This is a genomic window from Nitrosospira briensis, from assembly GCF_900115125.1.
Classification (GTDB): domain Bacteria; phylum Pseudomonadota; class Gammaproteobacteria; order Burkholderiales; family Nitrosomonadaceae; genus Nitrosospira; species Nitrosospira briensis_A.
Map to the genome: position 1 here is coordinate 1 of NZ_FOVJ01000005.1, position 57432 is coordinate 57432.

The 57432-nt window shown below is 53.6% G+C and carries 55 protein-coding genes, 1 tRNA gene and 1 pseudogene (1 of these 57 only partly in view); 32 read left to right on the forward strand and 25 right to left on the reverse strand.

The genetic code is table 11. From position 1 onward, the window contains the following. Nucleotides 1-320: 320 nt before the first annotated feature. The 5 genes from BMZ14_RS10475 to BMZ14_RS10495 form a co-directional block, all read right to left on the reverse strand. Complete coding sequence (locus BMZ14_RS10475) at nt 321-1811, reverse strand: M48 family metalloprotease (protein WP_256208567.1); 1491 nt, start codon at nt 1809-1811, stop codon at nt 321-323. A 113-nt stretch (nt 1812-1924) separates the two neighbouring features. Further along, on the reverse strand, nt 1925-2149 hold the full coding sequence (gene rpmE / locus BMZ14_RS10480; RefSeq protein WP_074797328.1) for a 50S ribosomal protein L31: 225 nt from the start codon (nt 2147-2149) through the stop codon (nt 1925-1927). 121 nt (nt 2150-2270) lie between these two features. Beyond that, entirely contained in the window at nt 2271-3530 is a 1260-nt protein-coding gene (gene rho, locus BMZ14_RS10485; protein ID WP_074797329.1) for a transcription termination factor Rho, read from the reverse strand. A gap of 155 nt (nt 3531-3685) precedes the next feature. Further along, complete coding sequence (gene trxA, locus BMZ14_RS10490) at nt 3686-4012, reverse strand: thioredoxin TrxA (protein ID WP_074797331.1); 327 nt, start codon at nt 4010-4012, stop codon at nt 3686-3688. A 299-nt stretch (nt 4013-4311) separates the two neighbouring features. Further along, nucleotides 4312-6009: a glutamine--tRNA ligase/YqeY domain fusion protein gene (locus tag BMZ14_RS10495; RefSeq protein WP_083396757.1), complete on the reverse strand. Its 1698-nt coding sequence runs from the start codon at nt 6007-6009 to the stop codon at nt 4312-4314. Nucleotides 6010-6166: 157 nt separating this feature from the next. On the opposite strand from BMZ14_RS10495, the gene BMZ14_RS10500 reads away from it, so the two are divergent. The 4 genes and pseudogenes from BMZ14_RS10500 to hemB all read left to right on the forward strand — a co-directional run bounded on the left by BMZ14_RS10500 (nt 6167) and on the right by hemB (nt 9986). Further along, nucleotides 6167-7207 carry a biotin--[acetyl-CoA-carboxylase] ligase gene (locus BMZ14_RS10500; protein ID WP_256208568.1) on the forward strand — a complete coding sequence of 347 codons (1041 nt, stop codon included), beginning with the start codon at nt 6167-6169 and terminating at the stop codon, nt 7205-7207. Further along, nucleotides 7208-7957 (forward strand): type III pantothenate kinase, encoded by a 750-nt coding sequence (locus BMZ14_RS10505; protein ID WP_074797334.1) that lies wholly within the window; start codon nt 7208-7210, stop codon nt 7955-7957. A 69-nt stretch (nt 7958-8026) separates the two neighbouring features. Continuing rightward, a pseudogene (yihA, locus tag BMZ14_RS10510) lies at nt 8027-8611 on the forward strand (ribosome biogenesis GTP-binding protein YihA/YsxC); the annotation flags it as partial. A gap of 367 nt (nt 8612-8978) precedes the next feature. Beyond that, complete coding sequence (hemB, locus tag BMZ14_RS10515; protein WP_074797336.1) at nt 8979-9986, forward strand: porphobilinogen synthase; 1008 nt, start codon at nt 8979-8981, stop codon at nt 9984-9986. 37 nt (nt 9987-10023) lie between these two features. On the opposite strand, the gene BMZ14_RS10520 is transcribed toward hemB, so the two are convergent. From BMZ14_RS10520 to cysK, 7 genes are all read right to left on the reverse strand, one after another. Continuing rightward, on the reverse strand, nt 10024-12354 hold the full coding sequence (locus tag BMZ14_RS10520; RefSeq protein ID WP_074797338.1) for a penicillin-binding protein 1A: 2331 nt from the start codon (nt 12352-12354) through the stop codon (nt 10024-10026). A gap of 159 nt (nt 12355-12513) precedes the next feature. Continuing rightward, nucleotides 12514-12903 carry a SirB2 family protein gene (locus BMZ14_RS10525; RefSeq protein ID WP_074797339.1) on the reverse strand — a complete coding sequence of 130 codons (390 nt, stop codon included), beginning with the start codon at nt 12901-12903 and terminating at the stop codon, nt 12514-12516. Between the two features lie 2 nt (nt 12904-12905). After that, entirely contained in the window at nt 12906-13388 is a 483-nt protein-coding gene (locus tag BMZ14_RS10530) for a hypothetical protein (protein ID WP_074797340.1), read from the reverse strand. 234 nt (nt 13389-13622) lie between these two features. Beyond that, complete coding sequence (locus BMZ14_RS10535) at nt 13623-15038, reverse strand: dihydrolipoyl dehydrogenase (protein WP_074797342.1); 1416 nt, start codon at nt 15036-15038, stop codon at nt 13623-13625. 152 nt (nt 15039-15190) lie between these two features. Beyond that, complete coding sequence (locus tag BMZ14_RS10540; protein ID WP_083396759.1) at nt 15191-16078, reverse strand: tetratricopeptide repeat protein; 888 nt, start codon at nt 16076-16078, stop codon at nt 15191-15193. Nucleotides 16079-16347: 269 nt separating this feature from the next. Beyond that, nucleotides 16348-17265 carry a serine O-acetyltransferase EpsC gene (epsC, locus tag BMZ14_RS10545; RefSeq protein ID WP_074797583.1) on the reverse strand — a complete coding sequence of 306 codons (918 nt, stop codon included), beginning with the start codon at nt 17263-17265 and terminating at the stop codon, nt 16348-16350. Between the two features lie 28 nt (nt 17266-17293). Continuing rightward, nucleotides 17294-18271 carry a cysteine synthase A gene (gene cysK / locus BMZ14_RS10550; protein ID WP_074797346.1) on the reverse strand — a complete coding sequence of 326 codons (978 nt, stop codon included), beginning with the start codon at nt 18269-18271 and terminating at the stop codon, nt 17294-17296. 302 nt (nt 18272-18573) lie between these two features. Between cysK and aroA the strand changes: the two genes are divergently transcribed. From aroA to pyrF, 6 genes are all read left to right on the forward strand, one after another. Beyond that, nucleotides 18574-19887, forward strand: a complete 1314-nt coding sequence (gene aroA, locus BMZ14_RS10555) for a 3-phosphoshikimate 1-carboxyvinyltransferase (protein WP_074797585.1) — start codon at nt 18574-18576, stop codon at nt 19885-19887. Between the two features lie 45 nt (nt 19888-19932). After that, nucleotides 19933-20616 carry a (d)CMP kinase gene (cmk, locus tag BMZ14_RS10560; RefSeq protein ID WP_074797348.1) on the forward strand — a complete coding sequence of 228 codons (684 nt, stop codon included), beginning with the start codon at nt 19933-19935 and terminating at the stop codon, nt 20614-20616. 195 nt (nt 20617-20811) lie between these two features. Continuing rightward, entirely contained in the window at nt 20812-22527 is a 1716-nt protein-coding gene (gene rpsA / locus BMZ14_RS10565; RefSeq protein WP_074797349.1) for a 30S ribosomal protein S1, read from the forward strand. 10 nt (nt 22528-22537) lie between these two features. After that, nucleotides 22538-22822, forward strand: coding sequence for an integration host factor subunit beta (locus tag BMZ14_RS10570; protein ID WP_074797351.1), 285 nt, complete (start codon nt 22538-22540; stop codon nt 22820-22822). Nucleotides 22823-22983: 161 nt separating this feature from the next. Beyond that, a complete protein-coding gene (locus tag BMZ14_RS10575; protein WP_074797587.1) occupies nt 22984-23241 on the forward strand; it encodes a LapA family protein in 258 nt (85 codons plus the stop codon). Between the two features lie 52 nt (nt 23242-23293). Next, nucleotides 23294-23998, forward strand: coding sequence for an orotidine-5'-phosphate decarboxylase (gene pyrF, locus BMZ14_RS10580; RefSeq protein ID WP_074797353.1), 705 nt, complete (start codon nt 23294-23296; stop codon nt 23996-23998). A gap of 79 nt (nt 23999-24077) precedes the next feature. Here pyrF and BMZ14_RS14840 read toward each other — a convergent pair whose 3' ends face one another. After that, nucleotides 24078-24350: a hypothetical protein gene (locus BMZ14_RS14840; protein WP_218145018.1), complete on the reverse strand. Its 273-nt coding sequence runs from the start codon at nt 24348-24350 to the stop codon at nt 24078-24080. Between the two features lie 133 nt (nt 24351-24483). After that, entirely contained in the window at nt 24484-25428 is a 945-nt protein-coding gene (locus BMZ14_RS10585) for a PEP-CTERM sorting domain-containing protein (RefSeq protein ID WP_143071964.1), read from the reverse strand. A 610-nt stretch (nt 25429-26038) separates the two neighbouring features. Between BMZ14_RS10585 and BMZ14_RS10590 the strand changes: the two genes are divergently transcribed. After that, nucleotides 26039-26674, forward strand: coding sequence for a CBS domain-containing protein (locus BMZ14_RS10590; protein WP_256208569.1), 636 nt, complete (start codon nt 26039-26041; stop codon nt 26672-26674). A 165-nt stretch (nt 26675-26839) separates the two neighbouring features. On the opposite strand, the gene BMZ14_RS10600 is transcribed toward BMZ14_RS10590, so the two are convergent. Beyond that, nucleotides 26840-27238 carry a dihydroneopterin aldolase gene (locus BMZ14_RS10600; RefSeq protein WP_074797591.1) on the reverse strand — a complete coding sequence of 133 codons (399 nt, stop codon included), beginning with the start codon at nt 27236-27238 and terminating at the stop codon, nt 26840-26842. A 105-nt stretch (nt 27239-27343) separates the two neighbouring features. Here BMZ14_RS10600 and plsY point away from each other — a divergent pair, with 105 nt between their 5' ends. Beyond that, a complete protein-coding gene (gene plsY / locus BMZ14_RS10605) occupies nt 27344-27952 on the forward strand; it encodes a glycerol-3-phosphate 1-O-acyltransferase PlsY (RefSeq protein ID WP_074797358.1) in 609 nt (202 codons plus the stop codon). Here plsY and tsaD read toward each other — a convergent pair. Then, entirely contained in the window at nt 27947-28993 is a 1047-nt protein-coding gene (tsaD, locus tag BMZ14_RS10610; RefSeq protein ID WP_074797360.1) for a tRNA (adenosine(37)-N6)-threonylcarbamoyltransferase complex transferase subunit TsaD, read from the reverse strand. The genes plsY and tsaD overlap by 6 nt on opposite strands. Nucleotides 28994-29166: 173 nt before the next feature. On the opposite strand from tsaD, the gene rpsU reads away from it, so the two are divergent. From rpsU to BMZ14_RS10640, 6 genes are all read left to right on the forward strand, one after another. Further along, nucleotides 29167-29379 carry a 30S ribosomal protein S21 gene (gene rpsU, locus BMZ14_RS10615; RefSeq protein WP_004179462.1) on the forward strand — a complete coding sequence of 71 codons (213 nt, stop codon included), beginning with the start codon at nt 29167-29169 and terminating at the stop codon, nt 29377-29379. A gap of 62 nt (nt 29380-29441) precedes the next feature. After that, on the forward strand, nt 29442-29888 hold the full coding sequence (locus tag BMZ14_RS10620) for a GatB/YqeY domain-containing protein (RefSeq protein ID WP_074797593.1): 447 nt from the start codon (nt 29442-29444) through the stop codon (nt 29886-29888). 159 nt (nt 29889-30047) lie between these two features. Next, nucleotides 30048-31841, forward strand: a complete 1794-nt coding sequence (gene dnaG, locus BMZ14_RS10625) for a DNA primase (protein WP_074797362.1) — start codon at nt 30048-30050, stop codon at nt 31839-31841. Between the two features lie 211 nt (nt 31842-32052). Continuing rightward, complete coding sequence (rpoD, locus tag BMZ14_RS10630) at nt 32053-34164, forward strand: RNA polymerase sigma factor RpoD (protein WP_256208570.1); 2112 nt, start codon at nt 32053-32055, stop codon at nt 34162-34164. 39 nt (nt 34165-34203) lie between these two features. Further along, nucleotides 34204-34280, forward strand: a tRNA-Ile gene (locus BMZ14_RS10635). Between the two features lie 124 nt (nt 34281-34404). Beyond that, nucleotides 34405-35421, forward strand: a complete 1017-nt coding sequence (locus BMZ14_RS10640) for a formylglycine-generating enzyme family protein (RefSeq protein ID WP_083396761.1) — start codon at nt 34405-34407, stop codon at nt 35419-35421. Between the two features lie 348 nt (nt 35422-35769). On the opposite strand, the gene nirK is transcribed toward BMZ14_RS10640, so the two are convergent. Continuing rightward, on the reverse strand, nt 35770-37158 hold the full coding sequence (gene nirK / locus BMZ14_RS10645) for a copper-containing nitrite reductase (RefSeq protein WP_218145019.1): 1389 nt from the start codon (nt 37156-37158) through the stop codon (nt 35770-35772). Nucleotides 37159-37313: 155 nt separating this feature from the next. On the opposite strand from nirK, the gene BMZ14_RS10650 reads away from it, so the two are divergent. From BMZ14_RS10650 to BMZ14_RS10705, 12 genes are all read left to right on the forward strand, one after another. Further along, entirely contained in the window at nt 37314-38045 is a 732-nt protein-coding gene (locus BMZ14_RS10650) for a PP2C family protein-serine/threonine phosphatase (RefSeq protein ID WP_074797366.1), read from the forward strand. A 267-nt stretch (nt 38046-38312) separates the two neighbouring features. Continuing rightward, a complete protein-coding gene (gene sucC / locus BMZ14_RS10655; RefSeq protein ID WP_074797368.1) occupies nt 38313-39503 on the forward strand; it encodes an ADP-forming succinate--CoA ligase subunit beta in 1191 nt (396 codons plus the stop codon). Between the two features lies 1 nt (nt 39504). Further along, nucleotides 39505-40380 (forward strand): succinate--CoA ligase subunit alpha, encoded by an 876-nt coding sequence (gene sucD, locus BMZ14_RS10660; RefSeq protein WP_074797370.1) that lies wholly within the window; start codon nt 39505-39507, stop codon nt 40378-40380. A 55-nt stretch (nt 40381-40435) separates the two neighbouring features. Further along, on the forward strand, nt 40436-41347 hold the full coding sequence (locus tag BMZ14_RS10665) for a CobD/CbiB family protein (RefSeq protein WP_074797372.1): 912 nt from the start codon (nt 40436-40438) through the stop codon (nt 41345-41347). An 88-nt stretch (nt 41348-41435) separates the two neighbouring features. After that, the gene (locus tag BMZ14_RS10670) at nt 41436-42959 is read left to right on the forward strand and encodes a helicase HerA-like C-terminal domain-containing protein (protein WP_074797374.1); all 1524 of its coding nucleotides are present in this window, start codon (nt 41436-41438) and stop codon (nt 42957-42959) included. Nucleotides 42960-43103: 144 nt separating this feature from the next. Further along, nucleotides 43104-43385 carry a hypothetical protein gene (locus BMZ14_RS10675; protein WP_074797376.1) on the forward strand — a complete coding sequence of 94 codons (282 nt, stop codon included), beginning with the start codon at nt 43104-43106 and terminating at the stop codon, nt 43383-43385. 91 nt (nt 43386-43476) lie between these two features. Beyond that, nucleotides 43477-44616 (forward strand): D-alanyl-D-alanine carboxypeptidase family protein, encoded by a 1140-nt coding sequence (locus BMZ14_RS10680; protein WP_074797598.1) that lies wholly within the window; start codon nt 43477-43479, stop codon nt 44614-44616. A 45-nt stretch (nt 44617-44661) separates the two neighbouring features. After that, entirely contained in the window at nt 44662-45537 is an 876-nt protein-coding gene (locus BMZ14_RS10685; RefSeq protein WP_074797378.1) for a D-amino acid aminotransferase, read from the forward strand. Further along, nucleotides 45534-45854, forward strand: a complete 321-nt coding sequence (locus BMZ14_RS10690; protein WP_074797380.1) for a YbeD family protein — start codon at nt 45534-45536, stop codon at nt 45852-45854. Before BMZ14_RS10685 ends, BMZ14_RS10690 begins: the two co-directional genes overlap by 4 nt. A 38-nt stretch (nt 45855-45892) precedes the next feature. Continuing rightward, on the forward strand, nt 45893-46558 hold the full coding sequence (gene lipB / locus BMZ14_RS10695) for a lipoyl(octanoyl) transferase LipB (RefSeq protein WP_074797382.1): 666 nt from the start codon (nt 45893-45895) through the stop codon (nt 46556-46558). Between the two features lie 19 nt (nt 46559-46577). Beyond that, nucleotides 46578-47522 (forward strand): lipoyl synthase, encoded by a 945-nt coding sequence (gene lipA / locus BMZ14_RS10700; protein WP_074797385.1) that lies wholly within the window; start codon nt 46578-46580, stop codon nt 47520-47522. A gap of 75 nt (nt 47523-47597) precedes the next feature. Continuing rightward, nucleotides 47598-48287, forward strand: a complete 690-nt coding sequence (locus BMZ14_RS10705; RefSeq protein WP_074797387.1) for a DUF4197 domain-containing protein — start codon at nt 47598-47600, stop codon at nt 48285-48287. A 223-nt stretch (nt 48288-48510) separates the two neighbouring features. Here the strand turns inward: BMZ14_RS10705 and BMZ14_RS10710 are convergent, their stop codons facing one another. The 6 genes from BMZ14_RS10710 to BMZ14_RS14845 form a co-directional block, all read right to left on the reverse strand. Continuing rightward, on the reverse strand, nt 48511-49551 hold the full coding sequence (locus tag BMZ14_RS10710) for a DUF6607 family protein (protein ID WP_143071965.1): 1041 nt from the start codon (nt 49549-49551) through the stop codon (nt 48511-48513). A gap of 127 nt (nt 49552-49678) precedes the next feature. Then, on the reverse strand, nt 49679-50317 hold the full coding sequence (locus tag BMZ14_RS10715; protein ID WP_074797392.1) for an ABC-type transport auxiliary lipoprotein family protein: 639 nt from the start codon (nt 50315-50317) through the stop codon (nt 49679-49681). Further along, nucleotides 50314-51225, reverse strand: a complete 912-nt coding sequence (locus BMZ14_RS10720) for an MlaD family protein (protein ID WP_074797394.1) — start codon at nt 51223-51225, stop codon at nt 50314-50316. Before BMZ14_RS10720 ends, BMZ14_RS10715 begins: the two co-directional genes overlap by 4 nt. A gap of 12 nt (nt 51226-51237) precedes the next feature. Next, on the reverse strand, nt 51238-52014 hold the full coding sequence (locus tag BMZ14_RS10725) for an ABC transporter ATP-binding protein (protein ID WP_074797396.1): 777 nt from the start codon (nt 52012-52014) through the stop codon (nt 51238-51240). 11 nt (nt 52015-52025) lie between these two features. Then, nucleotides 52026-53162 (reverse strand): MlaE family ABC transporter permease, encoded by a 1137-nt coding sequence (locus BMZ14_RS10730; protein ID WP_074797397.1) that lies wholly within the window; start codon nt 53160-53162, stop codon nt 52026-52028. A 363-nt stretch (nt 53163-53525) separates the two neighbouring features. Beyond that, nucleotides 53526-53891 carry a hypothetical protein gene (locus tag BMZ14_RS14845; RefSeq protein WP_143071966.1) on the reverse strand — a complete coding sequence of 122 codons (366 nt, stop codon included), beginning with the start codon at nt 53889-53891 and terminating at the stop codon, nt 53526-53528. A 420-nt stretch (nt 53892-54311) separates the two neighbouring features. Here BMZ14_RS14845 and BMZ14_RS10740 point away from each other — a divergent pair, with 420 nt between their 5' ends. Then, a complete protein-coding gene (locus BMZ14_RS10740) occupies nt 54312-55418 on the forward strand; it encodes a glycosyltransferase family 4 protein (RefSeq protein ID WP_074797401.1) in 1107 nt (368 codons plus the stop codon). Beyond that, nucleotides 55402-56607: a glycosyltransferase family 4 protein gene (locus tag BMZ14_RS10745; RefSeq protein WP_256208571.1), complete on the forward strand. Its 1206-nt coding sequence runs from the start codon at nt 55402-55404 to the stop codon at nt 56605-56607. The genes BMZ14_RS10740 and BMZ14_RS10745 overlap by 17 nt, the downstream gene beginning before the upstream one ends. A gap of 16 nt (nt 56608-56623) precedes the next feature. Here BMZ14_RS10745 and BMZ14_RS10750 read toward each other — a convergent pair whose 3' ends face one another. Together BMZ14_RS10750 and rimO are read right to left on the reverse strand one after the other, a co-directional pair. After that, nucleotides 56624-57097, reverse strand: coding sequence for a hypothetical protein (locus tag BMZ14_RS10750; protein ID WP_074797403.1), 474 nt, complete (start codon nt 57095-57097; stop codon nt 56624-56626). Nucleotides 57098-57222: 125 nt separating this feature from the next. Then, nucleotides 57223-57432 carry the 3' end of a 30S ribosomal protein S12 methylthiotransferase RimO gene (gene rimO, locus BMZ14_RS10755; protein WP_074797405.1) on the reverse strand. Its footprint extends 1134 nt past the window's final position, so the window shows 210 of its 1344 coding nt (coding positions 1135-1344); its start codon lies beyond the right edge, outside the window; its stop codon occupies nt 57223-57225.

Sequence of the window (57432 nt, forward strand, 5' to 3'; positions counted from 1 at the left end):
GGCGGCAGTACTATAATGAGACGCGTCCCGACTCTGCATTGCAGTGGGCAACTCCCGCTGAATTCGCCCGCCAGGCAAGGGAAAATGCCTTGTCCGGCAGGCAAAAAGAGCCGGGATTTTCTACTTTAGACCGTTGCTGATTTTGGGGGCGGGTCATGGCCATCTGAATACTACTACTGCACGCAGCTAAAAATGGGGAGAATACCGTAGTACTTCCAAGAAGCCGATCATCTGACTGCTTCGTTAATCTTGCTTAGCTTCCTGAATGCCCTGAATGGAATTGCTTTAGAAAGTTCGAGGGGTGTAAGTTTGAACCGGTCTCACTTGACAATTTTTATTTTCTGACCTGCAACTGGTTCCCCTTCCGGATACTGCCCGTTGAGCAAGCGCAAGTAATTTTCCGCGTTACTGCCCAAGGGAGAGTTCGTTGCGAGCCCGGCGTAGCTCAAGCCGTTCGTTGCGGTAATGGTCCTGATCTCAAGTCCCTTGATGGATTCTTTCTCCGCGTTGGAAAGCGCGCGAAAGCTTTCAATCGTACCGGAGATTGCCGCCTGGTTGCGTCCAAACGCGGCGGGGGAATCGCCTCGCCCTGCCAGGAGGTATGCATTGTTGTCATGGTAGATCACGCTCGCCTTGAACGGTTTTCCGTCCGATGTAGTAGAGCTCACGACGGCCAGGGCTAAGCCATTGCTGGTCATCGATAACACTGGAATAGAGGATTCAAGACGAAGGCGTTCGCGGGCGAGATCGGCAGGGGAACCGCGGGGATTTCCGAAACGACTCAGCACCATCAATGCGTCGCCGCCGGGGCTGATTGCCACGACTTCATCGGGTTTGTTTCGTATGCGCCAGTCGGGCGGAAACGATAGGATGAAGCCCATCTCCTTGTGCTGAAACGTGTTGCCTCGTATAACTCCATGGTTGACGGCATCACCGAACGCCATGCCTTCTGTTTGACGCAAAAATTCGGCGCGCCGATCATCCGCCGCACTCGGCTGGGAATATTGCTCCGCTTCGCCGACCACTTCCTGCAAGCGCGTGTCGTTGTCGGGATGAGTGGCAAAAAGACCATGATAACGGCGTGGCTCGCGCCCTTCCTGCGTGGCGACCTCGATATCGAACAATTCCTGGTTTTTGAGCACCCCGATAACTTTGATCATTGCCTGAGGATCATAGCCGCTTCGCGCCAGGTACTCCGCCCCAAGACGATCCGCTTCCAGTTCATGACTGCGGCCATAGCCAGAAACCAGCGCGCTTCCCGTAATCCCGAGAAGGCTCTGAACGCCCTGCGCCAGCTGTCCGCCCAGTTGCGGCATGAATATGGCCGCCGCCAGCCCGCCGATAGCGGCAGCCACATTGGCGGCAGTGGCGGCGCTATATTGCCGTACGCTGTGACGTGCCGTGACGTGGCCTATTTCGTGCGCCAGCACCGCGGCAAGCTCGGCCTCGGAATTAAGATAGGCAAGAATGCCGCGTGTTATGTAAATATAACCACCAGGCAGGGCAAAAGCATTTACCTGAGGACTGTCGACGACGGTGAAATGATAATCCAGCTGTGGACGATGGCTTTTTTTTGCGAGTTTTTGTCCAATCTCGCTGACATAGGCTTGCAAGGCCGGCAAGTCATCGTAAACATCATACGCCTTGCCGATTTCGACAGCCGCTTGCTGCCCCTTGCGCATTTCGTCTGCCTCGGACATGAGGGTGAAGTTCTGCTTGCCCGTAACAGGATTTACAGCACACCCGGTAAACAGAAACAGGCAGCCGAGCGAAATGGCGAGTTTAAGAGCCAAAGTTGATACCATTCTCATTAAAGTATTTTAACTGCGGAAATAAAAAAAGCAGACGGAAATAAAAAAGGGTAGCCGGAAGCTACCCTTTTTTATACCGCCTGCTATCTTTGACAGAAGCATTGAACCGGTTTTTAAGCCGCCGGTTGCTTCTCTGCCTTTTTACCGTATTTCTGGCGGAACTTCTCAACCCGCCCGGCAGTATCGACGATCTTTTGCTTGCCCGTATAGAAGGGATGACAGACCGAGCATACTTCGATATGCAAGGGCTTGCCCATGGTGGAACGGGTCTGGAACGTATTGCCGCAACTGCAGCTTACGGTGATTTCCTGATAATTGGGGTGAATTTCTGGTTTCATGGGATTATCCTTGAGCTGTTACTCGCGGTGCGCTGGACCGGGAAGGCGCACATTATCCTCTAGTCTGGAAGGGGATGCAACAGCGCATTCGATGAGAGGATTGCCGTATCTCTGACTTAAACTACACCCGTCGCATCGAATCGAAGAAATCCGCGTTGTTCTTCGTTGCCTTGATCTTGTCGAGCAGGAATTCCATTGCTTCCATGTCGTCCATCGGATAGAGCAACTTGCGCAGCACCCAGATTTTCTGCAGGACGTCCGGTTTGATGAGCAGTTCTTCCTTGCGGGTGCCGGAACGATTGACGTTGATCGCAGGATAGATACGCTTCTCCGCCATGCGCCGGTCGAGATGGATTTCCATATTGCCGGTACCCTTGAATTCCTCATAGATCACATCATCCATGCGTGAACCGGTATCGACCAGGGCGGTGGCGATAATGGTAAGCGATCCGCCTTCTTCAATGTTTCGCGCCGCGCCGAAAAATCGCTTGGGGCGCTGCAACGCGTTGGCATCAACCCCGCCGGTCAGCACCTTGCCGGAGGCAGGAACTACCGTATTGTATGCGCGTGCGAGACGTGTAATCGAATCCAGCAGTATCACGACATCCTTTTTGTGCTCTACGAGCCGCTTCGCCTTCTCAATTACCATATCGGCTACTTGCACATGGCGGACCGCGGGCTCGTCAAAAGTGGAGGAGACCACTTCTCCTCTGACCGAGCGGATCATCTCGGTGACTTCTTCAGGCCGCTCGTCGATGAGCAATACCATCAGGATAACATCGGGATGGTTGGCTGCGATGGCATGGGCAATATGTTGAAGCATCACCGTTTTGCCGGATTTGGGGCTGGCCACCAGCAAACCCCGCTGCCCCTTGCCAATAGGGGCAATGAGGTCAATGATGCGACTGGTAACGTTTTCTTCGGCTTTGATGTCGCGTTCAAGCAACAATCTTTCGGTGGGGAACAGCGGGGTAAGGTTTTCGAACAGTATTTTATGCTTGGACTGCTCCGGCGGTTCACTGTTGACCTTATCGACCTTGACCAGTGCGAAATACCGTTCGCCGTCTTTTGGGGTGCGAATTTCACCTTCGATCGAATCGCCGGTATGCAGGTTGAAACGCCTTATCTGACTGGGAGAGACATAAATGTCATCAGGACCCGCCAGATAGGAAGTGTCCGGAGAACGCAGAAAGCCGAAACCATCCTGCAAAACCTCCAGCGTGCCTTCACCAAAAATACTCTCGCCTTTGCGGGCCTGGTTTTTCAATAGCGCGAAAATCAAATCCTGTTTTCGCAGGCGGTTGGCGCCGTCAATTTCATTGGCGATAGCCATCTCTACCAGTTCAGTAACATGGAAGTTTTTGAGGTCGGATAAGTGCATTGAGTGGAACTCGTGGGTGAGGAACAGGGGCGTAAAGCGTCAGAAAACGTTGGGAAAAACTGATGGGGCCGAACGAGAATTAAGCGGTGAATCTAATTGGACCGGAATCTAATCGGAGCGCTTGGGGGAGGCGATTATTTATCAGATTAGCGGTTTTAGATATGGCTGTCAATAAAAGCGGTGAGTTGGGATTTTGACAGGGCGCCAACCTTGGTTGCCTCAATATTACCATTCTTGAACAGCATGAGCGTGGGGATACCGCGAATACCATACTTCGGCGGGGTAGCCTGGTTTTCGTCAATATTAAGTTTGGCTATTTTCAGACGATCTCCATATTCTTTAGCTACTTCGTCCAGAATGGGAGCAATCATCTTGCATGGCCCGCACCACTCCGCCCAGTAATCAACCAGCACAGGCACGGTTGATTGCAAAACTTCGGCTTCGAATGTCCCATCGGAAACATAATGGATATGCTGACTCATGAGTTCTCGTTCCAGTTGAATAAAATTCGGCTAGCGACTGCGGCAGGCGAAGATACATTTTGCGAAGTGCCGGAAGTCTGGGACAGTCAGGATTACGCAAAAATGTCAGAAATTATTACCTTTTGCTGCTTGTATTTTTGCTACTGAATATTTACTCGGTATGCTAGCGAAAAAATGCGTGAAAGGGAAGTAATTTTAACAGAAAATGGCTCACATTGATTTTGTATGCTGCGGAAAAAGAAGATTAAGCGGGCTCGGCAGCCCAATTAATGGGGTTTGCACTCTCCAGATCAAAAAGATCAGGCAGTTTTCCCCCATGAATCCCGTAGTGTTACGGCACGGTTGAATACGGGCTTTCCAGTTTTTGTATCGTGACGGTCCGCGATGAAGTAACCGTGACGTTCGAATTGGAAGCGGTCTTCCGGTTGAGCCTGATTGAGTGCTGATTCCACGTAAGCAGAAATGAATTTCTTTGAATGTGGATTTAGAAACGTTTTGTAGTCTTGTCCTCCCGCGTCAGGATGGGCATGAGCGAACAGGCGGTCATACAGCCGTACTTCAGCCTTTTGCGCATGGCTTGCCGAAAGCCAGTGAATGTTACCCTTGATTTTGCGCTTGTCCGCTCCTGCTGTGCCACTTTTGCTTTCAGGGTCATAAGTGCAGTGAATTTCCACGACTTCTCCACTTGCGTCTTTCACGACATCCACGCACCTGACGATGTACGCGTAACGCAGGCGCACCTCCGCGCCGGGCGAGAGACGGAAATAGCCCTTGGAGGGAATTTCCATGAAATCGCTGCGCTCGATATAGATCGTTTTCGACAGGGGCACGGCGCGGCTTCCCCACTCTGGTTTTTGCGGATGGTTAGGAGCCAGGCAGTCTTCCTCGCGATCTTCCGGATAATTGTCGATAATAACCTTCAATGGCTCCAGGACGACTACGCGGCGGTGGGCGCGCTCGTTCAGGTCTTCGCGAAGGCAATCTTCTAGCACGCTCATGTCTATCCATGAGTCAGCTTTGCTGATACCGATGCGCTCGGCGAAAAGTCGGATGGATTCGGCGGTATAGCCTCGGCGCCGCACTCCTGCAAGGGTATTCATGCGGGGATCGTCCCAGCCGTCGACTAAACCGCTCTCGACCAACTCATTCAGCTTGCGCTTGCTCATGACGGTATAGGTCAGGTTCAGCCGCGCAAACTCGATCTGCTGGGGGTGGCACGGAACGATCTCCGCCAGCTGATTCAGTGTCCAGTCATAGAGCGGACGGTGGTCTTCGAATTCCAGCGTGCAAAGAGAGTGAGTAATTTTTTCCAGCGCGTCGGAGATGCAATGCGTGTAATCGTACATAGGGTAAATGCACCATTTATCGCCCGTGCGATGATGATGTGCATGACGAATACGGTATATCACAGGATCGCGCAGATTGATGTTGGGAGAAGTCATATCGATTTTGGCGCGCAGAACATGCGTGCCGTCGGCAAATTCTCCCGATTTCATACGGCGGAAGAGGTCAAGGTTTTCTGCAACGGCGCGTTCGCGGTAGGGGCTGTTTTCGCCAGCTTCGGTTAGTGTGCCGCGCAGCGCACGGATTTCCTCCGCGGTGAGGCTGTCTACGTAGGCCTTGCCCTGCCCGATGAGGTATTCTGCAAACTCGTACAGTTTGTCGAAATAGTCGGAAGCATAATGCAGGTGTTTGCCCCAATCAAAACCAAGCCATCTGACTGCATCAAGTATTGAGTCGACATACTCCTGCTCTTCTTTTTCAGGATTAGTGTCGTCGAAGCGCAGATGGCATATGCCGTTATAATCGCGGGCAAGGCCGAAATTGAGGCATATGCTTTTTGCGTGACCGATGTGCAGATAGCCGTTCGGTTCAGGTGGGAAGCGGGTTTCCACGCGGCCATTCCACTTACCGGATCGATTATCTTCTTCGATAATGTTGCGGATGAAGTTTGAAGCGGGCGGAATGCCGGAACCAGTTGCGTGACTATCTTTCAAGTGAGCCTCTCGAAGTGGTATTCCCCGTGCCGGGAGAATTTTTTAACAAGCCGGAATGCCGCACGATGCCATGCTGGCCGGCTCCGCATGCTTGGACGGTTATTATAAGGGAATAGAACGCGATCCAAATCCTATAAGTGGGCCTCGAACGCAATAAATGAATCGCTCTGCAGCGCAGGCGAAATGTATTTGCACTACACTGATCATCATGAAGGCTCTTGCTTTTTCTATTCTTCGGCTGTTGAGTGCCAACGAATTTCTTTCGGGCGCAACCATTGCCAGGGCCCTTGGGGTTTCGCGCGCCAGCGTGTCCACCGCTCTTCGTGACTTGGATCAGGTTGGTCTGACCGTGCACAAGGTTCATGGGCGCGGCTATCGCCTGCTCGAACCTGTGCAATGGCTGGAACGGGATTTGATCCTGAAGCATATGGGCGCCGACGCCAAAAATTTTAACCTCGAAGTCCTGGATACGATCGATTCAACGAATAGCTTCCTGATGAAAGAAGCTGTAAACGAGGTGCATTCGGCCGGCACGGGCATTCGCGCAGTGGCGGTGGAACTGCAAACCGGCGGACGAGGGCGGCGCGGCCGGCAATGGCATTCGGGTCTTGGTGATAGTCTTGCCTTCTCTCTGCTATGGCGGTTCCAGCAGAGTGCGGGTTTCCTCTCGGGCCTGAGCCTGGCGGCCGGGGTAGCGATCATTCGTGCGCTTGAATCGGCCGGGATTGAAGGCGCAGTCCTTAAATGGCCAAACGACGTGATGTTCAACTTCTGCAAACTGGCAGGAATACTGATCGAGTTGCATGGAGACATGCTGGGCCCAACGGTTGCGGTGGTTGGTGTCGGCATGAATCTGAAGTTGTCCCCTAGCATACAGGGGCGCATAGACCAGGGAGCGACGGATGTGTTTTCCATTATCGGGAAGATGCCGGACCGCAATAAATTGCTGGCGGAACTATTGATTAATCTTGCATCGGCGTTAAAGGAATTTGAGCAGAAAGGCTTTGCGCCCTTCAAGGGCGAATGGTCGGATCATCATGTTTGTGCAAGCAAAGCTGTCACGCTTCGGTTGCCGGACGGCTCAGGCCGACAAGGAACGGTAGCAGGTGTGGGGGATGACGGATCGTTGCTGTTACGAACGTCGACGGGGGTGCGGAGCTATAGCGGTGGCGAGATAACATTATGCAGGATGACGTGAATGAAGCCGCTGCTGCTTGCGGTTGACTCCGGCAATACCCGCATCAAGTGGGGGTTGCATGATGGGCACGGCTGGCTGAAACAAGGAGCGGTGGCCCAGGGAAAAAAGGAGTTGCTGGAGCAGGAATGGAAAAGCTTGCGGGAACCTTCGCGTATAGTGATATCCAACGTCGGTGGTGTGGAGGCCAAGGCCGCTCTGTCCGAGGTGATTTCGCGGTGGGAAGCCGAGCCGCACTGGATTACTGCTGTTGATTACCAGCGCGGCGTGCGCAATTACTATACCTATCCGGCACAGCTTGGAAGCGACCGCTGGGCAGCGCTGGTTGCAGCATGGGAGTTGGAAGGGCAGGGCTGTCTTGTAGTGGATGCCGGGACCGCCATGACAGTCGACGCTCTTTCTGATACCGGGGAATTTCTGGGTGGAATTATTACCCCAGGCATTGATCTGATGCAGAAGATCCCGTTAGGGAATATCACCTCGTTGAAACCCGAGGATGGGAAATATTGCGATTATCCAGACAACACCGCTGACGCCCTGTACAGCGGAGCAATACATGCAATGGCCGGCGCTGTCGAGCGCATGGCGGTATTGCTTGCAGGCACTCTGGGCCACGTTCCTGAATGTATTCTGAGCGGGGGCGCGGCGCAGCAGTTGCAACCCCGGCTTACGGTAAATACCAAAGTGGTGGATAATCTGGTATTGCAAGGTCTGGTAGTTATTGCCCGGGAGAGTTCCCAAGCGCCGTTGTAGGCCGTTCTTTTTACGATATAGCGGTAGAATTTATTTTTTGCTTTTGCGTCTTCGGGACCGGATTGGAATATGTCTGTTTTTCAGCACGCAACGTTTTATACCACTGTTAACGAGTTGCACTGCCTGCCGCCGCCCCAGGGAGTGGAAATAGCTTTTGCCGGGCGGTCCAATGCAGGCAAATCCAGCGCCATTAATTCGCTGGCCAATCGCGGACGCCTTGCTTTTGTCAGCAAAACGCCGGGACGTACTCAGCATCTGAATTTTTTTCAACTGGGCCATAACCGTTTTCTGGTGGATCTTCCGGGTTACGGCTACGCGAAGGTGCCGTTTGGAGTCCGTCAGCATTGGGAACACCTGCTTAGCACCTATCTCGAGACGCGGGAATCACTCTATGGCATGGTGCTTATCATGGATGTGCGCCACCCCTTGACTCCGCTCGACCGGCAGATGCTCGCCTGGTTCGCCTCAACAGGAAAACCGGTTCATGTACTGCTGACCAAATCGGATAAGCTTGCCAGGCAGCAGGCGGAGAAAATTCGCAAAGACGTGCTGGCTTTTCTACGTGAAACTTATCCGCAATGCAGCGTACAATTATTTTCCAGTTTAACGAAGGAAGGGGTCGAGGAAGCTACTGCCATGCTTGGCAAATGGCTGGGGAGAGAGACGGATCTGGTTCAGGAATCAAATGCAGCTCCCGAAGAAAATGACCGGGTGAGAAGAAAGAACCCCCGGTTAAAGGGGAATAAAACCGGGGGTAAAGCTACCTTAATGGGAATTAAGGTACCCGCTCAGGGAGGAAAAGCGGGAGACAACAAAGACAACAAAGACAACAACAACGAACATAAAAAACCCCCGGTTAAAGGGGAATAAAACCGGGGGCAAACTACCTTAATAGGGATTAAGGTACCCGCTCAGGGAGGAAAAGCGGGAGACTAATAAAGCGACGTCTGCAAGTAAGATATAAAATTCGGGAACAAGTTCCCGAATTTTAATTTTTATTGAATTTTTTTTTAGGTCGATTATGTCCGTTTTAAGCCAGTTTCCGCAGAACAGGATGAGACGTATGCGTCGTGAAGGATTTTCCCGTCGCCTGATGCGGGAGAACCACCTGCGTTCTGACGACCTGATCTATCCGGTATTTGTGCTCGATGGAGTGAAACGGGAGGAGGCCGTGCCGTCCATGCCGGGTGTCCTGCGGCAAAGTCTAGACGTGCTGATGCATCAGGCCGAAAAATGTCTGCAATTCGGAATTCCGGCTCTCGCTATCTTTCCGGTTATCGACTCCGGCCTGAAAAATCTTACTGCTTCTGAAGCGCTTAACCCTGCCGGACTCGTGCCACGCGTGGTAAGCGAATTGAAGAAACGGTTTCCCGAGCTTGGCGTCATCACCGACATCGCCCTTGACCCCTACACGAGTCACGGGCAGGATGGATTGGTCGATGACGACGGTTATGTGTTGAACGATGAAACGGTGACGGTATTGGCGCAACAGGCGGCGGTTCATGCCGGGGCCGGAGCTGACGTGGTTGCGCCATCGGATATGATGGATGGACGCATAGCAGCGATCCGGGCCGCGCTCGAGGATCAGAAGCATATCCATACCCGAATTCTTGCTTACTCGGCGAAATATGCATCCAGTTTTTACGGCCCTTTTCGCGATGCGGTGGGTTCCGCCGCCAACCTTGGCGTTGGAAACAAGTATACGTATCAGATGGACCCCGCTAATTCAGACGAGGCGCTGCGGGAAGTAGGGCTGGATTTGGAAGAAGGCGCGGATATGGTAATGATAAAGCCGGGTTTGCCTTATCTCGATATCGTGCGGCGAGTAAAGGACCAGTTCGGCGCGCCCACTTTTGTGTACCAGGTAAGCGGCGAATATGCCATGCTCAAGGCCGCGGCGCAAAATGGCTGGCTTGATGAAAAGGCCTGTGTCCTTGAGTCATTGCTTGCCTTCAAGCGAGCAGGGGCGGACGGCATTCTGACCTATTACGCACTGGCCGTAGCCGAGTGGCTAAAACAGGAAAACTAGGAAGGCAGGAGCAAGATTTTTTGATGCTCCTCGGCTATTACTGTCCGAATAGCTCTTTTATAATGTCTATCATCGGTTCTGCAGGGGCTGCTACATTAACCTCTGCTTCGGGCGGCAGCTGCTCCTCCAGAAAGTATTCGGTTATTGAACCGTTCGGTTCCCTCAGACCTGTTTCAGGATTGATTTTGGCTGTCGTGATGCCCGCTGGGGGAGTGTAAACCGCCACCGGCACGCCTTTCAACGCCTTGCCCATGTAGCTCATCCACATCGGCAATGCAGCATGGCCGCCGGTTTCGTTATTTCCCAGAGATTTCGGATTGTCAAAGCCAATCCAGGCGACTGCGACCAGATCAGCCTGATAGCCGCAAAACCAGGCGTCGACATAATTGCTTGTCGTGCCGGTTTTCCCTGCCAGATCGGTACGGCCCAACTGCTTCGCCCTGGTTGCAGTTCCCCGCTGTATCACATCCTGCATCATGCTGGTCATGAGGAAGGCATTGCGCGGGTCGATGATCTGCTTGGCATTCTCGCCCGCGACAGCGGGTTTCGACTGTTCCAGTATGTTCCCCCTCCCATCCTCTATCCGTTGAATGAAGTAGGGCGATACACGAAACCCTCCGTTGGCGAACGCCGCATAGCCCACCGCCATTTGTATCGGTGTCACCGAGCCGGCGCCAAGGGCCATTGGCAGGTAGGCGGGGTGCTGCTTTGGATCGAAACCGAAGCGGGCGACATAGTCCTGGGCGTATTGAACATCAATGGCCTGAAGAATGCGGATTGATACAAGATTCTTGGATTTGGCAAGCGCCTGTCGCATGCGTACTGGCCCCTCATAGCTTCCCTCGAAATTTCGCGGGTCCCACTGATCACCTCCTGTTTCCTCCGCGGTAAAGGAAAGAGGCGCGTCGTTGATGACGGTCGCTGGCGTAAACCCCTTTTCCAGGGAGGCGGAATAAATGAACGGTTTGAAGCTAGAGCCCGGCTGCCGCCATGCCTGCGTGACGTGATTGAACTGGCTGCGGTTGAAGTCGAATCCCCCCACCATGGCGCGAATTTCCCCATCTTTCGGGTTGATCGCGATTAGCGAGGCCTCGACCTGAGGCAGTTGCACAATTTGCCAGGCGCCTTTTTCGCTCTTCCTGATGCGGATCAACGAGCCGGGACGAATCATCTGCTTGTCGGCGCTCGCTTTACCGCTGAGAAATTTTTGGGCAAATTTGAGGCCATCGCCGCTGATTTCAATGATTTCACCGCCCTTGCGATACGCTTTGACCAGCTTCGGGTCGGCGGAAAGCGCGACTGCGGCAAGGATGTCGTCGCTGTCAAACACCTCCTGTAGGGCATCGTCCAGTATCTCTTCCCGCTCCTGGCTATTGGCTGGCAAAGCCAAGAAGGCTTCAGGGCCGCGATAGCCGTGGCGCCTGTCATAATCCATCACGCCGTGCCGCACCGCTTTATAGGCCGCATCCTGATCGAGCCGGCGCACGGTCGTATAGACTTTGAACCCTTTCGAATAAGTGTCTTCTTGATGACGTTCGTATACGGCCTGGCGTGCCATTTCTGCTACATAATCGGCGCGCATCGCGAATTCCTGTGATTCGCGCTTGACGTGCAATGGCAGTTTTTCCGCTTCCTTGAATTCGCCGTTGGAAATATAACCCAGGTCGTGCATGCGCCGAAGCACGTAAAGCTGGCGGGCCTTGGCGCGCTTGGGATTGACTACGGGGTTGAAGCGTGAGGGCGCTTTCGGAAGACCCGCAAGCATCGCCGCTTCGGCAAGATTCAGATCCTGCAGGGGTTTGCCGAAATAAACCCGTGAGGCGGCGGCAAAGCCATAAGCGCGCTGCCCTAGATAAATCTGGTTGAAATAGAGTTCGAGAATTTCATCCTTGCTCAAGCTATGTTCAATCTTGAATGCGAGCAAGGCTTCGCTGAATTTCCGGGTCAACGTCTTTTCCTTGGTCAGGAAGAAATTCCGCGCGACCTGCATCGTAATGGTGCTTGCGCCCTGGCGTACGCCGCCGGAAGTAAAATTGGAATATGCGGCGCGTAATACGCCCAGGTAGTCCACTCCTCCATGCTGGTAGAACCGGTCATCCTCCGCGGCGACAATGGCTTGCTTGAGGCGTTGCGGGGCCGTACTTATTTTGACCACGCTTCGTCGCTCTTCACCAAACTCGCCGATCAGGATGCCTTCGGCGCTGTAGACCCGTAGAGGAATCTTCGGGCGATAGTCGGTCAACGCTTCCAGCGAGGGCAGCGTGGGAATGGTTACCAGCGCCGCAAAACCGACCAGCAGGACCCCAATAAGGCTCAATGCAAAAAAAGCGGCGAGCGGGTAAACCCACCAACGCCAATGCGCTAGCATGTGTACTGAATTTCGAAAAGGTGAGCCAAAATGAGCATATGCAATTATAAAGGGAATATTGAATTAAAACGCCACGCGACGGAATATGATGCAGGAAGGTCACAGCACATTGTTGACGTATCTTTTCAGGTGTATGAGGCCGGAAAAGTCGTCTGTTTATTAAGCTGCAAGAAAAAACACGGCCGGGTTTTTAGTCACGGCGACCAGTACGATATAAAGAAAAACAAGCTGAGCCGCAATCCATGCGGAAATTCTTCCCTTGCGTGTTTTCCCGAATTTCAACGCCGTCATGCCGAGGCCGATATAAAACAGCAAGCCTATGACTTTGGCGCTGAGCCATGAATCATGTACCGGATCCTGCTGAATCCTTATAGCCAGCGCAATTGCGCTTACCAGCAGTATCGTGTCCACCACATGCGGCGTAATTTTTACCCAGCGCTGCTGCAATGCGGCAGAGTCTTGCATCTTCCACATGCTGCGCAGGGAAAACAACAGGTAGCTGATGACCACGCTGGTGACATGAATCATTTTTAATGCCGCATAGCTCATGCTTATTCTCCCTGCAATATCCAGCCGTGACTGCCAGCTACGGCCCCGGCAATGGTGATAAGGCTCAAGCTCAGAAGAACCCAGTGCATGCGGTGCGCTACGGCAAAAGCCTTCTCATGGTCTCGCTGAATGTTTTTTGCGGCCCGTTTACGCAGCACCAGGGGTTCCACCACGAACAGCATCAAGGTAAAGATCAGCCACACGAAGACCATGGCATGCATCCACCAGAAGCGCAGTTCGGTAAAGCGGCTCCATGCGTTGAGGATATGCACCATATAGAATCCGCTCAAGCCGACAATAAGCGTGGTGAAGCGCGCCTGGGGAGCGAAGCGGCTTTCGATACGGCCAAAAAACTCCGTTCGCTCGGCCGCCGACTTCAATTGCGCCATGGCTGGAAACAGCACAATGGTGACCATCGCGACCCCACCGATCCATAAAACGATGCCCAACACATGAAGCACTCTGGCAAATGCGAATTCGTCCATAAGAATAGTTTTCCCCTCGGTACCCTTGTTCGAAGCTGTTACGTAACGAATTCTGACGCAATACACTGGAACCCGCATTGTCGGTCATCATCGCCGTATCCTTCAAGGGGCAATGTCCTGTTCAGACGGACTGGGCAATTGGTGTGAACTCCAAATACCTGTGTTTGAGTTTTGGCAGGCCGATCAAGGAAATGTTCCTCCGATCTCGCAGTGCAAGACCGGATTCCATCAATGTTAATCCAGAGCCTCGGCATCGAACGCTTCACAGCCGGCCAGATCCGATTCGCCGCAGCTCGGAAGTTGTTTTGAAAGACCGCGCAAAGCTGTCCGCAAGCCTTCTTCCAAAACGGGATGGTAAAACGGCATGCGCAACATTTCATGCACGGTGAGTGAGCGCCCGATGGCCAATGCCAGCAAATGCGCCATATGCTCCGCCGCGGGCACGCACATCTCGGCGCCGAGCAGCCGGCCGGTTTCGGGTTGGGCGTAGAGCCGCAGGACGCCCTTGTTGCGCTGACCGGCCATGGCACGGCCCTGGTGTTTGAACTGCATTTCTCCCATCAGCGTTTTATTGACATCCAGCGAACTGGGGCGGCTCCCTACCGCTGCAATACCGGGATCGGAAAATACTATCGAGAGCGGGGTACGGCGCGTGAAGCGAACCGGCGCGGCGCGGGTAGCATTGATTCCCGCAATATGTCCTTCATCCGCAGCCTCATGCAATAGTGGCTTGTGCTCATTGATGTCTCCGGCCATGAAGACGGGTATATCCGCTATTTGCATGGTATGACGATCGACTGGCGGCAGGCCCTGCGCGTTCAGTTCGACACCTAGCGTTTCGAGTCCGAGGTTGTCGATATTGGGGCGGCGGCCGAGGCTGACGAGCACACTGTCAACCACGGTTTCGTTAACCCTGGTGCGAACCCGCATACGGCCATCAGCAGTGTCCAGATCGGCCTTTTCGCCCAGAAACAAGGGGAATTCATGTTTTAAAAGATCTGTCGCGACGGCATTCACGCGTATATCACGCAGGCCTGCAATGGTTGGCTGTTCGCCGAACGCCACCATATCCACTCCAAGCCTGGACAGCGCCTGGGCCATCTCTACCCCTATCGGCCCCAGGCCTATCACCGCCATGCGGGAAGGCAGGGTTTCCTGTTCAAATAATGTATCCGTCGTGAGTACCCGCTTGCCGAAAGCGCGCCAGGGCGCTGGCACGACAGGGCTTGACCCAGTGGCGATGATGATGTGGCGCGCCCGGAGTTCGTGCCCGTTTACTTCCACCCTTCCTACCCCAAGCAGACGAGCCCTGCCCGAAATTGCGCGTTGGCCCAGCGCTTCAGTGGTCTTTAATGTGCTTGCAACGAACTTGTCCCGCAGTCTGCGCACACGCTGCAGTGCAGCGGCAACATCGAGCGTGAGAGAACCCGCGCCCCGGATACCGAATTCCTCGAAGGTGCCGCGATGATGAAAGGCGTTTGCCGCCTCAATCAGGGTCTTGGAAGGCATGCAGCCCACTCGGGCGCATACCGTCCCCCATGGCCCATCATTGATCAGTATAAAATTTTGCGTACGCTTCGTTACTTCCCTCAACGCAGCCAGGCCCGCGGTTCCGGCTCCGACAATAACGACATCGAATGTTTCATTCATGCAATTTCTCCGGTGAAGTACTCGTTGAATGCCTGTGTGCAGGTTAGTGGACGTGTAGATAAGCTGCAGACAGCCCTGGAACCTGGACTGATAAAACGCGACGAGAATTTGCTCCTGATCGCGATCCGCCACTCGCCGGCGGAAGCTATCGTCTATCGCGGGGGTAAGGCTGCGGCGTACGATGCCGCATCGTGTGTCGGTGCAGCCGATGCATCCGGCTGGGAGCCATCGGAGTGGTTATTCCTGGCTTTGGGCTCGGGCCGCGCGGCGAGCCACTCACGGGCGATCTTTTGCCCTTGTGAGAGCTGTTTGCTGCTGAGGGTGCGCATGACATCGTCCCGGGCCGTCACCGCCTGCTGGATGCCGGCGGCCGCTGCGAGATTCAGCCACACATAACTCTGCACCTGATCCGCAGCAAGGCCATATCCCGTTCGGTAAATGAGCCCGAGCTCATACTGCGCAAGTCCGTAGCCCTGTTCCGCCGCCAATTTAAGCCATTTTGCAGCCTCGGCGAAATCCTGAAGCGCACCATTTCCTGTCAGATACAGAAGACCGAGCTTGTACTGTGCGTCGCTATTTCCGTTTTCCGCGCTCTCTTGATACAACCGCACCGCAAAGTGATGATCGTCCTTCGCACTTTGGGTTAACTGACCTTGTGACTTCGTACCGGGGGCCGACTTTATCCCAGCAGAAGGTTTGACGCTGGCTATCGCCGTATCCGCGTATCCTCCCTGACTTTGCGTGGAGGTGCCGGCGCCGGCAACGGCCGATTTTTCCGGTTCGATACTTGATGCTGGCGCGACATATTGATCAGCCATGTTCTGTTCTATGACCAGCCAGACCATTACGACAAATAGCACGGTAAGAGTCAGGGCTCCGCCCAACGCAAGGTAGGCGTTCGGATTCTGTACCCAGAAGCGTTCTTTACAGTCACGGCAACGGATTGGCCGGAGGAACAGCATGGAGATGGTTCGCTCGCCCGGACGCACACGAGAACCGTGCGTTCTTTCACTCCCGCACTTGATGCATTTCGCGTACATAATGTCAGAATATTGTTGCTGTTTCGCTTGAAGCGTCGAGTCTTTCTATATTTGCCGCACAGTCTAAGTATTGCCTGTCGGAGCGTCAACCCAGGTCAACGCGCCAGGTGAATCGAATGTTAACGGTCGAGGCCGACGGAATGCCTTTATCCGTGGCAGCCCTCGCGGCAGCGGCAACGCCTAGGCCACTGGCCCGGTGAGTCCCGGGCTTGGCCGTTCCGGACACATCCGGGGCCGCATCTAATACCTGAATCGTGATGGGTTTCGAGCTAGATTCCGGCGCCACCGTCAAATACTTCATTGCGTATCTGGGCTTGAGAGATAACGCTGCCAGGAGCAACGCTTCGCGTGAGCCAGACGTTGCCACCGATGGTCGAGCCGCGGCCGATAATAATGCGTCCAAGGATGGTGGCGCCGGCGTAAATGACAACATCATCCTCGACAATGGGATGGCGTATATTGCCTTTTACCAACGAGCCATGCTCATCCATCGGAAAACGCTTGGCACCAAGGGTCACGGCCTGATACAGCCGTACATGCTGGCCTATGATAGCGGTTTCGCCTATGACTACGCCAGTGCCGTGGTCTATAAAAAAGCTGCCGCCGATCTTTGCACCCGGATGGATCTCGATACCCGTGGCGGAATGGGCAATTTCGGAAATCATGCGCGCAATCAACGGGGCGCCCAGACAGTGCAGTTCATGCGCGAGCCGATAATGGGTAATGGCGGTGATGCCGGGATAACAGACCAGTACTTCGTCGATGCTTCGGGCTGCCGGATCTCCCTCGTAAGCGGCCTGAATGTCGCTTTCCAGCAAAATTCGTATGTGTGGCAGCCGTTTTGCAAATGCCTGGGTAATAGCGGTTGCCTGTTCCCGATCCGCGTTGCCCGGTGCGTCCACACCCGATGTAAAACGCAGTTCGCGGCGTACTTGCACCAATAGTTCGCGAAGCGTCACATCCAGCGTATGCCCGACATAATAATCGACACTCTCGCTGGTGAGCTCCGGTAAACCCAGACGGTTCGGGAACAAAACAGCGCTCAATCCATCGGCGATAGTGACCAATACCTTACGCGACGGGAGCTTGGGCGGTCTATCGCGCCTCTGCCGGTTTTCCAGCGATTTCACGCGCAAGGCCCGCAACTCCGCAACAACTGCATCGATTTCCTGAACTGTTCTTTTCAATGACGGACGCCCCACGGTTTTAATTCTGTCATCGTACCAGTTCCTGAGTATCGAACACATCCTCGAAGAGGATGGAATTGAGGTAACGTTCTCCCGAATCCGGCAGAATGACAACAATCGTTTTGCCGGCATTTTCCGGACGTTTGGCGTAGCGTACTGCCACCGCGACAGCGGCTCCACATGAAACTCCAGAGATAATGCCTTCTTCGCGCGCGAGGCGGCGCGCGCAGCGCAGGGCCTCTTCATTGCTCACCTGCTCGATGTCGTCCACCAGAGACAGGTCCAGATTTTCCGGAACGAAACCCGCCCCGATTCCAGGTATCTTGTGCGGTCCGGGTTTCAGCGACTGGCCCGCCCGCTGTTGGGTAAGCACAGGACTGGCGGAGGGTTCGACAGCAACTGACACGATCGCTTTTCCCATCGTCGTTTTAATATATCGCGAAACGCCGGTTATGGTACCCCCTGTCCCGACGCCAGAAACAAAAATATCAATAGCGCCATCAGTATCGTCCCAGATTTCCGGGCCAGTGGTTCGCTCATGAACGGCCGGGTTGGCAGGATTGGAAAATTGCTGAAGGAGGATATACCGGCCAGGATCGGACGCGGCTATTTCCTCGGCTTTCGCTACCGCACCTTTCATCCCGCGCGCACCTTCCGTCAGGGCCAGTTTTGCGCCAAAGGCAGCAAGCAATTTACGCCGCTCCATTCCCATGGTGTCCGGCATGGTCAAGGTCAGCGGTATGCCCCGGGCGGCGGCCATGGACGCCAGAGCAATACCTGTATTGCCACTGGTCGGCTCAACCAGTTCTTTTCCGGCCTGGAGCAATCCGCGCGATTCTGCGTCTTCGATCATTGCGGCGCTAATGCGGCATTTTACAGAATACGCCGGGTTGCGGCCCTCTATCTTCGCCAGCACACTTGCAGGCGCGCCATCGGTGACGCGGTTGAGCCGGACCAGGGGGGTACGCCCGATAGACTGGGAATTATCGTTGAACCAATGCTGCATTTTCTGTTTCCCTCGGTATGGATTATCGGCGCAACGGGTCTGCGGGTATGAGAAGTATACGGAATCAAAGCGGAAATCCCTTGCCCGCGGAAAAGGGAAAACCAGGGAAACCTTTCAGACTGGATTATAATAGCGAGCGTTATCGGTGTATCACAGGAACAATAATTAAGTAGGGCGTCATTCCCGGCGAAAGAAGGGGATTCGATTTGCCAAAGTCCACGAGTCTCGGAGCCAAGGGCATCAGAGGTCTGGAGCCTCAAGGGGAATAGTATTTATCCATGAAGATTTCCGCAAGGCGCGACTTGAAGTTTATTGATCTTCCGGCAATCAGGGTGGCAACGGGCGCGGTCCGTTTGCCGGGGTCGAAAAGTATCTCCAATCGCATTTTGCTGCTTGCGGCGCTGGCCGATGGCCCGACCGAAATATGCGATTTGCTTGCTTCCGACGACACGGAACGAATGCTGGATGCGCTTGAGACTCTGGGTGTCCCAATTGTTCAAGTCAGCAAGGATCACTATCGTGTGCAGGGCGTTGGCGGCCAGTCACCTCTGAGTTTCCCGGTTGGCGAAGCGAATCTGTTTCTGGGCAATGCCGGCACCGTATTTCGTCCGCTAACTGCCGTGCTGGCGCTGGTCCAGGGGCATTACCGCTTGTCCGGCGTTCCGCGTATGCACGAACGTCCCATTGCTGACCTTGTGGATGCACTGCGGCAACTAGGTGCGGATATAACTTATCTCGGCAAGGAGGGGTTTCCCCCGCTTCAGATCAAACCCGCCCCCATCCGTGCAAAAGAGATAACGGTCAAAGGCGACGTGTCCAGCCAATTCCTGACCAGCTTGCTGATGGTACTGCCCTTGTTTCCGCCGGCTGCTGCCGAAGCGATGGCAATAACGGTGACGGGCGAGCTGATTTCGCGGCCCTATATCGAACTGACCCTTGCGTTGATGGCGCGTTTCGGCGTGCAGGTGGAGCGTGAGGAGTGGCGCCGGTTCCGCCTTCGGGCTGACCAGTGCTATCGGAGCCCCGGCAAGGTATTTGTCGAGGGTGACGCGTCCTCCGCTTCCTATTTCCTGGCTGCCGGTGCTATCGGTACTGGTCCGGTACGAGTGGAAGGCATAGGCCGCAACAGCCTTCAGGGAGATATCCGTTTTGCCGAAGCGCTGAAAGAAATGGGCGCGCATATCAGGTCGGGCGATAACTGGATGGAGGCGAGCGCGCCCGAGTCCGGCATTCTTCGTGCAATTAATCTCGACTGCAACCATATCCCGGATGCCGCCATGACGCTCGCAGTAGCGGCGTTATTTGCCGATGGCGCCACTACCCTCAGGAATATTGCAAGCTGGCGGGTGAAGGAAACGGACCGTCTGGCGGCAATGGCGAATGAGTTGCGCAAATTCGGCGCCGCGGTGGAGGAGGGCGCCGATTTCCTGCGTATCACCCCCCCAGCTGGGGGCCTTGCTGCAAACGCGGTGATTGATACATATGACGATCACCGGATGGCGATGTGTTTCTCGCTCGCGTCGTTCGGTGCGCCCGTGCGCATCAATGAGCCGGACTGTGTCACGAAGACTTTTCCTGATTATTTTGAAAAATTTTCGACACTAGTCCGTACCTGACCCCGCGTAATCTCCAGGGTGAAATTTATAATAAGGTGATTTTTTATGAATGGCAATTACATTCCGGTCATTGCGATTGATGGCCCTTCTGCTTCCGGCAAGGGTACGGTCGCCCAACGGGTGGCGGCCAAGCTTGGCTTCCACTATCTTGACAGTGGCGCGCTGTATCGACTGGTGGCGCTGGTGGCAATGCGCTCGGGAGGCGACCTTGGTGGCGACGAAAAAAGGCTGAGCGAGGTCGCTAGAGAGCTCGATGTCGTCTTTAAAGGAACCGAAATCCGGTTGGGGAATGAAGATGTCGCCGATGCCATTCGCTCGGAAGCCTGCGGCAATGCGGCCTCGAAAATAGCGGCTTATCCGGCGGTCAGAGCAGCGCTACTGGCCCGGCAGCGCGCGTTTCGCCAGCTTCCCGGCCTGGTGACGGACGGCAGGGACATGGGATCAGTGGTTTTTCCCGAAGCCGCCCTCAAAATATTTCTTACCGCGACTGCTGAAGCGCGGGCTGAGCGGCGTTATAAGCAGTTGATGGCAAAAGGGATAGATGCTAATATTGCCACCCTTTTGCAGGATATCCAGGAGCGAGACGCGCGTGACAGTAATCGCAGCGTGGCGCCTTTGCAATTGGGGGCAGATACGAATTTACTGGATACGACCTCGCTTAACATTGCACAAGCGGTGGATAGCGTACTGCAGCAGTATGCTGAAACTCGCGCAAAAGCGCGCGCCTGAATTCAGCTTCTTCCGAATGTAATACATAAGTTGAAATATACTTGTTTCGCGCATTAACGCAGCATACGCATTCCCGCCTCCGTCCTCTTTCCAAGTGTCTGTGGAAGGAAGGCGGTATATCAGGGCGGTTTACCATTAACCCTTAACCCCGTCGGGATTTGTTTCGATGGGACCTCAAACCAGGTGTTTTTTACAATGAATATCGCTTCCCCCGCTATAGATACTTCCGAAAGTTTTGCGGCGCTATTTGAAGAAAGTCTTTCCCGTCAGGAAATGCGTGTTGGTGAAGTCATCACCGCGCAGGTGGTTCGCGTTGATTACAACATCGTCGTTGTAAACGCCGGGCTCAAATCGGAGAGCTTCATCCCTGTTGAAGAATTCAAGAATGACAAAGGCGAAATTGAAGTCAAGCCCGGCGATTTCGTCAGCGTTGCCATAGAAGCGCTTGAAGATGGCTACGGCGAGACCCGCTTGTCACGCGATAAAGCCAAGCGCCTTACGGCCTGGCATGATCTGGAAGCTGCGATGGAAAGCGGCGCCATCGTATCCGGTATCGTAAGCGGCAAGGTGAAAGGCGGCCTCACAGCCATGATTAACGGCATTCGTGCCTTCCTGCCTGGTTCTCTGGTGGATATCCGCCCGGTCAAGGACACCACTCCGTATGAAAACAAGGAGATGGAATTCAAGGTCATCAAACTCGACCGCAAGCGCAACAACGTGGTTGTGTCCCGCCGGGCAGTTCTGGAAGAAAGTCAGGGGGCAGATCGCCAGACTTTGCTTGCAAATCTGACAGAAGGCGCCGTGGTAAAGGGTATTGTCAAGAACATCACTGATTACGGCGCGTTCGTGGACTTGGGCGGCATAGATGGCTTGTTGCATATCACCGATCTGGCATGGCGGCGAGTGAAACATCCTTCTGAGGTCATCAGCGTTGGTGACGAAGTTACGGCTAAAGTCCTCAAGTTCGACCAGGAGAAGAATCGCGTATCGCTCGGCATGAAGCAATTGAGCGAAGACCCGTGGGTGGGGCTCTCCCGGCGTTATCCCCCACATACCCGTCTATTCGGCAAAGTCAGCAATCTGACCGATTACGGCGCGTTTGTAGAGATCGAACAGGGCATTGAAGGTCTCGTCCATGTCTCTGAAATGGATTGGACCAACAAGAACGTGTATCCCTCCAAGGTCGTGCAGCTGGGCGACGAGGTGGAAGTGATGATTCTGGAAATCGATGAAGAGCGGCGGCGTATCTCCCTCGGCATGAAGCAATGCAAGGTCAATCCGTGGGAAGACTTTGCGATGAATCATCAAAAGGGCGACAAGGTACGCGGACAAATCAAATCCATCACCGACTTCGGCGTTTTCATCGGCCTGCAGGGCGGCATAGACGGTCTGGTGCATCTGTCAGATCTTTCCTGGAATCAACCGGGAGAAGAAGCGGTACGTAATTACAAGAAAGGCGACGAGGTTGAGGCGGTTGTGCTGTCCATTGATGTCGAGCGAGAGCGAATTTCACTGGGTATCAAGCAGTTGGAAGGTGATCCGTTCAACAGCTTTGTCTCGGTAAACGACAAGAACAGCATCGTCAAAGGCACGGTCAAGTCGATAGACGCCAAGGGTGCAGTAATCGCACTGGAGAATGATGTGGAAGGTTATCTGCGTGCATCCGAAGTCTCACGCGACCGGGTTGAGGACATTCGCTCCCACTTGAAGGAAGGTGATACGGTTGAGGCGATGATCATTAACGTTGATCGCAAGAACCGGAGCATTAACCTTTCCATCAAGGCCAAGGATATGGCTGAGGAATCCAGCGCCATTCAAAAGGTTGCAGTCGATAGTTCTGCCAGTGCGGGAACCACCAGTCTGGGAGCGCTGCTCAAAGCCAAGATGGATGTCAAGAATACTGAACAATAATAAGGCTGACATGACGAAGTCTGAACTGATCTCAAGGCTTGCGGCGCGCTATCCGCAGTTGGGAGCAAAGGATGCGGAGCTTGCAGTCAAGGTTATCCTTGATGCGATGGCCAAGAGTTTGTCACAGGGACAGCGCATCGAAATTCGTGGATTCGGCAGCTTTGATCTGAACTACCGGCCGCCCCGTATAGGGCGCAACCCCAAGTCTGGAGAGAAGGTCCAGGTGCCGGAAAAGTATGTCCCGCATTTCAAGGCAGGGAAAGAAATGCGGGAGCGAGTCGATCAGAAAGACTGAAAATTCGTGATGGACAGGCAGGGTATAATGGCGGCAGGATTTCCGGATCCTGCCGCTTTTTTTGTCTGCGGCTAAAGCGAATTCAACACTTGTAGGAGAATCAGCCATGCTTCCCTGGATGACGCTGTTTAACAATGCTCGGTTCGTTTAGGGAGGGAGCCATGCGTTACCTGATGTGGTTCCTGCGCATCCTGCTGTTTCTGTTGCTACTGGGTTTTACCGTCAGGAATATCGAAACGGTAACCCTGCATTATTATTTCGGCTACGAATGGAATGCACCGCTGGTATTGATAATATTATTGTGTTTCGCTCTCGGCGTGGCGATCGGAGTTGGGTCCTGCCTGGGCAAGATATTCAGGCAAAAGCGGGAAATCAACACATACAGGAAGAGATACAAGATATCGGATGAGCATGGGTAGATCGAGATATGGCTAAGGTCTTCCACGAAACTCATGAAAACGGACTGACCTTATGAGCGATCCTCGCATTATCGTCGCATTGGATTTTCCCAACGCGGAATACGCGCTAAGTCTTACGGCAAAGCTTGACCCAACGTGGTGCAGGGTTAAGGTCGGGAAGGAGCTTTTTACCGCCGCCGGTCCGCATCTGATAGAGAAATTAATGGGGAAAGGTTTTGAAGTTTTCCTCGATCTGAAGTTTCACGATATCCCGGGCACCGTGGCTAATGCGTGCAGGGCCGCCGTAGCGTTGGGTGTATGGATGATCAACGTCCACGCGCTCGGTGGAAGAAGAATGCTATCCGCAGCCCGAGAGGCGGTGCCGCCTGATTCAACTAAACTGATCGCCGTTACTCTGCTCACCAGCATGGAACAGTGTGATCTGGACGAGCTCGGCGTCAATGGCGACCCGCACGATGTTGTGCAGCGACTCGCGCTGCTAACGCAGGATTGCGGTCTGGACGGAGTAGTATGTTCTCCCCGCGAAGCTGCGGAACTGCGAGAAGTGATGGGCCCGGGCTTCTGCCTGGTTACCCCGGGAGTACGCCCGGCTGACGCTTCCCTCGACGATCAGAAGCGCGTATCGAGCCCACGTCAGGCGATCCAGAATGGCGCGGATTATTTGGTCATTGGCAGGCCTATTACGCAGGCAAGCGACCCAGTATCCATGTTGCGGCGCTTGAATGACGAAATCGATGAAGTAAGGAATAGCTCATAACCGGAGGCTACTACAATCAAACCCAGAGTAGGTTTGTGACTTTGAATGTGCTTCAGTCCACGCAGTTTTTCAAGGTTTTTCAGGAATAAATTCTTTCCTCGCGCTTTTTTTTGTTTCGATTCCGGCTATTCTCTGTATCGCCCCAAAGTTTGTTTTTACCCAATTTCGTGTGCTTGAACGTTTTTACCATCGCGGGTTCAATCCAGTTGTCAAACTCGGCAAAATTAAGATCGGACATATTTCGAGATAGTTTTTTCATATACCCCTCCATAAAAATGAGGAAATAATATCCTACAGTTTTAGCTGGAGCTTCTGTTCGGTTCCCCACATAATCCGGTTCAGCTGTGGGCAAGGACGTTACAATGGCGCAATAGGACCTTATTGGCATGGAGGCAAAAAACTTATTGGTTTCGTAGTGCAGGGGCGGCCGGGGCGCTTGAACTACCCAAACACCCCGGCCGCACCTCAGCAGAATTTCTATATTTCTATTTCAGCTTTTCCTTTCTGCGGTTTACCATCAGACCCATCAGGCCGAGCCCCGCTAGCAGCATTGCATATGTATCTGCTTCTGGAACTGTTGAAACTGCAGCGTCCGGCACGACTGCCAGCTGGAGGGGCAGGCCGGTTTCGACCCCGGTTGTTGCGCCCAGATCAAAGATGTGAGTCGATTGACCCGCTATATCAGCACGTGCATCTGCGATTTCTGTATCGAGCACGGCAGATAGTCCGGTATTGTTCGTTGCATTTGCATTTGCATTTGCATTTGCTGTAGCCCACGCGTTGGCCTCGGTAGAAATTGAGGCATCTGCATCAGCGGTGAGGCTAAGCTTCGGAGCCGTGACATCGGTTTTGGTGATCGCGGTGACAGCAGGCGCGCCCACCGTAATCGTGCTTGTGCTATTTACCGCTTGCGCGGCAACGACTTCGCTCGTAACGTCAAGCGCCGGTGAGTCCAAAGTAACCTTTGTTGTCGCTGGCGCCGGTACGCTGCCTGCTATCTTAGCGGTAGCATCGAGCCCGGTTAGGCCCGACGTGCTCGTTAAAACCCCGGTTCCCGCGGAAATCCTTACTGGCTCAGTAGAAACTCCGAGGTCATTAGAAACCCCCAGGTCATTGGAAACCCCCAGGTCATTGGAAACCCCCAGGTCATTGGAAACCCCCAGGTCATTGGAAATCCCCAGGCCTATGTCTGAATTAGTAGAAGTTCCCACGTCCGGGGAAGTTCCTATGTTGGTGGAAGTTGCTAAGCCTGTAGAGGTGCTTAAGTTCGTAGAAGCGTCCGAGTTGGTATAAGTGCCCAAACCTGTAGAAACGCTAAGCCCCGTGGATGCGCCTAATCCCGTAGAAACGCCTAATCCGCCGGATGCTGACGATTCTGCCGCGAGCGCGAACATTGCAATCAGGGCGATTACAACCTTTTTCTTATTCATTCTCATAATGCTTATTCTCCAAGTCTTTAATATTATTTTAAAAAATGAAACTACAGCCGGCGCTAAAATGGCGTCAAAATGAAAAAACACACAGCAGTAACGCGGCTATAGGCGGAGAAGCAATTTTTATGCCATAAAATGATCTATGAGAAATCAGTAAGTTACGCAATTTCGAGTCTGTTTTAAGCAAGTCTTTGTCTCCCACGAGAGACGCTTGTTCTCGCGCTTCAATCAACGTGAACTGCAGGAGTTTTTCTTGTCGTTATACAAGGATAGATTCTCCCTTCATTATAAGCGCCACTTCCACTGTGGCAGGAGAAGGATGGGCGACGGTTCACGATGGCATCGTTGTGTATGAAGTCATGGTAAAGAATCCGGACCAGGACTCGTGGAGCAGCTATCGCAAGATAGAACGGCGGTTTAGGCAAGATAAGTTGCTGATACGGGCGCAGGAAATTTGCGTGCTGTAATTGCTGTTGTCGTCGCGTGGGGCGAAAAACCCGTAGTGGATCTCCTGTATTGGAGGTAGAGGGGATGGAGTAAAAATTACTTGGCCAAAGGACTCATTGACCCTTCATCCCTTGGAGCGTAGAGTCTGGAACAGGAATGCTTGACTCACATCGATTTCAAGTGTATTCCGTACAAGCTGGAGGATAACGCCATGCCAGACTATCACCTCCTTCCCGCACAGCGCCTTGCAGGTGCCGTGCGGGTAATCAGCCCCGCTTCACCTGCCCCTGTAAATCTCACTTCGCCCGCACTGGATGTTATGACCGACCTGCGGCTCATCAATGCCGCGGTAATCGAGCCGCATAAGACTATGGAATCAGCGAATGCATACATGATGCAGCGCGGGGTGCGTTCCTTGTTTGTGCTCGATGGAGACAAGCTCCTCTGTGGCTTTATCACCGCAAGCGATATTCTTGGTGAAAAGCCGCTGCGTTTCATTCAGGAGCGGTGCGTAAAGCATAATGAGATTCTGGTCTCCGACATCATGACCCCTCTCGAGCGGTTGGAAGCCCTTCCTGTCGAGCGGGTTCAGCATGCTCATGTAGGAAATGTTATTGCTACCCTGCTGGACGCGGGACGCCAGCACACCCTGGTGATAGAGCAAGATGTCGACCGCAAGCCGGTGGTGTGCGGCATTTTTTCATTGACGCAGATCGAGAAGCAACTCGGTGTGACAATTCAATCCACGGAAGTCGCCAAGACTTTTACTGAAATTGAGGCCGCACTTATCGCTTGATTAGCGGGGGGCGGGCGAGGGGTTGCGGCACTACCATATAACGAACCGGATTCCAATTGCCGAATTCTCCAGGCTGACTTTTTATTGGAATCCACTTTGACGGCAGAGCAACCATCCTTTCCTGATCCGCACAAGCGGATGCTGTCGTTTGCCGCTCCAGGGTATTCATGTACCGCTGGAGGTGTTCGTGCTGCTTCCGCACGCTACGCCGATATCGATTTTCCGTTCGATGCACACCCCCACTTTTCTTACGCCGCGTATCGCGTTGAGTTTGGCAACGCTGACCTTGATCCACGGTGATCTGAATTCCGTCAGGACGAGTTGTGCGATATGCTCGGCTAAAGCTTCAAGCAGAGAGAAATGTTTCCGGGAAAGGGTGTCGTTGATGCGTTGCACGATAAGGGAATAATCCAGAGCATCCTCAAAATTATCTGTCCGGCACGCGAGGCTTGTCGGCAGCGCGATTTCCAGATCCAGTTGAATGGTTTGCGGGGCATTGAGTTCCCACGGGTAGATTCCCACCAGCGTTTTGATCTTGAGTTCTTGCAGGAAGATGATGTCCATATGCAATAAGGAATTGAAGCCCATCCGGAATACGTTGTCGGGGCTGTTTTTCACGTAGAATCAGCAGAGGGATTCTATTCTATTTGCAAAGATGGCGCTAATGACATGACGCTGGCAGTTTTCATTCTGCTGGCCTATTTACTGGGCTCCATTTCCTTCGGCGTACTGGCGAGCTGGTTCTTTCATTTGCCCGACCCACGCACCTATGGATCGAGGAATCCGGGGGCGACGAATGTGCTGCGCAGCGGGAAGAAGGCGCCGGCCGTATTTACTCTTCTGGGGGACGCCGGTAAAGGCTGGTTGGCAGTGGAACTGGCGCAACACTTTGCGCCAGTATTGCAGCTGGGTAGCGAAGCGATTGCCGCAGTGGCACTGGCTGTATTTCTAGGCCATCTGTTCCCTGTATTTTTACGCTTCCGGGGCGGAAAGGGGGTTGCTACCGCACTCGGTGTATTGCTAGCGTTTAATCCATGGATGGGGTTGCTTGCAGTCGCAATCTGGATTACAGTCGCAGCGGTGTGGCGTTTTTCATCGTTGGCTGCTTTGGCAGCAGCCGGGTTTGCGCCCGTTTACGCAATATTCTTTCTCGGTTTCGATGCCCGTACTTTTGCTGTTTTTGTCATGTCCTTACTGCTTATCTGGCGGCATAAGTCAAACATCGCCGGTCTGATTGCCGGTAACGAGCCGCGCATCGGCAAGCGTAGAGCCTCATGAATCCACTGCAATCTCCTGCATTTCCAGGTCCCATCGGGCCTTTACCGTAAATGTTTTATCCAGGTTTTGATCCAGGTTTTCCAATGACTGCAGGCGCATCGCTCCCGCGAATGCGATCATGGCTCCGTTGTCCGTGCAAAATTCGAGTTCGGGATAAAAAACGGTAGCGCCCATTTTTTCCGCCCTAAGGCTAAGACTGGCGCGCAGTTGACGGTTCGCGCCCACTCCGCCTGCTACTACCAGTTGAGTAAGGCCGGTCTTTGCAAGCGCCCCCAGGGATTTCTCCGTCAGCACGTCGACCACGGCCTCCTGAAATGCAAGGGCAATGGCGCCTCGGGTTTCCTGAGTCATTTCGTGTTTATTAACCAGGGTCAGCACCGCTGTCTTCAGGCCACTGAAACTGAAATTGAAATTACCGCTGTGGAGCATGGGGCGCGGAAGTTCGAACCGCCTTGGCTTGCCTGCCATGCTGAATTCTTCAGCAAGTCTTGATAGCGCGGGACCACCGGGATAGCCCAGGCCAAGCAGCTTCGCAGTCTTGTCAAAGGCCTCTCCTGCCGCATCATCCACGGTTTCACCCAGCAATTTGTATTGTCCAAGGCCGTTCACCTCCATCAATTGGGTATGGCCGCCCGATACCAGTAGCGCCACGAACGGGAAAGCCGGTGCGGGGCTGGATAACAGCGGAGACAGAAGATGCCCTTCGAGATGATGAACGCCCAGAACCGGAATTTCCAGCGCGAAGCCAAGAGCCGAGGCGATACTGGCTCCCACCAGCAGTGCTCCGGCCAACCCGGGTCCCTGGGTATACGCGATGGCGTCGAGGTCGCGCAGTCGGAGCCCGGCTGCGCTAAAGGTTTGCCTGATGAGGGGCAGTACCCGCCGGATATGGTCGCGGGACGCAAGTTCCGGCACCACGCCGCCATATTCCCCGTGCATCTGGGTTTGGGAATGAAGCGCATGGCTTAACAGGCCTTGCTTCGTGTGATAGAGCGCAACGCCGGTTTCATCGCACGAAGTTTCAATGCCGAGTACGAGCAAGTGAGTAGGGAAAAATGACTTCTACAACAGGATGGGGTACTTGTTATATAATAATAAGCTGTCTATATTTAGACTTCAGCTAGCCAGGCAGCACGGTGGGATAGTACAGATAACTGTAGCACGTCTGACTGGTTATTCAGCCATTTTAACTTTTAGAGAGGAACTGCATCTTCATGACCACTATTAAAGTCAAGGAAAACGAGCCATTTGAAGTCGCCATGCGGCGCTTCAAGCGTACCATCGAAAAAACCGGTTTGCTCACCGAGTTGCGCGCAAGGGAATTTTACGAAAAACCGACCGCCGAACGCAAGCGCAAGCTGGCTGCAGCGGTTAAACGTACTTACAAGCGCCTGCGCAGCCAATTGCTTCCGCCGAAACTTTATTAGTCAGAGTCAGTCGAAAAACAGCAGCTAATCCTTCATAAAGGTCCGGCTTGGTTTCGTTCATTGTGAACCTGAAGCAGCAAATCACCGAAGACATGAAGGCCGCGATGCGTGCGGGCGATACGAAGCGACGCGACGCCATCCGGCTGTTGCGGGCCGCAATCAAGCAGCGCGAGATAGATGAGCGTATTGAGTTGGACGATGTTGCAGTCATTGCTGTCATCGAGAAAATGCTCAAACAGCGCAAAGACTCCATTGCTCAATATGAGGCTGCGCGTCGGGATGATTTGGCCGACACGGAGAAGTACGAAGTAAGCGTCCTGCAAGCTTACATGCCTGAAGCATTAAGCGATACCGAGGTTGAGGGCATTATAGGCAAAGCGATTTCCGCTGTTGGGGCGAAAGGGCAACAGGACATGGGGCGAGTGATGGGTGTGCTCAAGTCCGAGCTTGCAGGACGCGCGGACATGAGCAAGGTGTCCGCTCTGGTAAGAGCGAAACTCGCCACCTGATTGTTATAGCTCACAGCCGGCGGGCCTCCCTCCCGGATGATTGCAGCACGGTCAGTTACAAAAAATAGCGGTACGGAATGGATGGAAGCATGTTTCTTTCAGTAGATGCAATTTTTCTGTTTGCGCTCCAGCCAAATATTATTGCCTGATCCGCTATAAATGATTTCACAGTCATTCATTCAGGAACTGCTGAGCCGCGTGGATGTCGTCGACGTCATCGAGCGCGATGTGCCGCTCAGGAAAGCCGGCACAAATTTCACCGCATGTTGTCCGTTTCACAGCGAAAAGACACCTTCGTTCACTGTAAGCCCTACCAAACAGTTTTATCACTGTTTCGGTTGTGGCGCGCACGGCAGCGCCATCGGTTTCGCAATGGAATATAACGGCATGAGTTTTGTCGAGGCGGTGAATGATCTGGCGGCTCGGGTCGGGCTTCAGGTCCCGGCGCAGCCGGCCGAGTTTCCCTCCGGGACAGGAGGATCGGGTTCAAAACCTGGACTGCCGCAGAGCATCCAGCAAGGCAAAGAAGCTTCTAGCAGGGATTTGCTCGAAGTAATGGATGTCGCTGCCCGATTTTACCGGGAGCAGCTCAGGCATTCGGAAAGTGCCGTCGCCTATCTGCGACAGCGTGGCTTGACAGGCAAGACCGCTGCGCATTTCGGCATTGGCTACGCGCCATCGGGGTGGCAAAACCTGGGCGGCGCCTTTTCCGGCTACGAGGCGAAAGTACAGAAAAACCTGCTGGTAGAAGCCGGACTGGCAATCGAGAATGCCGACGGCAACTGCTACGACCGATTCCGTGACCGCATCATGTTTCCCATTCTTAACCTTAAAGGAACTATTGCGGGTTTTGGGGGGCGCATTCTGGCGCAGGGCGAGCCCAAGTATCTGAATTCACCGGAAACACCTCTGTTCCAGAAAGGTCGCGAACTCTACAATCTTTTCGCTGCGCGCAGAGCGATTCGCGAGGCTGGGCGCGTGATCGTGGTTGAGGGATATATGGACGTGGTGGCGCTTTTCCAGCATGGCATCGAATACGCCGTGGCCGCGCTGGGCACCGCCACAACACCTTTTCATGTCCAGAAACTTCTGCGCCAGACAGATGACGTGGTGTTCTGTTTCGACGGTGACAGTGCCGGCAGAAAAGCGGCATGGCGTGCGCTGGAGGACAGCCTTGCCCAACTCGGAGATGGCAAGAGCATCAGTTTCCTCTTCCTGCCCGAGGGTGAAGACCCGGACAGTTATGTCCGTAATTTCGGGAAAGAAGCCTTTGAAGAATTGCTGAAGCAGACGGTGCCGCTATCCGTTTTTCTTTTTCGGGAACTGTCGGCGCGTGTTGACCTCAAAACCAGCGAGGGGCGCGCTAAACTGGTACAGGACGCCAAGCCGCTGCTTGCGAAAGTTATTGCGCCCGGGCTTGCATTGATGCTGTTAAAAAAATTGGCGGAGATCAGTGGGCTCAGCCAGCGCGAGTTGGAAGATTTATTGAAGATCAGGCGTGTTTCCGCGTCTGTTTCGCGTGAAAGAGCGCCACGGCCAAAGCCTGCATCGCCTTATCGCTGGCTACTGCAGGTGTTGTTGTACGATTCCACTTATATCGGGAAGCTGGACAGGGAGTTGCTCACGCAGGACGAGGAATATGACGAAGAGGTAGCGGCGCTGGCAGCACTGGTTGAATTTATCGATACTCACCCCAATACTGGAGGAAACACGGCAATACCTTCGGCTACCGCATATTTTCATGATAGTCCCCATCGTATGCTTCTGGAAAAGGCGGAGAGCCAGACTCTTGCATGGGATAGCGGAATAAATGTGGAAGCGGAGTTTGCCGGGGCGATGGCGCGTCTGCATGAAATGAGACGTAAACAACGAATGACGAAGTTACACAGCAAGTCCCTCAGCACCCTAACCCCAGAGGAAAAACAGGAACTGCAGCGAGTGGTGGTTTCCTGAAGGCGATGCCCGGACAGTGTAACGGGATTTTGATATAATAGTCAGTTTTTAATTTCAACCGGCGATACTCCGGAAGAGACCTGATAAAACTAAAAACACAAGTCGAAACGGCAGTGAAAGCGGTGAAATTAGAGACTGGCATTTCACCGGTTGCGGCTGCGGATGGCGCGGTCAGCAAGTTCGGATGTCAGCGAAAAAGGACGCGAGTGATATGAAGAAGTCGTCAAGAGGACAGGCAAAAGAAACAAGGGCGAAAGCGCAGGTAAATACGGCTGTGGAAACGTTGGAAGATAACGTTACGGCAGCCGCTACAGCTACGAAGTCGCCCGCCAAAACCCAGGCGCATGTGGCTGAAATCGCAAAGGCTGTGATGGCGGTCAAGGAACCGGCCCTGCTTACCCCCAAGATGGCAAAGGTCAAGGCGGCAAAGGAAGGTAAGCTCGCCCAGGCAAAGGACGAGAAATCATCCCTTGCGCCGCAAGACCTCGAGGCGCGGCGGATGCGTCTCAAGAGCTTGATTGTGCAAGGCAAGGAGCGTGGGTACCTCACTTATGCCGAGATCAACGATCATCTGCCCGATGACATGCTCGACGCAGAGCAGATAGAAAACATTATCAGCATGATCAATGACGTCGGCATCTCGGTTTACGACGAGGCGCCCGACGCCGAAACGCTGCTGATGTCCGAGACCGCGCCCACGGTGGCTGATGAGGACGTGGTGGAAGAAGCTGAAGCGGCGCTTTCCACCGTTGATTCGGAATTTGGACGTACTACGGATCCAGTGCGCATGTATATGCGTGAAATGGGATCGGTGGAATTGCTCACCCGCGAGAGTGAAATCGAAATCGCAAAGCGTATCGAGGATGGATTGAAGCATATGATCCAGGCAATCTCCGCCTGCCCGACCACCATAGCGGGAATTCTCGACCTGGCCGACAAGGTGGCCAGGGACGAGATGCGCATCGATGAGCTGGTCGACGGCTTGCTGGATCCCAATACCGAGGAAATGCTTGGCGAAGAAATCACTGATGAATCGCTGGAGCAGGAACTGAGCGAAGAAAGCGCCGACGACGAAGACATTGTTGCGATAGCCAACGCCAATTTGCTTAAATTGAAAAACGACGCGCTGGAGCGTTTCGCGGTAATCCAGCAGGCATATGGCGAAATGCAGAAAGCGCTGGAAAAGAAGGGAACAGGTAACAAGGCATATAAAGACATTCAGGAACAGATTTCAGCCGAACTCATGGCCATACGTTTCTCTGCGAAAATGGTCGAAAGGCTATGCGATACCCAGCGTGGGCTGGTGGATGAAATGCGGAGCTATGAGCGGAAAATCATGGAATTGTGTGTGACTAAGGCGGGAATGCCGCGCGGTCACTTTATAAAAGCATTTCCGGGGAACGAAGGCAACCTCGAATGGGTTGCGGCGGAAGTCGCGCTTGGAAAGCCTTATAGCCAGACACTGGAACGCTATCTGCCGGATATCGTTGAGCAGCAGCAAAACCTGCTGAACCTGCAAAAGCAGGTCGGCATTCCCTTGAAAGACCTCAAGGAAATCAACCGCCGGATGTCTACCGGCGAAGCCAAGGCGCGCCGGGCGAAACGCGAAATGACCGAAGCGAATTTGCGGCTGGTGATTTCCATTGCAAAGAAATACACCAACCGGGGATTGCAGTTTCTTGACTTGATTCAGGAAGGTAACATCGGGCTTATGAAAGCGGTGGACAAATTCGAATACCGGCGCGGGTACAAGTTCTCCACTTATGCTACCTGGTGGATTCGTCAGGCCATTACGCGCTCCATCGCGGATCAGGCGCGCACGATTCGTATTCCGGTTCACATGATCGAAACCATCAACAAGATGAACCGCATCTCGCGCCAGATTCTGCAGGAAACGGGACAGGAGCCGGAACCCGCTCTCCTGGCGCAGAAAATGGAAATGCCGGAAGAGAAAATACGCAAGATCCTCAAAATATCCAAAGAGCCGATCTCCATGGAGACGCCCATTGGTGACGATGAAGATTCCCATCTCGGCGATTTCATCGAGGATTCCGCCACCATGGCGCCGTCAGATGCCGCAGTTTATGCTAGCCTGCGCGATGTTACGAAAGATATACTGGATTCGCTAACGCCGCGTGAAGCGAAAGTATTGCGCATGCGTTTCGGAATCGAAATGAATACCGACCATACGCTGGAGGAAGTCGGTAAACAGTTCGACGTAACCCGTGAACGTATTCGTCAGATCGAGGCCAAGGCATTACGAAAATTGCGGCATCCTTCTCGTTCCGAGCGCCTGCGAAGCTTCCTGGATACGGAAGGCTGAACGACTACCGGTATTTGTTTCCTTTTTAGTGTCTGAATAGGGTCTGTAGCTCAGTTGGTTAGAGCAGGGGACTCATAATCCCTTGGTCGTTGGTTCGAGTCCAACCAGACCCACCAAATAGAACAAAGGCTTACGAATAAAACCGTGAGCCTTTTCTTATGGTGGGGCAGTACCCTCGCATTTGTCATTGTTCCTCTAGATACAACGAAACAGCATTACACCTATAAGGGGACACGGCTTATGCGACAGATGTTCGCAGCAACGCTGGTTTTTGTACTTACCTTAACGATATCTGAATCAATCTTTGCTGTCGATCAAGGTGCACCACCTGCGGCAATCGAGAATTCGCTGGGAATGAAGTTTGTACTGGTACCGGCTGGGGCGTTCTTAATGGGCAGTAATGAGTTACCGGACGATTTGTCAAAAGCTTACCCTCAGTACGAGCGCCGTCGTGTAGTGGAACTGGGGGACGAAGCGCCTGTGCATCCGGTTCGTTTCAAGCAAGCCTTCTATATGGCTCAGTTCGAGGTTAGCGTCGGGCAGTTCCGTAAATTTATAGAAGCTTCGGGCTATACCCCGGAGTCGGTGGCAGACGGAACGGGAGGTTACGGATATAACGCGAATTATGATTCCTTACAATCTGTCAGTGGCGATGCCTTTGAGGGACGTAATCCGAAATACTCTTGGCAGAACCCTGGTTTTGACCAAGCCGACAATCATCCGGTCGTAAACGTGACTTGGAACGATTCGGTGGCACTTGCGAAATGGCTTAGCGAGAAGGAGGGAGTAAAATATCGCTTGCCAACTGAGGCGGAATGGGAATATGCCTGCCGTGCCGGCACACGTACACGCTATACAAGCGGTGATAATCCAGAATCGTTACTGAAAATCGCCAATGTCTTTGATTCTGACGCCAGGGGGTATTGGCAACGTTGGGCACAATTTGCGCTTTCGGGGAACGATGGCTTTGCTTTCACTTCACCCGTTGGTAGCTTTGCGCCCAATGCTTGGGGACTTTACGATATGCATGGCAACGTTTGGGAATGGGTCTCGGATTGGTATGCGGACGACTACTATTCGAGGTCACCTGTCGACAATCCGCAAGGGCCAGCCGAGGGCAGCGTGCGAGTACGACGTGGTGGATCTTGGCATACTTGGGCCTTGTACGCACGTTCATCCTATCGCAACTGGATTTCGCCGGATTCGCGCTACACGCTGGTTGGAATGCGTCTTGTGCGCGAGGTGTCAGTGCGCTGAACGGTGTCGATCGATGGAAAACGGCTGGGATGATGCTCGATGAGCAGCACAGCCTTACGAAAATGCCTCTCTTTTTCCATGTTTGCCCCGCTCCTGTCCCATTGTATAAGTGGATATCCATATCCAAGTGATTTATAAAAACAATAATGATAAAAACTAAGGATTCTATATCCCCCGATCGTTGTTTGCGCGCAACAGGCGGATCAGTAAAAATGCGACTTTACAGAGATGAAAGTCATTTTCGTTTCTTTGCCTTCCAGTATGCCGTTATTGTAAATTCCCATAACAGATAATTGCTACAGAGAGAATCGATGAAGTCAAACGCGATTGACCCTACTAAAATATTCTTTAATGTCCCGATGTCGCGTCGATCTTCTCCTTGCTGTTGAATATCGTCGGGTTTGCCTTACCACTGACCGTCAGGTAACCCGCAAGCCCTTTCTCCATGCGCGACAGGGCATGATCAACCAGAATATAACGGCCAGGGTAATCCACCTTGAATTCCACTATGGTGGCGCCCCCAGGCGGCACAAGTATAGTCTGCACCTCGGCGACGGGCGGGCTGGACAGCGTACCGTGTTCGTACACCTTGTCGAATATTTCGCCAATAACATGGAAGCTGGAGGGTAGGTTGGGCCCGCCGACACCGAAGTAAATCCGTACATTTTCGCCGGTATTGGCTTCCATTTTGTGGGTTTTGGTGAGGGCATCCATGGTGCCATTGAACATAAGATGGTCGGGGTTCTCGGCAAGGAGCTTTTCGAGCGAAAATTCCTGTAAGCCAGGTGTGCCATGCCGCTGTGCGGTGTAGAGCTCGCCTTGCATCACGTAAAATTCCCTGTCGACCTTCGCCATGCCACCTTCAGGCTCAACGAGGATCATTCCATACATGCCGTTCGCGATGTGCTGCGCGACCATAGGGGTTGCGCAGTGATAGACGAACAGTCCGGGATGCAGCGCCTTGAAGGTAAAGCTCCTGGTCTGCCCTGGAGCGGCCTGGGTCACTGCGGCGCCCCCACCCGGACCGGTAACCGCGTGAAAGTCTATCGAATGAATGTGAGTGCTATTCCTGGCATTGCCCAGGTTAACGGTAATGGTGTCGCCTACGCGAACGCGCACAAATGGACCGGGCACCTTGTTATCGAAGGTCCAGTACTTATAGGTGCTTCCGTCGGAAAGCCGGCCATCGATCTCTGTGGATTCCAGATTTAACGTCAAGTGCTTCGGCGGGCGATTGCCAACAGGTTGGCCGACGGCATATGGATCCTGTGCCACATCGATTGCGGTACTTTTCGCCTTTTCCGGTGGATTGCCCACGATGAGCTGACCGAACATTCCGGCGGCTTTATGACCGGGCAAAGTACAGAGATATTCAAATTTACCTGCCCGGGTTGCCCGAAACACCATCGCGGTAGCTGCGCCCTTTGCTGTAATATGACCAGAGTTCGCGCCAAATTCCGGAATGGCAATGTCGTGGATCGCACCGTCGCCATTGACAAGGTTGATCTGGACAACCGCCCCCTCGGGCACGTTCAGATCGGGGTTGATCTTGCCGGCGATCGCATCCGTTTCACCGACAAACACCAGCTTGCCCTCCGCGATATCGGTACGCAAGGTAAAGGTTATATCGGGCCGGTAGGTCACAGCATCACTATCTCGATTCTGGTCAGCAGCAATCGACGACTGGCCAAAAGTCAGCGCGCAAATAGCAGCAAGCCAGAAAATCAATGTCTTCATGTGCATCTCCTGTAAAGTATGATAAGGCGGCTGAAGCTTGCTCTTCCGCTTGGATTACAAAATTTCTCATTCAGGACGACTGTAGCAATCACCATACCAAAATAAAAAAAATGAAGGAAACTTAGCTCAACTATTAGTTGCAAGGAGAGCGGTATATGGTCAGGTTACTTGCAGCAGGCGCAACCGATGTCGGGCTTTGGCGTACCAACAACGAGGACGCTTACCTTGCCATGCCGGAAGCCGGACTATTTGCACTCTCCGATGGGATGGGTGGCGCCGCGGCGGGCGAAATCGCCAGCGGATATTTTATCGAGACGGCGCAAGCTATTTTCAGTAAGCCTATTCCCGCATCTGAAGAAATGATTCATGAACTGGTCCAGAAAGTGTTCAGGTGCTCAAACCAGCGGATATTGGAGCATATCGCACAACATCCCGAAGATGAAGGAATGGGATGCACGGGGGACTTGCTGGTGTTTTCGGAAAACAAATACATTGTCGGCCATATGGGAGACAGCCGGGTCTACTTGCAAAGGGATGGGAGCCTGCAACAGTTGACCAAGGATCACTCGCTGGTACAGTTACAAGTAGATAGGGGAATGCTGACTGCGGAAGAGGCAAGAAATCACCCGCGAAAAAACGTTATCCTCCGCGCCATCGGGTCGGACCCATCAGGTAGCTGCGATATTTTGAGTGGCTTGGCGCTCAAACACGATATTTTTCTGCTCTGTTCGGACGGGCTGACGGACATGGCGGATGATTCAGTTATCCGCGCCATTCTCGCTTCTGTTGGATCGATTCAATACAAGACGAAGAGCCTGATCGATGCTGCTATCTCAGCCGGGGGGAGAGACAACATCACCGTGGTTCTTTGCGAGGTGGAGGTATAGATAGCATACAATTTTCAAAGACGGCTCTATTGTATGCCGGGTATCTGCCTGGGTGCGCCGAGCGGCCGTTGTCCGGTCGTCTATGAGGTCATAATGTCGCCCCTGTCACGTCAGGTACAAGGTTCGAATCCCCTGGGCACGTCACCCGAGGTGGCGTGATTTCCGCATTGTTTTCCGGCGCCGCTCGATTCCGGCAGTTCGTGGTCCTTCTAGCAACTTCAGCAAAACTATTGCGATATACTCCACTATTGAATCGCGGGAGAAGCCATGAAAATTCACGAGTATCAGGCTAAGAACATCTTGCGCGAGTTTGGCGTCCCCACACCGGTCGGTCTCGCCTGCTTCAGCGTTGATGAAGCAGCGGAGGCCGCTGGAAAACTGGGTGGGAACGCCTGGGTTGTAAAGGCGCAGATCCATGCTGGCGGACGTGGCAAGGGTGGCGGCGTAAAGCTGGCGAAGTCGATCGATGAAGTGGAGCACTTCGCCGGACAAATATTGGGTATGACGCTTGTTACGAACCAGACCGGCCCGCAGGGCCAGGTTGTACGGCGGCTTCTGGTTGAGCAGGGCCTCGATATCAGGAAAGAGTTTTATATCGGCCTGGTGCTGGACCGAGGCAGGCGGCGCGTCTGCCTGATGGCAAGCTCGGAAGGCGGGATGAATATCGAGGAGGTCGCCGCCAGAAGCCCGGAAAAGATTCATAAGGTATTCATCGACCCGTTGGCCGGCCTGGGCGCTCGGGATGCCGAAGAGGTCGCGCGCAAGATTGGTATTGCAGAACCGGCCGTGGCAGAAGCAGCGGCCCTTCTACAGGGTTTGTACCGAGCCTATACCGATACCGACGCCTCGCTGGTCGAAATCAATCCCCTCATATTAACCGCCGGGCATCATGTCCTCGCGCTCGACGCGAAGATGAATTTCGATGACAACGCCCTGTTCCGTCACCCTGATATTTCCGGGCTGCGCGATCTGGACGAGGAAGACCCGGCGGAGATAGAAGCCTCCCGGCATGACCTCTCCTATATCTCGTTGGACGGGAATATCGGCTGTCTGGTGAATGGCGCGGGCCTGGCGATGGCCACCATGGATATTATCAAGCTCTACGGAGGGAATCCTGCGAACTTCCTGGATGTGGGAGGCGGAGCCACCGCCGGAAAGGTGGCGGAGGCGTTCAAGCTCATGCTGCGCAATCCAAACCTGCAGGCCATCCTGATAAACATATTCGGTGGAATCATGAAGTGCGACGTGATCGCCGAAGGGGTGGTAGCAGCGGCGCTTGAAGTGAAGCTGAACGTTCCACTGGTAGTGCGGCTCGAAGGGACCAATGTGGATTTGGGTAAAAAGATCCTGGCAGAATCGGGGCTGCCGATCATTTCGGCGGGCAATATGGCCGATGCCGCGGAGAAGGCTGTTACAGCGGCGGCCTCCGCTGCCAAAGCCGTAATAAAGGGAACGTAACATGTCCATCCTGATCAATCGTAATAGCCGGGTAATGACCCAGGGCATTACCGGCAAGACGGGACAATTTCATACTCGCATGTGCCGCGATTATGCGTATGGAAAAGATTGTTTTGTCGCTGGCGTGAACCCGAAGAAAGCGGGTGAGGATTTCGAAGGTATCCCGGTTTATGCTACGGTGAAGGAAGCGAAGCAGGCGACCGGGGCCACCGTTTCGGTTATCTACGTGCCGCCACCATTTGCCGCTGCCGCAGTTGACGAAGCGGTGGATGCGGAACTGGACCTGGTAATCTGCATTACCGAAGGTATTCCGGTTCGCGACATGCTGCGCACCTGCTACAGGATGCAGGGGCGAAAAACGCGATTGATTGGTCCCAACTGCCCCGGCATCATCACGCCCGACGAAGTCAAGATAGGGATCATGCCGGGATACATACACAAGAGGGGGCGCATAGGCGTGGTGTCGCGCTCCGGCACCCTGACCTACGAGGCAGTGGCGCAATTGATGGAGCAGGGATTGGGGCAATCCACCTGCATCGGCATCGGCGGCGATCCCGTAAATGGGCTGAAACATCTGGATGTCATGAAATTGTTCAACGACGATGATGAAACCGATGCCGTTTTGATGGTGGGTGAAATTGGCGGCTCCGACGAGGAAGATTGTGCGCGCTGGGTCAGGGATAATATGCGAAAGCCGTTGGTGGGTTTTATTGCAGGCTTGACGGCACCCCCGGGCAGGCGCATGGGACATGCGGGTGCCGTTATCTCGGGCGGCAAGGGCACGGCGCAGGAAAAGCTCGCAGTGCTGGAAGAGTGCGGGATTAAAGTTGCGCGCAACCCCGCAGAGATGGGCAAGGTGCTCAAATCAGTGTTGTGATGATGCTGAGCCTAATGATGAAAAGGAACACAAAGACTACCGTGGCTTTTTTGCAATGACCTTTTTTTCCTTGATCTCTGCTCTCCTGGTGGAGCGATGGCGTCCCGGCAGCGATCGCAATCGCATTATCCTGCTTTTTCTCTCTTATGCCGATTCGCTGGAGCGCTATTTCAACACGGGCGTCCGCCGTCATGGCATCGCTGCATGGACTGCCGCGGTGATACCCGTACTGATAATCTCGGTCTGGATCTACTATTTGTTGTATAGCCTCAATCCGGTGCTGGCGTGGGCAGGGAACGTGATAGTGCTTTATCTCATCATGGGCTTTCGTCAGTTCAGCTATTCATTGACTGAAGTCAGCGAGGCCCTCAAGAATGGAGACCTGTTTCTCGCGCGCGACCTGCTCAGCGAGTTGCACGGGGTGGAAGCAGGCGATTTGAGCAACCAGGAAGTTGCCCGGACCACCATCGAGATGGGTTTGATCTATTCACACCGTTATGTGTTCGGGATTATTATTTGTTTCGCAATATTGCCGGGACCGCTAGGCGCAATACTGTACCGCCTCGCTGAGTTATTGAGTGAGCGTTGGGGCACCCGCAAGGACGCGTTTGGGGATTTTGCCGTAAAAGCCTTCGAGATCATAGACTGGCTTCCGGCAAGGCTTACTGCCATGAGTTTCGCCGTTGCAGGTAATTTCGAGGATGCCCTTTACTGCTGGCGCGTCCAGGCGGCATCATGGGTAGACAGCAACCAGGGCATCATTCTGGCCAGCGGTGCGGGTGCGCTTGGGGTTTGCCTGGGAGACCCGATGCATGCTGCGGGCAGCAAGCACTATCGTCCCGAACTTGGTGTGGGCGAAGAAGCCGACGTGGATTTTTTGCAAAGCACCATTGGCCTGGCCTGGCGTACCCTGGTGCTGTGGCTGATGCTGCTTCTACTGCTGGAGATCGCCAGTTGGGCCGGGTAAGCGAAAAAGAGTAGCTTATCTAATTGATAATTGATGGACAAGCCCGATGTATTTGAAATCCCTTTATTAGCCGGTCTGTGAGGTTTTCATGCCAGAACCATTAGTGATCGCCCGCTCGGACCACGTAGTCGGATTATTACCCCAATTTGCCAATCGCCACGGCTTGATCACTGGCGCGACCGGTACCGGCAAAACGGTGACATTACAGGTGTTGGCCGAGCGATTCTCCTCAATTGGCGTGCCCGTATTCATGGCTGACATCAAAGGCGACCTGGGGGGACTTTCCGCTCCAGGCGCGGCTTCGCTCAAAATGAAAGAGCGTCTTGGTCAACTCAAGCTCGATGAACCCGAATGGGCGGCGTGCCCGGTTACATTCTGGGACATTTACGGAAAATCCGGGCATCCGGTGCGTGCGACCATCTCGGACATGGGGCCTCTGCTGCTCGGACGCCTGTTCAATCTGAACGATACGCAACAGGGCGTGCTGACGCTGGTATTCAAGATTGCGGACGATAACGGGCTACTGCTGCTCGATATAAAAGATCTTCGCACCATGTTGCAGTTTGTCGGCGCGAACGCCAAGGATTTCACGGTCCAGTATGGCAACGTATCCGCTGCCTCGATAGGTGCCATCCAGCGTTCGCTGCTGGAGATCGAGCAGCAAGGAGGCGACAATTTTTTCGGCGAATCAATGCTCGACATTAATGATCTGATTCAGGCCGACGGCAGTGGCAGGGGCATGATCAATATTCTCGCTGCCGAAAAGCTGATGAACTCGCCCAAGCTGTATTCCACCTTCCTATTGTGGATATTATCGGAACTGTTCGAGCATCTTCCCGAAGTTGGCGATCCGGAAAAGCCGAAGCTGGTGTTTTTCTTTGATGAAGCCCATCTACTGTTTAATGAAGCGCCCAGGCCTCTGCTTGAGAAAGTGGAGCAGGTGGTGAGGCTGATACGCTCCAAAGGCGTGGGCGTGTATTTCGTGACCCAGAATCCGCTGGACATTCCGCAGAATGTCCTCGGCCAGCTTGGCAACCGTGTACAGCATGCGCTGCGCGCGTTCACCCCGCGCGATCAGAAGGCGGTCAGGTCCGCAGCCCAAACCATGCGCGCCAACCCCGATTTCGAGACCGAAAAAGCAATTACAGAGCTCTCGGTCGGCGAAGCTCTTGTATCGCTGCTGGATGAGAAAGGCCGTCCGTCCATGGTTGAGCGTGCGTTTATTTTGCCGCCTGCGTCGAGAATAGGCTCCATCACGGAGAGTGAACGGAAGGCCATTATCAAGTCCTCTGTTATTTTCGGGCATTACGAACAGCTGGTGGATCGTGAATCGGCGTATGAAATAATCAAAAGCCGTACAGAACTTAAACAGGACGTCGGGAGTGAGGCAACATCAAAGCCAGCCGGGGAAGGCAATGCCGGCTCCAGAGGCAGTATGATGGACATGCTGGGCGGTATGCTGCTTGGCAAGACCGGGCCCAGAGGGGGCCGGCAGCCCGGCATTCTCGAAGCGGCTGCCAAAAGCGCGTCCCGCTCCATTGGTTCGCAAGTTGGCCGTGAAATCTTCAGGGGAGTATTGGGCGGCATCTTCGGTGGCGGCCGGAGGCGCTGATCGAGATGATATACAATCACTGCTGTGAATCGAAACCGTCCAGATTTTGCAGTCGTGCGTTGCACACGGGTTTCCTGTCGATCTGCACTTATCATCACCTGTAATGCTTGCGAACCTATCTCTAATAAGGCAGGAGGGGCGGTAATGCGTTTGATCGCGGTGTTTTTCTTGATAACGGTCGTCACGGGCTGTGCGACTACAGGGCAGATTCAGGGTGAGCGCCCTGACGGTCCACTGCCTGCCACAACGCGGCCTGTCTATAATCTTGCCGGCTACTCGCCCGCGTTCAAGGATGGGTATATTGATGGTTGCGAAACTGCAAAAAAAACGCGTTACGGATTCAAGGATCAACGCCGGTTTGCCGCCGATAGTCAATATAAGCTGGGCTGGAATGACGGGTTCAGTATTTGCGAGCGCAAACCATGATTGGAAATGAGGCGAGGAAATTGCAAGTGACGTGCCTTCGGTAACGCGTGCTCCGTGGCTGGGCTATAATAGCGTTTTTTGCAGCTTTGCCATGAAACGTTTCCTTCCCCTGTTGCTGTGCCTGTTCGCGTTACCCGTGACCGCCCAGCAATCGCAGCTCTACATAGTGCCGCAGACCCTGTCCTTGGCGGCAAAGTCTTATGTTCTTGCCGACTTTCAAAGCGGACAGACTCTGGTCAGCCAGAATGCTCGCGAGCGCGTTGAACCTGCATCGCTTACCAAGCTGATGACAGCATATGTGGTTTTCTCTGCCCTTCATCAGAAGCGCATCAGCCTGACGCAGCAGGTGGCGGTATCGGAGCGCGCATGGCGCAGTCCGGGTTCGCGCATGTTTATCGAACCCAGCAAACCCGTCACGATTGATGAATTGATGCGCGGCGTGATCGTGCAGTCCGGTAATGATGCATGCATAGCACTGGCAGAGGCGGTTTCGGGTTCAGAGAGCGGCTTCGTGCAGTTAATGAATAAAGAGGCGAAACGTCTTGGCATGAAGGATACCCGTTTTGCCAATTCAACCGGTCTCCCGCATCCGGAGCACTACAGCACAGCGCATGATCTCGCCCTGCTGGGCGCTGCGATGATTCGTGATTTTCCGGAGTACTATCCGCTTTATTCTCTACGCGAGTATACATACAACAAAATTTCCCAGCCCAACCGTAACCGGTTGCTGTGGCTCGATCCCAATGTGGACGGACTCAAGACAGGGCATACGGAAGCAGCCGGCTACTGCCTCATTACCTCCGCAAAACGGGGCGACCGGCGGTTGATTTCCGTGGTGATGGGAACAGCCTCCGACAGCGCCCGCGCCATGGAGAGCCAGCGCCTGTTGAATCACGGGTTTCAATTCTACGATACAGTACGCCTGTATCCCAAGGAGCATGAAGTGATTGCCATCCAGCTATGGAAAGGCGCACAGGATACGCTCAAGACGGGATTCGGTTATGATGTCTACTTCTCGCTTCCCAAATATCAGGTGGATAAGCTGAAAGCCAAAATGGAATATAAGCAGCCTCTGGTTGCTCCCATCAATGCAGGACAAAAAGTAGGCAGGGTAAAATTTACGATAGATGGCAAGCTTGTGGCTGAACACCCGCTGGTAGCATTGGAAACCGTGGATGCCGCAAACGTTATTGGCCGTGCCTGGGATAGCATGCGGTTGATGCTTAATTAGGCAATGCGTGCGCGCTCCGGTACCCGTTTATGAACAAGGTTCATCATGATTTATCTCAACGGTGATTTCCTGCCTATCGAGGAAGCACGCGTTCCCGTGCTGGATAGAGGTTTCATTTTTGGGGACGGCGTGTATGAAGTCATCCCTGTTTATTCTCATAAGCCCTTTCGACTGGCTGAACACCTGCTTCGCTTGCAGCACAGCCTTGATGGTATTCGCCTGCAAAATCCACATTCCGACGAAGAATGGGGCAGTCTGGTGGAACAAATTATCGCGAGCAACGATGGCGACGATCAATACCTCTACCTGCATGTGACCCGGGGCGTGGCCCGGCGGGATCATGCCTTTCCAAAAGGCGTTATTCCAACCGTTTTTATCATGAGCAACCCCTTGCTTGCGCCACCCCGGGAGTTGCTCGCTACTGGTGTTGCTGCTATCACGGCCGATGACAATAGATGGCTACGCTGCGACATCAAGGCAATTTCGCTGTTGCCCAACGTACTGCTACGCCAGATGGCGATTGATGCAGGCGCGATGGAGACGATATTGTTGCGGGACGGATTCATGACCGAGGGGGCCGCCAGTAATATTTTTCTGGCAAAAGATGGGGTACTGCTCGCGCCGCCAAAAAATCATCTGATGCTGCCTGGAATTACCTATGATGTCGTGCTTGAGTTGGCGGCGGCTGAAAAGATTCCGTGTGAAGTCAGAGAGGTTTCCGAGTATGAATTACGTACGGCGCAGGAGCTATTACTGACCTCTTCGACCAGAGAAATCATGCCCGTCACCCGCCTTGATGGCAAACCGGTAGGCGAAGGGAAGCCGGGCGCGATGTTCGCACGGCTCTATAGGCTCTATCAGAGTTATAAACAGACGACCATGCGAGGTAGCGCCAAGATTCTGGAGGTTCACAATCGGTGAGTTCGTCCGACCAGCCCACATTGATTGAATACCCCTGTGATTTTCCCGTCAAGATCATGGGGCGGGTGGGTTCCTTGTCGGGTTCGCCGGCCAGTCCCGCGCCCCTGGAGCATCGCCGGCAGGAATTTACCCAGGCAGTACTGATGATGGTGAAGCGCCACGCGCCTGATTTTGACGATGCAACCCTGGAGGTCAGGATCAGCAAAAAGAATAATTATCTCAGTCTTACCTGTACCGTTCGCGCTGTTTCTCGCGAACAACTTGACGCGTTATACCAGGAACTGTGCGATCATCCCCTGGTGGTAATGGTGCTTTAACAAGTCCCAAATTCTGAAGATCCCGGGATTTATTCATTATGTACTCCCTATACTCCCTATCCCCGGAACCAGGTCTTCAGCCAGTAGCAGACAGTTCGGACAATAAAATCAGGCATGTCGGCATGGTGGATTATCTTTCCACATGGCAGGCAATGAAGGACTTTACCGCCTCCCGCACGGAGAATACGCCCGATGAAATCTGGTTGCTGCAACATCCGCCGGTCTACACGCAAGGCGTAGCGGGCAAGCCGGAACACCTGCTTCACAACAACGGGATTCTCGTCATACGGACAGATCGCGGCGGCCAGATCACTTATCACGGTCCGGGTCAGGTCATCGCCTATTTGCTACTGGATATGCGGCGTCTCAAACTGGGCGTGCGCGAGCTGGTCAGAAAAATGGAAGGCGCCGTGGTAGACTTGCTACGCGACTACAACATCGAAGCTGAAGGCTCAAGGGATGCGCCGGGGGTATATGTGACGGGCGCAAAAATCGCGGCGTTGGGATTGAAAATAAAAAAAGGCTGCTGCTACCATGGCCTTGCCCTCAACGTAAACATGGACCTTGTTCCATTTGCCTCGATTAATCCTTGTGGCTATTCCGGATTACGTGTAACTCAAACAAGCGATTTGGGAATAAGCGACGGTCTGGAAGTACTGAGCAGCAAGCTTGGCAAAAAATTGCAGGCCCGAATTTATATTTAAGGAATCATAGCTTCTTGTCATGACAACTGAAATTCGCCAGAAAGGTGCCGCTAAAACCGCGCGCAATCCTATCAAGATTACACCGCAAAATCCGGGTGAAGTGCTGCGCAAACCATCCTGGATTCGGGTACGTTCGTCCAACAGCCAGGAGTTCTACGAAGTCAAACGGATTCTGCGGGAACAAAAACTGCACACAGTGTGTGAAGAAGCGTCCTGCCCCAATATTGGTGAATGCTTCGGCAAGGGTACGGCCACCTTCATGATATTGGGCGATCTCTGCACCCGCCGTTGCCCATTCTGCGACGTGGCGCATGGCAAGCCCTTGGCACCGGATGCGCAGGAGCCCTTGCACCTGGCGCAATCAATCGCGGCCATGAAGCTGAAATACGTGGTTATTACCAGCGTCGACCGTGACGATCTGCGTGATGGAGGCGCCCAGCATTTTGTGGACTGCATACGCGAAGTGCGCGCTCATTCGCCGCAGACAAAAATAGAAATTCTTGTACCGGATTTTCGTGGCAGACTGGAAGTCGCGCTGGAAAAACTGTTCGCCGGTCCGCCGGACGTGCTGAATCATAATCTGGAAACTGTTCCACGGCTCTACAAGCAGTGCCGCCCGGGCGCCGACTACGCGCATTCGCTCAGGTTATTGAAGGACTTCAAAGCGCGTTTTCCGGATATCCCTACCAAGTCCGGATTAATGCTGGGGTTGGGAGAGACCGACGATGAAATTCTTGAGGTGCTGCGCGATTTGCGTGCAAATGATGTAGAAATGCTCACGATCGGACAGTATCTGCAACCCAGCACCGGACATCTACCCGTGCTGCGCTACGTGCCACCGGAAGGATTCAAGGAATTGGAACGTGCTGCAATTGAAATGGGATTCAGTAATGCGGCCTGCGGGCCTATGGTGCGCTCAAGTTATCATGCCGATAAGCAGGCGCATGAGGCGGGTATCAAATAGCAGCGATCAGGCGATTCTATCCAAGAGAGGATATTGACCACCAGCAAAGTAACGCACATTAACAGGAGTCGCGCGATGCGTATCACTACGGTATTTTTGGTCGGGCTTTGCATTTCCATCTCTGCCTGTGCGAGCGGCGCGACGGGAGCCGATTCTCTTTCGGACGAAGATATCGCAAACGGCTTGAAGCAAGCGCTCACTCAAGGCGCCCACGCGGCGGTGGATAAACTGGGGGTGATGAACGGATTTCTTGAAAATCCAAAAGTGAAAATTCAGTTGCCCGGATCATTGCAGAAAGTGGAAGGCGTCATGCGCACGGTGGGCTTGAGCAAGCATGCCGATAGTTTGGTCACAACCATGAATCGCGCAGCGGAAACAGTCGCAGCCGAAGCCAAGCCCTTGCTGGTGAACGCAGTGCAGGAGATGTCAGTGGAAGACGCCAGGGGGATACTTGCAGGGGGTAACGATGCGGCAACGCAATACTTCCGTAACACGACTTCCGACGCATTGTCTCAGAAATTTTTACCGATTGTGAAAAACGCGACCGATCAGGCTGGCCTTCTTAAAAAATATAATGAATTCGCGAGGAAGGGCGCGAAACTTGGCCTGGTGACGGAAGAAAATGCAAATATCGAAAACTACCTCACCCAAAAGACGCTGGACGGAATCTTTCTGATGATGGCGGAGGAGGAGCGCGCAATCAGGGATGATCCGATGGGTCAGGGTAACAAGTTGTTGCAGCGGATGTTTGGCTCACTGAAGTAGTTTGTACCCAAAACTCCCCCTTTACAATAATAGTCTACGGCGGATACCGGCATCGCCGATATCATATGGGAATAAGCCTGCCTGAACTTAGCAGCTTTTGAAATACCAGCTCCTCTTCCTGTAGCCGAATTACAACCGTCAAGTTCGAATGCGTGACGTAGATGACTGCACTGATATCGTTCGGTTCTCTGCGATATGCCGGCAACACCGGTAAGAGCGACATTCACCGTTCGGCAACCCGTGCCGGGATGTTGACGTTGACGAACTTATCGAAGATATCCTCAAATTTGTTTCGGTATACGTTCAGCTGCGGGTCCTTTCTGTATGCGTCCGCAAGCTCAAGCACGGCCTTGTTAAAGATCTCGTCCCCCGTGGAAGGGGGTAGCGTTACGGATCCGTGCGTAGCAAACTCATCCTTCCAGCGAGCGCGTACGAGTGACCAGAAGTCGGAGGTGGACCTCCAATAAGCCAGCCCGGGTTCAAAATCATAGCCTTCAATGCGACGGTAGTCGTTGAAGCCGAACTCCCGGACCAACAACGTGTCTTTTCCGTCTGCTGCGCGTATTACCTTGGTGCTGTCCTGTTCGTGCGTCCAGCCCTGTGGGGTAATCGTGTGGCGATGCTCTGTATTGATCAACTGGTAGTCACTACGCTTCGTGTATTCCCGACGTGGCAGTGGCCGCCAGCTGCGGTCCGAGGTCCAGGTTGACACGCCGTACCTGTGATTCCACTTGCCGTTGCCGGAATAACGAGGTGCGTCATTCACTTCATAGACGAGTTGCGTCCATGTGCCAGGTACCGTGGCGGCATCCCGTTTTCGTTGCTCGTAACGATGGCCCCCCACGTAAACCCAGTGCATGGGCGATTCGAATACCCAGTCCTGGCGCCAATGTTTGGTGACGCTGCCACCGCCCATCACGAGAATATGTTGCATCGAGATCCGCTTGCCGGTGTCTTCGACGAGTACGACGGTTTCAAAGCCTGTGCTACGCTTGGGTTTCTTGCGCTCGTAACCCGGCTTTAGCACCACAGTCTCGTCGAAACTGAACTGGACCTCATAACCACCCTGCATTGCGAGAATAGCACGGCGATCGCAATCGTATGAAAGTTCCCCTGGAGCACAGGAAGCTACCGGACGCTCAACAGTCGGATAGGCGGACGGGGATGGAACCGGGGAAGGTTTTGCGAGATGAGATGTGCCAGCGCATGCGGTAAGCATCAATAGCATGAGCGGGAATATTGTGATTGTAAACCAATTTTTCATGATCGAATGGCGCGGCAGGCCTGTTTATTCAGACGTAAATAGTAACTATTATTATTTACAAAGTAAAGGAGACTGCCCGGAGGCCTCTCCGTATGAGCCTGGCTCGATGGTTTCGGTAGGCTCGTATCTAGCTGCCGGCTTCTTTCTTTTCCTCAGCCAGCTCTTCGGTGAGCCAGGCAATGAGGTTCCCGATCAGCTTGTCGCCTGCTTCGGTCAGCGCCCGTACTGCGCCTGCAGCATTTGCTGTGGGCGCAGTACGCTCGATATCAAAGCTACGCTGCGCCAGTAGCGAGCGCGAACCGGTTTCGATGAGGCTGGCGCGCAATTTGATTATCGCTCGGCTCCGATCGATGGTATCGAATACCTGGGTAAATTCTTCAAGTTCCAGCCGCAACGTGTAATCGGTCCGCGCACCGTCGGCGGCGCTTACGACGCCTTCATCGCTGATCCCGGCGATCCGGCTCCTGATCCGCTGGGTGAGCAGTACCGCAGGCGAGGCAGCCCAGCGATTGCTCGCATAGGCGTACGATTGAGCGAGATCATGATATGCCAGGCGATAATGAATCGCCGAGCTGTCGAGCCACGTTGGCGCTGTAGCATCCGCTACGAGCAAGCTGGCCTTCAGCCGTCCATTGCCGGTTGATTCACTGTCAGATACTGTTACCAGCCGCTGCTGACCGAAGTCGTATACGGCGACCGGTGTCTGCGTCCGGGCCGCAGCGCATCCCGCGAGTGTCAGGATTGCAAGAACCAGAAAATTTTTCATTGTGATTTTTCCCGAGGTGGTATAAAACCATCTTCTCCTGGGCCGGGTGGCGGTGGCGATCTGCCAAACAGCAAGCTCCGTGGCTGCTCTTCCAGTTGCAGGAGAACGCGATCCACACTGCGGGAGTTGCGCTGGATTCCTTCAGTGGCTTCACGCAGTTTGTGCATCGTCGCGGTGAGCTCTCCGGCAGTCTGAGAAAAGCTGTCGATCGTCCCTCCCTGCTGATTTAGCTTCGACGTTATCTGGTTGAGGTCGACTACGAGTTGCTCCGTATGCTTCAATACCGAGCTTGCGTCGGCCGCCAGGCCCGGCAACGTTTTAAGCCCGGGCTCCAGCTGGCCGATGACATGGTGCAGGCGCCCCGTCATCGCATCCGTATTTTCCAGTATATGTGCGAACCGGGTTCGGTTCTGATCATTGAAAAGGAGATTCAGGCGTTCCATGAATCCATTGGCATTGCTGAGGAAAAGCTGCGCGGAACTGGTTATGCTATCCAGCGCGGAGGGACGCAAGGGAATCTGCGCAAGGTTGTCTGAATCTGTTTTCAATCTCTCGGCTTCACCGCCTTCGTCGTTCAATTGCACGTACGCCAGGCCTGTCAAGCCTTGATAGCCAAGTTGTGCAAACGCATTCTTCGTCAATGGCAGATCCCGATCAACGGCAATACGGATGTGAATGGTGTGCGAATCTTCCGGGTCCAGGCGAATGCTCTCCACTTTGCCGACAGTTACCCCGCGATAGCGTACCGTTGCCTGGGAGTTGAGGCCTGTTACCGGAATCTCCGACACCAGCAGATATTTGTCACGCGTCATGGTATCGCCGCCGAACCACATGGCAGCGACACCCAGGGCTGCACCTAGAAAAATTACGAATAAACCCGCCGCAAGGGCATGGGCACGGTTTTCCATAATTATCCCCTATTAAATATTGCTATGGTTCTCCAATGACCTCTTGCCACGTTCACCGCAGAAAAAGTTCCTGACAAACGAATGGTTTGTTTTGAGCACTTCTGGTAACGTTCCCAGCGCCACGATACGTTGTTCCGCCAGAACCGCGATACGGTCGGAGAGCGCCACCAGGGTGTCAAGATCGTGCGTTGCCATGACAATGGTCAACGTCAACTCTTGACGCATTGTCTGGATCAGCTTGACGAACGCCTCGCTTAATTCAGGGTCAAGACCTGCGGTGGGCTCGTCCAGAAACAGCAGCTCGGGATCCAGGGCCATTGCTCGCGCCAGCGCAATGCGTTTGATCATGCCGCCGGAAAGCTCTGCCGGCATCTTGGTCGCGTGTTTTATATCGATGTCCACCATTTTAAGTTTGAGCATCACAAGCTTGCGTATCATGCCTTCATCAAGTGCCCGCAATTCGCGCATGGGAAGAGCGACGTTGTCATATACCGACAGGGCACTGAACAGTGCGCCTTTTTGAAACAGCACACCGCAGCGGTTGCGCATGTCCTGCAGTTTTTTACGGTCGCCATACAGAGGTAAACCAAAAACGCGTACTTTCCCTTGAGCCGGCTTCTCCAGGCCGAGCATCTGTCGCATCAAGGCGGTCTTTCCGCTACCGGACCCGCCCACCAGCGCAAGCACTTCCCCGCGATGTACGCCGAGATTGATGTTTTCGTGAACAACGTGGTTCCCGTATCGTGTATACAGTCCCTCAACTTCGATAATGCACTCTCCAGCCATCATCCGATTATCGCCTACCGTAATCCGAAATCTGAAAAAATGACGGCAAAAATCGCATCAATGATAATTACGACGGTAATAGAGGTTACGACTGAATTTGTGGTGCCTTCACCCAGACTTTCGGTATTGGACTTGATTCTCAGCCCGAAATGACAGGAAATCAGCGCTATCATCATGCCGCATACAACGCCTTTGCCCAAACCCAGCCATAAATTTGCAATAGGTACCACATCGGGCAGCTTGCTTAAAAAAAACTGGTGACCCAGTCCCAGTTGAATTTCGGCAACGACCATTCCCCCTATCAAGGCTATAGCGCTGGTCCATAGCACAACCAATGGCATCGCGATACCCAGTGCAATTACTTTGGGCCACACCAGCCGCAGGCTGTGGGGTATTCCCATCACAGTCAGTGCATCAAGTTCTTCGGTCACTCTCATCACGCCAAGTTGCGCAGTCATGGAAGAGCCGGAACGGCCTGCAACCAGTATTGCGGCGAGTACCGGACCGAGTTCCCGCACAATGCTTACGCCCAGGATATTGATGATGAATATATCCGCACCAAACATCTGCAATTGCCTGGACGAGAGGAAACTCAGCACGACGCCAATGAGAAAGCCTACCAGAGCGGTGATCCCCAATGCTTGCGCGCCGGTACGATATAGATTTGCGGAAATTTCACGCCAGGGAATGTGCAGAGGGTGACCAACCAGATATATTGAATCCAGCAACAGCTGGCCAGAAAGCATTATCAGGTTGGTCAAATGTTCCCACAGCAGAAAGACCGCCTTTCCAAGCACCGTAACTGGCCACAAGCGATCACGGGCGGGAGGTGCAGGAGGCGGGGGCATTTTTTCAAGGCGGTTGAACAGTCGTTCATGCTCAGGCTGTAGCGCCAGGTGCCTGGGATGGCGCTCGCCCCACGCTTGCCAGAGTAGAACCGCGCCTGCGTCATCCATGTGGGCTATCCCGGTAATATCCCAGTGCAGTTCTGGATTTGTCGCATATCCGGCCAGTTCGGCTGATAGCGGCTGCAGCTGATGACAAAGAGCAGCAAGCGTGCAATCCCCGGCAAGCATCAGACGAGATGCGCCGTCCTCGCCAGTAACGAGGCGCAATACCAACTGTGAATTGCCGCCTTGATTCTCCGGCATTATATTGTCTCCGGGAGCGAGCTATAGAAAAGAGATGTCGCCGTTTATATCGTTCCCTCGTTTCTCTAAGGTTATTCTACTTTTGAAGCCAAAAGAGCCATATCGTTCGCGCGACTCGGAGATTAAGATGCAAGAGCAGGGCAGTTATAGCTAGTAGGACGCGTTAGAGGTTTTCAGGTCAAGCATACAACGTGCCGCCGCCCAATAAGAACAAATTCCAAAAATTGCCTTGCTATCCTTGAATTGATTCACCTGCAATTCCTGCCTTCTCGCGTTAACCTGTCGAACGCCTTCTGCCCTCCGGCCACTCGGGCCGCTCATGCCGGAAATTCTTACACCGTTTAATTTATCGGCAAGTCCTTTTCAGATAACCCTTTGAAAAAGTGGATATATATATTTTGGCATAAGATTTGCTTTATGGATAGCAGGGTGGGTCATTTCAAACCCGGCCTCAGGAAGAGCAGTCACACCATGGCGGTTAAAGCTGATGAGGCAGGCTGGCTTATTCAACAGGTTTAAAGCAGTAGCGGCAGTAGCAACAGAGGAGGGTACTACCAATAACAATAACCATATAAAAATAATAATAAAACTAGTCAGGGTCGAGTGCTGTTTTCTGAAAAATGAAGATCGTGCTCCGACTCTGATTTTTTTTACTGAATGCCTGCCCCCATAAGCTGTCCATAAAAGCCCTCCGCGGCGGCACCCATTTACGCGAAGCTTCCCTTCCATGGGAGAAGCTTGCTCAAGAGTAAAAGGCGCACTAGTACAATGGTTTACGTGCGCGCCGAGGAAGCCGGCATCGGCTTGTCTTTAACAGCGGAACATACCAAATCGGCCTTATCGAGCAGATAACGCTCCATCGAATCATTCAACGCACATTTCGGAACGGATGTGAACCCACTGGTTTGAATCACCCAATGATGCCAAAATGCAGGTCGCGATATAACAGGAATATAATGAGAGCGGGTCACAGGCGGTCCTGGGAAATTTGAACCAGCCTGAATCCGCGCCTCGGCGCTGACAGACCTGGAACCGGTAGAAAAAATACCGGCGGCTAACTCGGTAGTTTCTTGCAAAAATCCGGGCTGCTCGTAAAACGGAAAGGCTCGCGTTCGAACTGACTACGAAAACGATACCAAGCGAGGGGAAATGATTGCAATTGTTAATCCTCAGTTTTATGGGGTTCATGGAATTGCTCGTTACATCGATTCGTTTCTTAATAACCTGCCAGAGGGATATCCTACGGTATATCTGATTACCGGTGATGAGAATAGAGAAGAGCGCAGCTACCCTGGTGTGGAGATAATCCACCTTTCATATAGTTCAGGCCGCTTGAGCCTGTTTACCTGGGGGTGGCAGGCACGCAAACTGATTATCCGGATGTACGCGGAAGGTAAAATTCGTTGGGTTAACCTTCATTTTCCGCCATTGATTCCTGGATTGTTATTACCCAGGCATGTGCCGGTGGTGCTGACCGCGCACACGACCTATTTAGGGATGTCGGGCCGGTTTTACCCAACCCGCCACTTCGAGAGCCAGTGGGGGCACGCATCGCTCGCCGTGAAGTCATGGATGGAACACAGGATCTTCGATTTGACTAGCGAAGTGATCACCTTGACCGAGCAGGGGCGCCAGGAGGTATTGGCATACGGATTCCGGGGGCCGGTTACGGTTATTCCGAATGGCGCGGATGTGTCGCTCTTTACGCCTGACGACGCGATTGAAAAGGACATCGACGTATTGTTCTGCGGCCGCATCGAGTTCCGCAAGGGCAGCCGTGCGATGGCAGAGCTGTGCCGCCGGCTGGTTGCACTCAAGCCCGACATCCAGATCTGCATTGTCGGCTACGGAGACGATGAAAGTTGGGTCAAAGAGGCAATGGCCCCTTATGCCCGAAACGTGCGCATGACAGGCAAGGTATCGTTCTCCGAAACGCAACGCTATTACAATCGCAGTCGCGTCTATGCTTCCACATCGTATTACGAAGGACTGCCAGGGACCTGTCTGGAGGCTATGGCAATGGGAGTGCCCCCGGTTGTGTGGGATTTTTTGTTCTATCGTGGCTTGGTCAACGAAGGCGAAACGGGGCTTCTGGCGGCTCCCAATGACTTCAATGCAATGCCGGCGAAGGTGTTGGAACTGCTTGCATCGCCACAGCGTGCCGAGGAATTGGGCAGGAACGGGCGGGTCCTCCTGGAGCGCGAATACAACTGGAAGAAGTTGGCCCGGGAGGTGCTAGATGTATTCAAACCATGACGTAGAGAAAGAAAGACCTCTCAACTCCCTCAGAGTGATGATGGTGGGTCTACGGGGCTGTCCTGGCGTGCAGGGGGGAGTGGAAGCGCACGCCGAGCATCTGTGCCCGTTGCTTGCCGATCTCGGGTTCGATGTAACCGTGCTGACGCGATCTTCTTTTCAGCCGTCCGAAGTCGGGCCGAAATGGAAGGGCGTAAGGTTGATCACGATCTGGGCGCCCCGGTCCAAGGGGCTCGAAGCATTTATTCACACGTTCTTTGGAGTGATATACGCTGCCGTCGACCGGCCCGATGTCCTGCACATACACGCGGTTGGTCCCGCAATTATGGCCTTGCCTGCCCGGATATTGGGGCTGAAGGTGGTGGTGACCCACCACGGACCTGATTATGATCGTCAGAAGTGGGGGCGCTTCGCTCGTTTCGTGCTTCAGCTTGGGGAATTTTTCGGCATGCGCATGTCGCAGAGGCGTATTGTAATTTCTAATGTCATTCGGGAATTGGTGCGCAAGAAGCACAAAGTCGACAGTGACCTGATTCCTAACGGGGTAGTGTTTCCAGAAATGCCGGTTACATCACAAGCGTTGAAATCTTTTGGGCTGGACGCGGGACGTTATGTGTTGCTGGTGAGCCGGCTGGTACCCGAAAAACGGCACAAGGACCTGATCCAGGCCTTCCAGTTGGCTGGTCTGCCTGACTGGAAGCTAGTTCTGGTGGGAAGTTCGGATCACCCCGATGCGTACGTGCGGGAAGTGAAGGAGATGGCAGGACGGACAGCAAATGTTGTGATGACCGGTTTTCAGACTGGAGAGGCACTCCGTGAATTGTATGCGCATGCCGGTATGTTCGTATTGTCGTCATCACACGAAGGTTTGCCCATTGCAATGCTGGAGGCCTTGAGCTACGGTTTGCCAGTGATTGCCAGCGATATTCCTGCCAACCTGGAGGTCGGGTTGTCGGCAGAGCATTATTTTCCCCTCGGAAATGTTTCGGTTTTATCGAAACGCCTGACCGAGTTCTCGCGGATACCTCTGGAGAACAGCGACCGGGAATGGCGCCGCGAGTGGGTGCGTGAGCGCTACGATTGGCGCGACATCGCCGTACATACGGGGGAAGTGTACGCGGCAGTTGCCGGGCGGCAACTGCCGATTCCAAGGCAGCACACATCTTTGCGCACTCGCACTGTGAAATAACCCGGCCGGTCATTCCCTAATGATGGTGAGGATGATCCGGAGAATATGTTCTCCGAGTAGCGGATGGCTTCTCAACGTGAATCTGGTAACTTTCGTGGCAGGCAACGCAATTCTTCATGGATTCGCTCAGTTGGCGCAAGGTATACCTGGAATCTTTCAAAGCTTCTGCGTCAGCAGCTATCTCATCGAACGCCTTGTGGACCGACATGCCAAGCTGCATGAATTCCCGGGGTAGCACTGACTTGAGATGGTCTTCGCCCTTGTGAGCCATGCCCATGCCAAGCGAGCGGGCGTGGGCCGCGATCGCCGTCATATCTTCCTTGTAGAGCGCTTCCAGAATTTTTTGCGTTCCTGATAGCAGAGCCCGCATTTCCGTCAATACGTGATCCCGCTGAAGCTCGGTAAGATGCAGAACCTGACGTTTATCAATGTCGTCCGCAGTCGCAGCAGCGGTAACGAAAATCAGCGCAATCGCGAAAATGTTCTTCAACTCGATCTCCGGTTAGATTCAGTTTCCAGCCTTCATGTTGTTCCCGAATTACTGCCACTTGCCAGCCAGTTCCCTCATCTATCGGGTCATTCCTGTGGAAGCAGCCACAAGGGTGAATCAATGGATTAGCCCTGGCTCGCCAGCCTTTTTGCGCGTAGGTCATGCGCATCGGCGCCTGTAACCTCCACCTCGATAAAATCACCTGGTTTTACGTTTTTTACCTTGCTGACATAAACGACTCCGTCGATTTCGGGAGCATCGGCAGTGCTGCGGGCGACAGCCTTGTTTTTCTGTATCTCATCCACCAGCACGATCATGCGGCTCCCGATCTTTCG

What these genes read in the sequence shown, in the direction of transcription:
- dnaG (WP_074797362.1), top strand. Translation starts at nt 30,048, where the DNA reads ATGATTTCACAGTCATTCATTCAGGAACTGCTGAGCCGCGTGGATGTC.
- BMZ14_RS10570 (WP_074797351.1), top strand. Translation starts at nt 22,538, where the DNA reads ATGACGAAGTCTGAACTGATCTCAAGGCTTGCGGCGCGCTATCCGCAG.
- BMZ14_RS10520 (WP_074797338.1), bottom strand. Translation starts at nt 12,354, where the DNA reads ATGCTAGCGCATTGGCGTTGGTGGGTTTACCCGCTCGCCGCTTTTTTT.
- lipB (WP_074797382.1), top strand. Translation starts at nt 45,893, where the DNA reads ATGTACTCCCTATACTCCCTATCCCCGGAACCAGGTCTTCAGCCAGTA.
- cmk (WP_074797348.1), top strand. Translation starts at nt 19,933, where the DNA reads ATGAATGGCAATTACATTCCGGTCATTGCGATTGATGGCCCTTCTGCT.
- BMZ14_RS10670 (WP_074797374.1), top strand. Translation starts at nt 41,436, where the DNA reads ATGCCAGAACCATTAGTGATCGCCCGCTCGGACCACGTAGTCGGATTA.
- BMZ14_RS10525 (WP_074797339.1), bottom strand. Translation starts at nt 12,903, where the DNA reads ATGAGCTATGCGGCATTAAAAATGATTCATGTCACCAGCGTGGTCATC.
- BMZ14_RS10725 (WP_074797396.1), bottom strand. Translation starts at nt 52,014, where the DNA reads ATGATGGCTGGAGAGTGCATTATCGAAGTTGAGGGACTGTATACACGA.
- rpoD (WP_256208570.1), top strand. Translation starts at nt 32,053, where the DNA reads ATGAAGAAGTCGTCAAGAGGACAGGCAAAAGAAACAAGGGCGAAAGCG.
- BMZ14_RS14845 (WP_143071966.1), bottom strand. Translation starts at nt 53,891, where the DNA reads ATGGAAGGGAAGCTTCGCGTAAATGGGTGCCGCCGCGGAGGGCTTTTA.
- plsY (WP_074797358.1), top strand. Translation starts at nt 27,344, where the DNA reads ATGACGCTGGCAGTTTTCATTCTGCTGGCCTATTTACTGGGCTCCATT.
- BMZ14_RS10585 (WP_143071964.1), bottom strand. Translation starts at nt 25,428, where the DNA reads ATGAATAAGAAAAAGGTTGTAATCGCCCTGATTGCAATGTTCGCGCTC.
- rho (WP_074797329.1), bottom strand. Translation starts at nt 3,530, where the DNA reads ATGCACTTATCCGACCTCAAAAACTTCCATGTTACTGAACTGGTAGAG.
- BMZ14_RS10685 (WP_074797378.1), top strand. Translation starts at nt 44,662, where the DNA reads ATGATTTATCTCAACGGTGATTTCCTGCCTATCGAGGAAGCACGCGTT.
- sucC (WP_074797368.1), top strand. Translation starts at nt 38,313, where the DNA reads ATGAAAATTCACGAGTATCAGGCTAAGAACATCTTGCGCGAGTTTGGC.
- sucD (WP_074797370.1), top strand. Translation starts at nt 39,505, where the DNA reads ATGTCCATCCTGATCAATCGTAATAGCCGGGTAATGACCCAGGGCATT.
- lipA (WP_074797385.1), top strand. Translation starts at nt 46,578, where the DNA reads ATGACAACTGAAATTCGCCAGAAAGGTGCCGCTAAAACCGCGCGCAAT.
- BMZ14_RS10600 (WP_074797591.1), bottom strand. Translation starts at nt 27,238, where the DNA reads ATGGACATCATCTTCCTGCAAGAACTCAAGATCAAAACGCTGGTGGGA.
- BMZ14_RS10535 (WP_074797342.1), bottom strand. Translation starts at nt 15,038, where the DNA reads ATGAATGAAACATTCGATGTCGTTATTGTCGGAGCCGGAACCGCGGGC.
- BMZ14_RS10665 (WP_074797372.1), top strand. Translation starts at nt 40,436, where the DNA reads ATGACCTTTTTTTCCTTGATCTCTGCTCTCCTGGTGGAGCGATGGCGT.
- BMZ14_RS10475 (WP_256208567.1), bottom strand. Translation starts at nt 1,811, where the DNA reads ATGAGAATGGTATCAACTTTGGCTCTTAAACTCGCCATTTCGCTCGGC.
- BMZ14_RS10730 (WP_074797397.1), bottom strand. Translation starts at nt 53,162, where the DNA reads ATGCCGGAGAATCAAGGCGGCAATTCACAGTTGGTATTGCGCCTCGTT.
- cysK (WP_074797346.1), bottom strand. Translation starts at nt 18,271, where the DNA reads ATGCAGCATTGGTTCAACGATAATTCCCAGTCTATCGGGCGTACCCCC.
- rpsU (WP_004179462.1), top strand. Translation starts at nt 29,167, where the DNA reads ATGACCACTATTAAAGTCAAGGAAAACGAGCCATTTGAAGTCGCCATG.
- BMZ14_RS10745 (WP_256208571.1), top strand. Translation starts at nt 55,402, where the DNA reads ATGTATTCAAACCATGACGTAGAGAAAGAAAGACCTCTCAACTCCCTC.
- BMZ14_RS10530 (WP_074797340.1), bottom strand. Translation starts at nt 13,388, where the DNA reads ATGGACGAATTCGCATTTGCCAGAGTGCTTCATGTGTTGGGCATCGTT.
- BMZ14_RS10715 (WP_074797392.1), bottom strand. Translation starts at nt 50,317, where the DNA reads ATGAAAAATTTTCTGGTTCTTGCAATCCTGACACTCGCGGGATGCGCT.
- rpsA (WP_074797349.1), top strand. Translation starts at nt 20,812, where the DNA reads ATGAATATCGCTTCCCCCGCTATAGATACTTCCGAAAGTTTTGCGGCG.
- nirK (WP_218145019.1), bottom strand. Translation starts at nt 37,158, where the DNA reads ATGAAGACATTGATTTTCTGGCTTGCTGCTATTTGCGCGCTGACTTTT.
- BMZ14_RS10740 (WP_074797401.1), top strand. Translation starts at nt 54,312, where the DNA reads ATGATTGCAATTGTTAATCCTCAGTTTTATGGGGTTCATGGAATTGCT.
- BMZ14_RS10505 (WP_074797334.1), top strand. Translation starts at nt 7,208, where the DNA reads ATGAAGCCGCTGCTGCTTGCGGTTGACTCCGGCAATACCCGCATCAAG.
- BMZ14_RS10650 (WP_074797366.1), top strand. Translation starts at nt 37,314, where the DNA reads ATGGTCAGGTTACTTGCAGCAGGCGCAACCGATGTCGGGCTTTGGCGT.
- rpmE (WP_074797328.1), bottom strand. Translation starts at nt 2,149, where the DNA reads ATGAAACCAGAAATTCACCCCAATTATCAGGAAATCACCGTAAGCTGC.
- pyrF (WP_074797353.1), top strand. Translation starts at nt 23,294, where the DNA reads ATGAGCGATCCTCGCATTATCGTCGCATTGGATTTTCCCAACGCGGAA.
- BMZ14_RS10705 (WP_074797387.1), top strand. Translation starts at nt 47,598, where the DNA reads ATGCGTATCACTACGGTATTTTTGGTCGGGCTTTGCATTTCCATCTCT.
- BMZ14_RS10500 (WP_256208568.1), top strand. Translation starts at nt 6,167, where the DNA reads ATGAATCGCTCTGCAGCGCAGGCGAAATGTATTTGCACTACACTGATC.
- BMZ14_RS10720 (WP_074797394.1), bottom strand. Translation starts at nt 51,225, where the DNA reads ATGGAAAACCGTGCCCATGCCCTTGCGGCGGGTTTATTCGTAATTTTT.
- BMZ14_RS10540 (WP_083396759.1), bottom strand. Translation starts at nt 16,078, where the DNA reads ATGTACGCGAAATGCATCAAGTGCGGGAGTGAAAGAACGCACGGTTCT.
- BMZ14_RS10680 (WP_074797598.1), top strand. Translation starts at nt 43,477, where the DNA reads ATGAAACGTTTCCTTCCCCTGTTGCTGTGCCTGTTCGCGTTACCCGTG.
- BMZ14_RS10710 (WP_143071965.1), bottom strand. Translation starts at nt 49,551, where the DNA reads ATGAAAAATTGGTTTACAATCACAATATTCCCGCTCATGCTATTGATG.
- BMZ14_RS10640 (WP_083396761.1), top strand. Translation starts at nt 34,405, where the DNA reads ATGCGACAGATGTTCGCAGCAACGCTGGTTTTTGTACTTACCTTAACG.
- trxA (WP_074797331.1), bottom strand. Translation starts at nt 4,012, where the DNA reads ATGAGTCAGCATATCCATTATGTTTCCGATGGGACATTCGAAGCCGAA.
- BMZ14_RS10675 (WP_074797376.1), top strand. Translation starts at nt 43,104, where the DNA reads ATGCGTTTGATCGCGGTGTTTTTCTTGATAACGGTCGTCACGGGCTGT.
- BMZ14_RS10575 (WP_074797587.1), top strand. Translation starts at nt 22,984, where the DNA reads ATGCGTTACCTGATGTGGTTCCTGCGCATCCTGCTGTTTCTGTTGCTA.
- hemB (WP_074797336.1), top strand. Translation starts at nt 8,979, where the DNA reads ATGTCCGTTTTAAGCCAGTTTCCGCAGAACAGGATGAGACGTATGCGT.